The organism is Streptomyces sp. NPDC020192 (assembly GCF_044388685.1).
Lineage (GTDB): Bacteria > Actinomycetota > Actinomycetes > Streptomycetales > Streptomycetaceae > Streptomyces.
The window spans coordinates 1-45,390 of record NZ_JBIRXG010000041.1 but is presented as its reverse complement, the minus strand read 5'-3'; the positions used below and the strand labels follow the sequence as shown (position 1 = coordinate 45,390).

The 45,390-nt window shown below is 69.6% G+C and carries 39 protein-coding genes and 1 pseudogene; 17 read left to right on the top strand and 23 right to left on the bottom strand.

Going from position 1 to position 45,390, the window contains the following annotated elements:
* Positions 1–30: 30 nt before the first annotated feature.
* Complete coding sequence (locus tag ACH47Z_RS41835; protein WP_399084152.1) at positions 31–237, bottom strand: tyrosine-type recombinase/integrase; 207 nt, start codon at positions 235–237, stop codon at positions 31–33.
* Between ACH47Z_RS41835 and ACH47Z_RS41830 the strand changes: the two genes are divergently transcribed.
* The gene (locus ACH47Z_RS41830; RefSeq protein ID WP_399084149.1) at positions 221–358 is read left to right on the top strand and encodes a hypothetical protein; all 138 of its coding nucleotides are present in this window, start codon (positions 221–223) and stop codon (positions 356–358) included. The genes ACH47Z_RS41835 and ACH47Z_RS41830 overlap by 17 nt on opposite strands.
* A gap of 383 nt (positions 359–741) precedes the next feature.
* On the top strand, positions 742–1,488 hold the full coding sequence (locus ACH47Z_RS41825; RefSeq protein ID WP_399084146.1) for an alpha/beta hydrolase: 747 nt from the start codon (positions 742–744) through the stop codon (positions 1,486–1,488).
* A gap of 271 nt (positions 1,489–1,759) precedes the next feature.
* On the opposite strand, the gene ACH47Z_RS41820 is transcribed toward ACH47Z_RS41825, so the two are convergent.
* The 4 genes from ACH47Z_RS41820 to ACH47Z_RS41805 form a co-directional block, all read right to left on the bottom strand.
* On the bottom strand, positions 1,760–2,215 hold the full coding sequence (locus ACH47Z_RS41820) for a DUF6884 domain-containing protein (protein ID WP_399084143.1): 456 nt from the start codon (positions 2,213–2,215) through the stop codon (positions 1,760–1,762).
* A 270-nt stretch (positions 2,216–2,485) separates the two neighbouring features.
* A complete protein-coding gene (locus ACH47Z_RS41815; RefSeq protein WP_399084140.1) occupies positions 2,486–3,946 on the bottom strand; it encodes an MFS transporter in 1,461 nt (486 codons plus the stop codon).
* Between the two features lie 271 nt (positions 3,947–4,217).
* Positions 4,218–4,946 (bottom strand): DNA-3-methyladenine glycosylase, encoded by a 729-nt coding sequence (locus ACH47Z_RS41810; protein WP_399084137.1) that lies wholly within the window; start codon positions 4,944–4,946, stop codon positions 4,218–4,220.
* 463 nt (positions 4,947–5,409) lie between these two features.
* Complete coding sequence (locus tag ACH47Z_RS41805; RefSeq protein WP_399084135.1) at positions 5,410–6,414, bottom strand: GlxA family transcriptional regulator; 1,005 nt, start codon at positions 6,412–6,414, stop codon at positions 5,410–5,412.
* A gap of 568 nt (positions 6,415–6,982) precedes the next feature.
* Here ACH47Z_RS41805 and ACH47Z_RS41800 point away from each other — a divergent pair.
* Entirely contained in the window at positions 6,983–8,062 is a 1,080-nt protein-coding gene (locus ACH47Z_RS41800; protein ID WP_399084132.1) for a TDT family transporter, read from the top strand.
* A 120-nt stretch (positions 8,063–8,182) separates the two neighbouring features.
* Here ACH47Z_RS41800 and ACH47Z_RS41795 read toward each other — a convergent pair whose 3' ends face one another.
* The 4 genes and pseudogenes from ACH47Z_RS41795 to ACH47Z_RS41780 all read right to left on the bottom strand — a co-directional run bounded on the left by ACH47Z_RS41795 (position 8,183) and on the right by ACH47Z_RS41780 (position 14,461).
* On the bottom strand, positions 8,183–9,274 hold the full coding sequence (locus ACH47Z_RS41795) for a tellurite resistance/C4-dicarboxylate transporter family protein (RefSeq protein ID WP_399084129.1): 1,092 nt from the start codon (positions 9,272–9,274) through the stop codon (positions 8,183–8,185).
* Complete coding sequence (locus tag ACH47Z_RS41790; protein WP_399084126.1) at positions 9,238–9,621, bottom strand: DUF488 domain-containing protein; 384 nt, start codon at positions 9,619–9,621, stop codon at positions 9,238–9,240. The genes ACH47Z_RS41795 and ACH47Z_RS41790 overlap by 37 nt, the downstream gene beginning before the upstream one ends.
* A gap of 118 nt (positions 9,622–9,739) precedes the next feature.
* Positions 9,740–11,635, bottom strand: a pseudogene (dxs, locus tag ACH47Z_RS41785) (1-deoxy-D-xylulose-5-phosphate synthase); the annotation flags it as partial.
* A gap of 81 nt (positions 11,636–11,716) precedes the next feature.
* Entirely contained in the window at positions 11,717–14,461 is a 2,745-nt protein-coding gene (locus tag ACH47Z_RS41780) for a multifunctional oxoglutarate decarboxylase/oxoglutarate dehydrogenase thiamine pyrophosphate-binding subunit/dihydrolipoyllysine-residue succinyltransferase subunit (protein ID WP_399084123.1), read from the bottom strand.
* A gap of 379 nt (positions 14,462–14,840) precedes the next feature.
* Between ACH47Z_RS41780 and ACH47Z_RS41775 the strand changes: the two genes are divergently transcribed.
* Positions 14,841–15,257 (top strand): MarR family winged helix-turn-helix transcriptional regulator, encoded by a 417-nt coding sequence (locus ACH47Z_RS41775; protein WP_399084120.1) that lies wholly within the window; start codon positions 14,841–14,843, stop codon positions 15,255–15,257.
* 643 nt (positions 15,258–15,900) lie between these two features.
* Positions 15,901–17,637 carry an MOSC domain-containing protein gene (locus ACH47Z_RS41770; RefSeq protein ID WP_399084117.1) on the top strand — a complete coding sequence of 579 codons (1,737 nt, stop codon included), beginning with the start codon at positions 15,901–15,903 and terminating at the stop codon, positions 17,635–17,637.
* 200 nt (positions 17,638–17,837) lie between these two features.
* On the opposite strand, the gene ACH47Z_RS41765 is transcribed toward ACH47Z_RS41770, so the two are convergent.
* The gene (locus ACH47Z_RS41765; protein WP_399084114.1) at positions 17,838–18,449 is read right to left on the bottom strand and encodes a TetR/AcrR family transcriptional regulator; all 612 of its coding nucleotides are present in this window, start codon (positions 18,447–18,449) and stop codon (positions 17,838–17,840) included.
* A 151-nt stretch (positions 18,450–18,600) separates the two neighbouring features.
* Here ACH47Z_RS41765 and ACH47Z_RS41760 point away from each other — a divergent pair, with 151 nt between their 5' ends.
* Together ACH47Z_RS41760 and ACH47Z_RS41755 are read left to right on the top strand one after the other, a co-directional pair.
* Positions 18,601–19,179, top strand: coding sequence for an ester cyclase (locus tag ACH47Z_RS41760; RefSeq protein WP_399084111.1), 579 nt, complete (start codon positions 18,601–18,603; stop codon positions 19,177–19,179).
* 311 nt (positions 19,180–19,490) lie between these two features.
* Positions 19,491–20,108, top strand: a complete 618-nt coding sequence (locus ACH47Z_RS41755; RefSeq protein ID WP_399084108.1) for a TetR/AcrR family transcriptional regulator — start codon at positions 19,491–19,493, stop codon at positions 20,106–20,108.
* 31 nt (positions 20,109–20,139) lie between these two features.
* On the opposite strand, the gene ACH47Z_RS41750 is transcribed toward ACH47Z_RS41755, so the two are convergent.
* Entirely contained in the window at positions 20,140–20,268 is a 129-nt protein-coding gene (locus ACH47Z_RS41750) for a hypothetical protein (RefSeq protein ID WP_399084105.1), read from the bottom strand.
* A gap of 356 nt (positions 20,269–20,624) precedes the next feature.
* Here ACH47Z_RS41750 and ACH47Z_RS41745 point away from each other — a divergent pair, with 356 nt between their 5' ends.
* From ACH47Z_RS41745 to ACH47Z_RS41735, 3 genes are all read left to right on the top strand, one after another.
* On the top strand, positions 20,625–21,563 hold the full coding sequence (locus ACH47Z_RS41745) for a LysR family transcriptional regulator (RefSeq protein ID WP_399084102.1): 939 nt from the start codon (positions 20,625–20,627) through the stop codon (positions 21,561–21,563).
* Positions 21,564–21,691: 128 nt separating this feature from the next.
* Positions 21,692–22,405 (top strand): SDR family NAD(P)-dependent oxidoreductase, encoded by a 714-nt coding sequence (locus ACH47Z_RS41740; protein ID WP_399084099.1) that lies wholly within the window; start codon positions 21,692–21,694, stop codon positions 22,403–22,405.
* Positions 22,406–22,437: 32 nt separating this feature from the next.
* The gene (locus ACH47Z_RS41735; RefSeq protein WP_399084096.1) at positions 22,438–22,809 is read left to right on the top strand and encodes a hypothetical protein; all 372 of its coding nucleotides are present in this window, start codon (positions 22,438–22,440) and stop codon (positions 22,807–22,809) included.
* 593 nt (positions 22,810–23,402) lie between these two features.
* Here the strand turns inward: ACH47Z_RS41735 and ACH47Z_RS41730 are convergent.
* From ACH47Z_RS41730 to ACH47Z_RS41690, 9 genes are all read right to left on the bottom strand, one after another.
* Positions 23,403–24,092: an ABC transporter substrate-binding protein gene (locus ACH47Z_RS41730; RefSeq protein ID WP_399084155.1), complete on the bottom strand. Its 690-nt coding sequence runs from the start codon at positions 24,090–24,092 to the stop codon at positions 23,403–23,405.
* A 60-nt stretch (positions 24,093–24,152) separates the two neighbouring features.
* A complete protein-coding gene (locus ACH47Z_RS41725; protein ID WP_399084093.1) occupies positions 24,153–24,281 on the bottom strand; it encodes a hypothetical protein in 129 nt (42 codons plus the stop codon).
* Positions 24,282–24,339: 58 nt separating this feature from the next.
* Entirely contained in the window at positions 24,340–25,095 is a 756-nt protein-coding gene (locus tag ACH47Z_RS41720) for an SDR family NAD(P)-dependent oxidoreductase (RefSeq protein WP_399084090.1), read from the bottom strand.
* The gene (locus ACH47Z_RS41715; RefSeq protein ID WP_399084087.1) at positions 25,092–25,718 is read right to left on the bottom strand and encodes a TetR/AcrR family transcriptional regulator; all 627 of its coding nucleotides are present in this window, start codon (positions 25,716–25,718) and stop codon (positions 25,092–25,094) included. Before ACH47Z_RS41715 ends, ACH47Z_RS41720 begins: the two co-directional genes overlap by 4 nt.
* Positions 25,719–25,860: 142 nt before the next feature.
* Positions 25,861–28,038, bottom strand: coding sequence for a SpoIIE family protein phosphatase (locus tag ACH47Z_RS41710; RefSeq protein ID WP_399084084.1), 2,178 nt, complete (start codon positions 28,036–28,038; stop codon positions 25,861–25,863).
* Positions 28,039–28,139: 101 nt separating this feature from the next.
* Positions 28,140–29,342: a thiolase family protein gene (locus tag ACH47Z_RS41705; RefSeq protein WP_399084081.1), complete on the bottom strand. Its 1,203-nt coding sequence runs from the start codon at positions 29,340–29,342 to the stop codon at positions 28,140–28,142.
* Positions 29,339–29,983 (bottom strand): CoA transferase subunit B, encoded by a 645-nt coding sequence (locus tag ACH47Z_RS41700; RefSeq protein ID WP_399084078.1) that lies wholly within the window; start codon positions 29,981–29,983, stop codon positions 29,339–29,341. The genes ACH47Z_RS41705 and ACH47Z_RS41700 overlap by 4 nt, the downstream gene beginning before the upstream one ends.
* Entirely contained in the window at positions 29,983–30,738 is a 756-nt protein-coding gene (locus tag ACH47Z_RS41695; protein WP_234518365.1) for a CoA transferase subunit A, read from the bottom strand. The genes ACH47Z_RS41700 and ACH47Z_RS41695 overlap by 1 nt, the downstream gene beginning before the upstream one ends.
* 149 nt (positions 30,739–30,887) lie before the next feature.
* Positions 30,888–31,748 carry a DMT family transporter gene (locus ACH47Z_RS41690; RefSeq protein WP_399084074.1) on the bottom strand — a complete coding sequence of 287 codons (861 nt, stop codon included), beginning with the start codon at positions 31,746–31,748 and terminating at the stop codon, positions 30,888–30,890.
* A 699-nt stretch (positions 31,749–32,447) separates the two neighbouring features.
* Between ACH47Z_RS41690 and ACH47Z_RS41685 the strand changes: the two genes are divergently transcribed.
* The 4 genes from ACH47Z_RS41685 (at position 32,448) to ACH47Z_RS41670 (ending at position 37,392) form a co-directional block, all read left to right on the top strand.
* Positions 32,448–33,581 carry a maleylacetate reductase gene (locus ACH47Z_RS41685; protein WP_399084072.1) on the top strand — a complete coding sequence of 378 codons (1,134 nt, stop codon included), beginning with the start codon at positions 32,448–32,450 and terminating at the stop codon, positions 33,579–33,581.
* Positions 33,574–34,443 (top strand): dioxygenase, encoded by an 870-nt coding sequence (locus ACH47Z_RS41680; protein ID WP_399084069.1) that lies wholly within the window; start codon positions 33,574–33,576, stop codon positions 34,441–34,443. The genes ACH47Z_RS41685 and ACH47Z_RS41680 overlap by 8 nt, the downstream gene beginning before the upstream one ends.
* Positions 34,444–34,549: 106 nt before the next feature.
* Entirely contained in the window at positions 34,550–35,038 is a 489-nt protein-coding gene (locus tag ACH47Z_RS41675; RefSeq protein ID WP_399084066.1) for a flavin reductase family protein, read from the top strand.
* A gap of 134 nt (positions 35,039–35,172) precedes the next feature.
* Positions 35,173–37,392: a LuxR C-terminal-related transcriptional regulator gene (locus tag ACH47Z_RS41670; protein ID WP_399084063.1), complete on the top strand. Its 2,220-nt coding sequence runs from the start codon at positions 35,173–35,175 to the stop codon at positions 37,390–37,392.
* A 19-nt stretch (positions 37,393–37,411) separates the two neighbouring features.
* On the opposite strand, the gene ACH47Z_RS41665 is transcribed toward ACH47Z_RS41670, so the two are convergent.
* Positions 37,412–38,947: a 4-hydroxyphenylacetate 3-hydroxylase family protein gene (locus tag ACH47Z_RS41665; RefSeq protein WP_399084060.1), complete on the bottom strand. Its 1,536-nt coding sequence runs from the start codon at positions 38,945–38,947 to the stop codon at positions 37,412–37,414.
* A 157-nt stretch (positions 38,948–39,104) separates the two neighbouring features.
* On the opposite strand from ACH47Z_RS41665, the gene ACH47Z_RS41660 reads away from it, so the two are divergent.
* Positions 39,105–41,960 carry an AAA family ATPase gene (locus ACH47Z_RS41660; protein WP_399084057.1) on the top strand — a complete coding sequence of 952 codons (2,856 nt, stop codon included), beginning with the start codon at positions 39,105–39,107 and terminating at the stop codon, positions 41,958–41,960.
* A 492-nt stretch (positions 41,961–42,452) separates the two neighbouring features.
* Positions 42,453–43,043, top strand: coding sequence for a malonic semialdehyde reductase (locus tag ACH47Z_RS41655; protein ID WP_399084054.1), 591 nt, complete (start codon positions 42,453–42,455; stop codon positions 43,041–43,043).
* Positions 43,044–43,080: 37 nt separating this feature from the next.
* Here the strand turns inward: ACH47Z_RS41655 and ACH47Z_RS41650 are convergent, their stop codons facing one another.
* Complete coding sequence (locus ACH47Z_RS41650) at positions 43,081–43,596, bottom strand: hypothetical protein (protein ID WP_399084051.1); 516 nt, start codon at positions 43,594–43,596, stop codon at positions 43,081–43,083.
* A 141-nt stretch (positions 43,597–43,737) separates the two neighbouring features.
* Complete coding sequence (locus tag ACH47Z_RS41645; RefSeq protein WP_399084048.1) at positions 43,738–44,016, bottom strand: hypothetical protein; 279 nt, start codon at positions 44,014–44,016, stop codon at positions 43,738–43,740.
* 368 nt (positions 44,017–44,384) lie between these two features.
* Between ACH47Z_RS41645 and ACH47Z_RS41640 the strand changes: the two genes are divergently transcribed.
* Positions 44,385–45,119, top strand: coding sequence for an alpha/beta hydrolase family protein (locus ACH47Z_RS41640; protein WP_399084045.1), 735 nt, complete (start codon positions 44,385–44,387; stop codon positions 45,117–45,119).
* Positions 45,120–45,390: the final 271 nt, after the last annotated feature.

Here is a 45,390-nt window from a genome sequence, read left to right as displayed (position 1 = left end):
TCTTGGTCGTGAACCCGTCTACCGGGAGCTTCACTGCGTTGTACAGACCTCCGCGACCAAGCAGCCACCCTCACCACGAGGTTGGAAAAGGCTCAGTGACTTGTGGCCAAGGAGCGAGGCGATGGCCTCCAGGGACATGCCCCGGTTGATCGCCTGAGTGGCCAGAGTATGTCTGAGCTGGTGCGGGGTGACCCGGCCGAGTCCGGCCCGCTGGGCCGCCTTGCGAACCGCGGCCATCCTCGGCGGCGCCATCGAGCCCGGCAGGGTCTTCAACGTCACCACCGACCTCGACGGCGTCCCGGCCGGCTACCAGGACATGGCCGACCGCAAGAGCCTCAAGGTCCTCATCAACCCCTGATCCCCCAGAACGCAGCAATGCGATCCACATCAACGGGGTGGCGGATGCACTTCACGCGCCGGGAGCCGGCGCGTGAAGTGACGCCGTCCATTTGAGAACACCCTCCGAGAGTCGCGCGGCCGTACCGGTCACCGGAGCCAGGCTGCATGACCAACGTCTCTACAAAATCGATGGATTGACACGGCGCGGATGTCCGGCAGGTGTCGATGTGGCATGCCTTCCGCGCTACGACGCACACCCCCGCGGGGTGGGGGGAGCTTCTACCCCCCCATAAACCCGACCTGCCACCCCTGGCGCAGAAGCAGTTTCGTGGAATCGCGCCTCGGTCCCGACAGCAACGACGTCGCGCCTTTCCCCCACCGATCGAATATGAGGTCCACTCCATGGAACGTCGCAAAGCGCTCGGCCTGATCGCCGGCACCGGAGCCGCCACCGCAGCCGCCTCCTTCACGGCTCTGCCCGCCTTCGGCGAGGAGAGCGGCCGTGCCGGGGGCGCCACAGGACAGGGCAAGACCAAGGACGCCTGTACCTTCGCGCTGGACAAGAACGTCAAGCGGACCTCGGTACGGTTCAAGAACCGCTACGGCATCGAGGTCGCCGGAGACCTCTACGTGCCGAAGAACGCCCGGGGCAAGCTGCCCGCCCTGGCGCTCAGCGGCCCATTCGGCGCGGTCAAGGAACAGTCCTCGGGCCTGTACGCCAACGAGTTCGCCCGCCGCGGCTACGTCGCCCTCGCCTTCGACCCCTCCTTCACCGGGGAGAGCGGCGGCACGGTGCGCGACGTGGGCTCGCCCGACATCTACACCGAGGACTTCAGCGCCGCCATCAACTTCCTCGGCCTGCAGAAGATCGTCGACCGTGAACGGATCGGCGTGCAGGCCATCTGCGGCCTGAGCGGCATGGCGCTCACCGCGGCGGCCGCAGACAGCCGCATCAAGGCGGTCGCCACGGCCTCGATGTACGACATGTCGCGCAGCATGTCCCGCGGCCACGAGGACTTCTACACGCGCGAGCAGCGCCAGAAGGTCATCGACTACCTCAGCCGGCAGCGCTGGACCGACGCCGAGACGGGCACCTTCGCGCGGGGCTCCCACGAGGTCCTCGTACGAGCCAGCGAGCAGACCTGGTAGCAGTCGACGGACGGCCTGCATGACCGCCCGCTCCTGCATTACCGCTTCACGGGTTCCCGGGCCGACGGTCGCCGACCCCGGGATCCGCTTACACCCGAGGATGCCCTGAGGAGCAAGAGGTCGGCACCGCCTCCACCATCAGCTTCACGACGTCGCACTGTGGTACCACCGCACCACGTACGACCGTCACTTCATCGAAGGCTCCGCAGTCCCCATAGGGCCATGCGCCTCGACACATGCTGGCGAGGCCTCGCGGCCGCCGCACGAAGCGTCATGTCAGAGGCAGTCCCCGTCCCTCGCGCAATGCTGCAAGCCGGGCCATTTGCTCACCCATGCCGCGTGCTCCGGCCAACGGCGTGTGGACGTGCGGCCAGACGGAGCGCACGAGGCTGATGTGTCGTGCACCGCCGAGGGCCACCACCGGGTCAAGGCCCACGATGTCACGCACGGTTGCCTGTTCCAGAAGGACCTGGCTCGTTACCGCGTCGGCTGCGCCATGAGGTGTGTCGTACGGCTCGATGACGTCGTCGAGGTCGAGGAGCCCGTGGCGTGCGGAGAGAATGAGCAGCAGGTCAGGTTGCAGTGCGTCGGCCGCCTTGCGGCATGCCCGGTGGTAGGAGCCTACGTACATGTCTGCGGAGCGCGCGGGCGAGCCCAGTTTGCGGCTGCCGCACGGGATGACGACGAGTCGTGGCTTGAAGTAGTCGAGATGGTCGTTCGTGGTCATGTCTGTCGTCCTGCCTGTGCGTGTGATGTGAGCACTACTGGTCATGAAGAACAAGGTCATGCCGGATGACGGGCTTGAGGCGTCCACGGGAGGGAGCAGGAGAGGCAGCCGATGGAAGCTCAGACCCGGCAATGCCGCCGTCGCACGAACAGTTGGCGCACACTCGGCCTCTGCGAGCGGAGCCCACTATGTCCCCTGAAATGCAGCGGCAGCACCATTCCGCCAGGCCCGCCGCGGCCGCAGACTCTCGCTTTCGCCGCCGGCGGCACGTCAGACCACGCGCTCCTTGGCGTTGGTCCTCACCGTCGGAGTCTCGGTCGGTGTCGGGCGGATTCCGGCGAAGCCGAGGAACGCACCGAAGGCCGTCATGCCGGCGGCGATGGTGAAGCTGAAGGCGTAACCGTGCGCGGCGGCGGTCAACGGGTCGGCGCCCGCACGCCGCAGCACGGCGGCGTGGCCGGTGCCCAGTGAGACCAGGGCCGCCAGGCCGATGGCGCTGCCGATCTGCATGGACGCATTGTTCATGCTGGTGGCGATGCCCGCGTCCTCACCGGTGGCGCCGTCCACTCCGGCGACAGTGGATCCGACGAGGACGAGTCCGCCTCCCAGCGGCACGAGGATCAGTCCGGGCAGTACGTCGGCCACATAGGTGCCGTGGCTGCTCAGCCCGGCAAGGAGGAGGTAGCCGACGGTGGTGACCGCAAGCCCTCCTCCGTTCAGGGCCCGCAGACCGAACCGGGGAAGGAGGCGTGGTGCCATCACGGTGGCGCTGAAGAGAATGACCAACCCGAACGGTACAAAGGCGAATCCGGTCGCCAGCGCGGAAAAGTGCAGTATGCGCTGGACATACAGGCTCAGTGAGAAGAAGAGGGTGGCGAAGCCGACGTAGTAGCAGATGCGAACGATGTTGGCGATGCTCCGGTTACGTGAGCGCAGAAATGCGAGGGGCACCAGAGGCTGGGCCACGCGAGCCTCCACCAGCACTAAACCGATCAAGCAGAGCACACCGAGCCCGACGCAGCCCACGACGGAGAACGAGAGCCATGCGTGGCTGTCCTTCTCCAGGAGGCCGAACACGACCAGGAGCAGACCGAGGGTGACCGTCACGGCGCCTAGGACGTCAGGCCGACCGCGCTTGGTGGCCCGGCTTTCGGAGACGAGCTTGAAGGTGGCGAGAAAGGCGAACACGGCGATGGGCAGATTGATGAAGAAGATCCAACGCCAGGAGGCGATGGTGGTCAGGACGCCCGAGAGCACGACGCCCAGGGCCACACCAACTCCGGCCAGGCCACTCCAGATGGCCATGGCCCGTGCCCTTTCCTGCCGCTGTGTGAACAGCAGCGTCACCAGGGACAGTGCCGCCGGGCTCACGAGTGCCGCACCGACGCCCTGTACGAAGCGGCTGGCGATCAGTACACCGGCTTGCTGGGCCACTCCGGCGCTCGCCGACGACAGCGCGAAGATCGCCAAGCCGGTCAGGAAGAGGCGTCTGCGGCCGAGCAGATCGCCCAGGCGCCCGCCGAGCATCAGCAGCCCACCGTAGGTGACGGTGTAGCCGTTGACGACCCAGGCCAGGCCCGTGGTCGTGAAGCCGAGATCGTGCTGGATGGGAGGAAGCGCGACATTGACCACGGTCACATCGAGGAGCAGCATCACCTGCACCAGGCAGATGATCCCGAGCGCGCGCCACCTGCGCGGATCCGGGTCGGGAGTGGGACTGATCGGAGTCATCACTGATCGCCTTCTGTTCGGTCGGGCCGCCGCCGTGCCCCCGGACGCCGTCTCAGGAGGCGTAGGCGCGAGCCGGCCCGGCCCACGGACATTTCCTGAGGTGTTCAACTCGCAGGCGCCGGGTGTGCGTGGCCGCGGATAAGGACAGCGAAGGCGCACATTCGGTCTTCGCTGCGGGATCGGTACCGGAGCGAGCCTGAAACACCTTCGGGTGCCGCCGCCTCCGAGGAACGGCGTCGGCACCGGCGGTGTCCCAGGAGGGACGGAGGGGTCAGCCCTGCGCCCTCATCCCTCGGCGGTACCCCGGGTGCGCCCGATAGGGGCTGACACTCGACTCGCCCAGCATCCAGAAGCGCCAGGCGTACGAAGCAGCAGGACCGCCCACCCCCGTCCGCGGCCCTCGACCGACCCGCGCGGACGAGACGCCCCCGGCGGGTTCCGCGAGGAACAACTCCGCCGCTCCGTCGCATGCTGACTGTCCGTCATGACGCAGATCGGCGATGCCCAACGCTCGCGCGAGGTTGGCCGGGCCGCGCGCCAGATCGCGCGCCCGTACCCCAGGCCCCCGGCGATCTTGCGCGACGTCTGCTCCCTCCACGACGGTGCCGGCGCGGAGCAGCACCGAAGCGGGACGCTGCCCGGGTCCGCAGACGGCGTTCAGGCACCGATGCAGCGCGTGCGTCCGGTACACATAGAAGGTCCCCGGGGCCCCGAACTCCGCTCGATTGGTCCGGTTCGGGCCCCGGAACGCGTGCGAGGCCGGGTCATCGGGCACCTCGTACGCCTCCACCTCGGTGATACGCACCGCCGTCACGCCGCGCTGCGAGCGCGAGACCACGAGAGCCCCCAGGAGTTCGGGAGCCACCTCGAGGGCGGGCCGGTCGAAGAAGTGCTCGCGCAAGGCGGACCGCCCTGCCGACGGAGCCCCCGGCTCATCGAACGCCCGCAACTGCTCGTGATCGGTCCCGGCCATGCCCGGGACCGTCTGGTTCTCTGCCAAGCCGCTGCCTCCTGTCGAGATTCCGGGACGCCGGATCCGACGCCCCCACCGTCCCAGCGCTCTCCTTGCGTCGCCCCATGGCCCGAAAAACTGCCGTGAGGCACTCGGATACGGACCTTCGAGTCGAACGCCCACCAGGCCGTTGGAGGAAGGAACACGCTTCCGGACGAGGTGACATCGAGGCCGAGCACGCGATCCAGGCTGCGGACGCGATGCTGGACTATCCGCAGTCGGGCGAACGTTTCCGGGGCCGCGAGACAACGCGGCGGGCATCCGGCCGACCGGCGCTTCACCCTCCTGCGCGTCACCGGCCACGCGCATGTATGGGTGAGCGAATGCGTCACCATCTACGACGGTGCGCCCGCGTGGCGGGCCGCGCTCGCAGAGCCTGACTGGCCTCGTCCGGCACGGCCGACCTATCGGATTTCGGCGATTGTCTGTGCTCGCCGGATACCTCCAGGGCTCAGGCGCCCGCGCCGTCGACTCCGGTGTGCGTGGTGCGGAAGCGTGCCCGGTAGGCCCCCGGCGTGATGCCCAGGTTGCGCGTGAAGGCGCGGCGCAGGGACTCCGGTGACCCGAAGCCGGTGCGCCGGGCCACCGTGGCCATGGGGTCGTCGCTGTCTTCCAGCATCGCCTGGGCGGCCTCCATGCGGACCTGCTCGACGTAGCGGGCCGGGGTCGTGTGCATCTCGTCGTGGAACAGGCGTGTCATGTGGCGGGTGCTCACACCTGCCCGGCGCGCCATGGCGGCAAGGGTGTGCGGGGCGGACGGGTCCTCGGCGACCGCGTCCAGGACCCGGCGCAGCATCTCCTGTCTCGCGCGCGGGGTGTGGGTGCGGACGCTGAACTGGGACTGGCCGCCCGGCCGCTGCATGAACACGACCATGTCCTTGGCCACGGCGCGGGCGACGTCGGCGCCGAGGTGCTCCTCGACCAGGGCGAGCGAGAGATCGATGCCCGAGGTGACGCCTGCGGAGGTCATGATGTGGCCGTCGCGTACGAACAGGGCGTCCGCTTCCACGCTCACCTTCGGGTAGCGCAGGGCGAGCTGGTCGGCGAAGCGCCAGTGCGTTGTCGCCTTGCGTCCGTCGAGCAGTCCGGCCGCGGCGATGAGGAAGGCTCCGGTGCAGATGGACGCGGTGCGGCAACCATGTGCGTCGAGCGCCCTGATGGCGTCCAGCAGGGCGTCGTCCTTGATGAGGGAGGGCCACTCCGGGCCGCCGGGGATGATGACCACATCGCTGGCCGCCTGTACCTGCGCGGCAGCGAGGTCGACGCGCAGTCCGGTGCCGGCTGCGGTGACCACGTCGGCGCCGTCAGGGGAGACCGTGCGTACGCGGTAGCGGCCGCCGAATTCGTTGGCTGTCGTGAACACCTCGATCGGGCCGGTGACGTCGAGCAGCCGTACGCCGGGGAAGACCAGCACGGTCACCAGGAGCGGCTTCCTGCCTGACGGCCTGTCCTTCATCGTGCGCCTCCCGGACGGACTGGGGCCCACATCGGAGGACACCATCATCCGCCCGGCGATGCTCTGCCGCTCCCGTGCCGATTGTCGTCCGCGTCCCTGCGGCATGTTGCTGCCTTCCGTGGTGTGGAACGAGGCATCTGGCTTCGGCGCCTCGCCCGTGTTCAGCGGTCGTTCGCCGTCTCGTCATGGCCACAGGTGTGGCCACAACACGCTCGGACAAGGACATCGGGGCATCCGGGCGGCACCCGGCAACGGGCCTGCACGGTGCTCGATGTCCTGGTGTGAGGGCGTCATGGCGCATGCTGTTCTGTGGCGGGAGCCGCGCTTCGCCATAGCGTCGAGGGCGCCAACGGGCCGACCGTCTCGGCCGCTTCCCTGAGCTGCTGGGTGTGGCCTGGCCAGTCGGCCGGTCCGTCACCGTGGCTGGTCCTGGACGGTGACGAATCCGACACCCCAAGAGAAGGCACTTCACGCCGTGACACCCCACCCCAGTACCAGCCGAGCGGTCCCGTGCCAGGTCGGCCCGGCCTCGAGAGCGTCCGCGGTCGGCTCGGCCCCGAGATCATCCGTGCATGTACGTGACCGGCCGGACGAGGGGAACGGCAGGGAGCGGGGCCAGCTCGGTCCCGGCTGGTTCGCCGCCGTCATGGGCAGCGGGATCGTCGCCGTCGCGGCCGCCACCCTGCCGCGCAGTCTCCCCGGGTTCGGCGAGGCCGCCACGGTGGTCTGGGCGGGGACCGCGCTGCTGCTGATCGTGCTCGCCGTCAGCTATACCGGGCAGCGGACGCTGCGGGTGCATGCCGGTGATCCGGTACTGGCCCAGTTCTTCGGGGCGCCGCCGATGGCTCTGCTCACCGTCGGGGCCGGGACGCTGCTGCTCGGCCGGCGGCTGATCGGGGAGCGTGCGGCGGTGGATGCGGACTGGGTGCTGTGGTCGGCCGGTACGGTGCTGGGTCTTGCCACCGCCTGCACGGTGCCGTATCTGATGGTCACGCGGCACCGTTTCACGCCGGACGCGGCGTTCGGCGGCTGGCTGCTACCGGTGGTGCCGCCGCTGGTCTCCGCCGCGACGGGCGCGCTGCTCATCCCGCGGGCGCCGGCCGGGCAGGTGCGGCTGGCCCTGCTGCTGTGCTGTTACTCGATGCTCGGGCTCGGGTTGGTCGCGGTCCTGCTGGTGCTGGCCATGGTCTACACCCGCCTGGTGCATCATGACGCGCCCGGCGGTGCGGTGGTGCCCACGATGTGGATCGGCGTGGGGGCGCTCGATCAGGCGGTGACGGCGCTGGGGACGCTGGCCACGGCGGCGCCGAGCGTGCTCCCCGCCCCGTACGCGCGCGGGAGTGGTGTCGTAGCGCTCCTGGGTGGGCTCGGGATCTGGGGCTTCGCCCTGCTGTGGCTGGTACTGGCCACGGCGCTGACCGTACGGGAAATCCGCAGAGGGCTGCCCTTCGCAGCCACCTGGTGGTCCTTCATCTTCCCCCTCGGTGCATGCGTCACCGGCACCAGCGCGCTCGCCGCCCGTACCGGCTCGCAGCTGTTCGTCTGGATCGCCGTCGTCCTGTACGCCCTGCTCGTCGTCGCCTGGGCGGTCGTCGCCTGGCACTCCCTGTGCCATGCTGTCCGGCAGCGTGAGCGCGCCCGCCGCTGACAGGGCCCGTGCAACGCTCCGCATCACACGGACGCGTCGCGCGAACCCGGCTGTCTGCCGACGGGCAGCCGGGTTCGCGCCGCATCGCAACACGTGCCTATGCCGCATCGCAACACGTGCCTATGGCAGCGCCCCGGGTGCCGTCGAGGCCGTGCTCTGCGGGCGGGCCGGCTGCCCCGCACCGGCGGATCCGTGCGCGGTCGCGGGGCGGGCCCGGAGTCTGGCGGCCACCATGGCGGCGAACACGACAGCCCAGAACACCAGGGCGATCCAGACCTCCCAGCGGCCCACGCTCGTCATCCACGAGGTTGCGGTCGCGCGTCCCAGCTCATGCGTGGTGACCGCATACATGCCGACCGGGAAGACGAGGTTCCACCAGCCGAGCTCGTAACGCAGCGGGATACGGCGCAGCGCGTGCCGCCAAACGCCCAGAGCCAGCAGGAGCGGGATCAGCCAGCTTGAGAACGCCCACAGGACGACGGACGTCCCGATGATGAGCGGGCGCGACAACATCGTGGTGCCTGGATGGAGTGCGATCAGCCGGACTCCGGCGAGCACGGCGATCGCCGCCGCCCCCATGAAGATCCATACGGACGTCATGAGGCCTTCCGGCTGCACCGGCCGGGACAGCAGCCGGGCCAGGACCAGCGCGGCGGTCAGCAGGTACTGCATCAGGCCGACGGCCCAGCACACCACTGCCAGGACGGCCAGTGCGTGTCCCGGGGTCAACCGGGCCAGCGATGCTGCCGCGACCGCCACCGACTCCGATCCCACCGACCACAGGAACCAGGTGCCGTTCACCTGGTCGAGCGAGGGGCCCCGCTTCAGCGTGGTGATGAGCGCGAGCGGGATGCCGTAGTCCAGCACCACCCATCCCAGCGTTCCGAACGCCAGGAACGCCCCGGCGACCGCAGTGTGTCCGGCCGGCACAAAGCGAGCGGCCAGCACGTTCGAGGAGATCGCGAGGGTGAGGAACGCGAAGGCACGCGGCCCGAGGAGATCCGCGACGAACCGCTCGCGCCGGCGCAGCAGCCGCCAGCCGTAGGCGGGCACCAGTGCGGCATAACCGGCCAGGGCCACCCACAGCAGTACGGCGGAGGCGGTGTCGGCGCCGTTGACGTACAGGGCCGTGGAGACGATGCCGGTGCCCATCACGAACGCGAGTGCGCCCGCGTTCAGATTGGCCACCGAGAGCCGGGTTCGGTGAGCCATTCGGCCAGGACCGCGGTATGGCTGTGGTCCATGTCCTGGGTGGATGTCAGCAGGGTGAGGCTGCGGTGTTGGGCCAGGTCCCGAAGCCGGGCAGCTGCGTATTTGTGCCGCTGATCGCCCAGTTCGGTGAGACAGCGGCGGCGGAACTCACCGAACCGCTGGGGGTGGTGGCCGTACCAGCGCTGCAGCTCGACGGATGGTGCGACCTCCCGCAGCCACTCGTCGAGCGGTGCGCCTTGCCGACGCACACCTTCCGGCCAGACCCGGTCGACCAGCACGCGCTCGCCGACCTCACCGTCCTCGCTTGGCGTCTGCTCGTCGATTCTGCGGCAGATGATCTCGGACACGGACATGACGCATCCTCCGGCCGCTTTCGCAGTAGAAGCATTTTACTGGTATGCGAAATTCATTGCCTTTGGGTGCGGGGATGGTGTGGGGACCGGTGGGTACCGCGGTGACGGCCGCGCGGGCCAGGGTCTGGGTGACGGTGTGCGCGATCGCCTGAGCGGTCAGGCCTGCTTCCGCGAGGATCTCGGCCCGGGTGGCCTGCCGGGGAAACCCGTCCGCCACGCCCACGGCACGTACCGGGGTGCGGATGCCGGCCTCCTGCAGGCCCTGGGCCACCGCGGTGCCCACTCCTCCGGCGCGCAGGCCGTCCTCGACCGTGACGACCAGGGCGTGCTCGGCGGCGAGCGCGGGCAGATCGCCGGGGAGCGGCTTGACCCACGGTGGGTCCACTACGGTGACCCCCACCCCCTGCTCGGCGCACAGCTCCGCCGCTTCGAGAGCGACCGAGGCCGTCGTTCCGACAGCGACCAGCAGGACACCGCCGCCGGGGCCTCGCGCAGGACGTCGACCGCACCGGCGCGGCCGACTGCCGGGATCGCCGGGCCGACCGTGCCTCTCGGGTAGCGCAGGACCGTCGGCGCGTCGGTGATCGACACGGCCTGGCGCAACTGCCGCCGCAGCGTGCGCGCATCGCGGGGAGCCCCGATACGCAGGCCGGGGACAGCTTGGAGCATCGCAAGATCCCACAGCCCGTTGTGGCCGGGGCCGTCGTCACCGGTGACTCCGGACCGGTCGAGGACCAGGGTCGCACCGAGCCGGTGCAGCGCGAGGTCCATCAGCATCTGGTCGAGGGCGCGGTTCAGGAACCTACAGGGCGATCACCGGATGCAGGCCCGCCATGGCCATGCCGGCGGCCGAGGCGACCGCATGCTGCTCGGCGATCCCGACGTCGAAGAACCGTGCCGGGTAGCGTGCGGCGAAGTCGTTGAGACCGACCGAGCCGGGCATGGCCGCGGTGATCGCGACGACGTCCGGGTGCGCGTCGGCCAGTTCGACCAGTTCCCGGCCGAACACTGCCGTCCAGGTCAGACCAGCGGGCCGCAGAGGGTGCCCGGTCTGCGGGTCGATGATGCCGATGCCGTGCAGGTGGTCCTCCTCGTTCTGCTCGGCCGGCGCGTATCCGAGCCCCTTGCGCGTGATGCAGTCGACGACGACCGGCGCGCCATGGGCCTTGGCCCGTTCCAGGGCTGCTTCCAGGGCGGTGATGTCGTGGCCGTCGACGGGCCCGAGGTAGTGCAGTCCCAGCTCGCAGAAGAGCGAGTGGGGCATCACGGCCTCCGCGCTGCCCCCTGCGAGGCCTGCTTTCAGGCCCTCCTTGATGCCTTCCTTGGCCGCGTGCAGGGTGCGGTGAAGCGCCCGGCCCGGCGCTCCGGCACCGTCGAGCGCCTGTCTGCCCCAGCCGGCCAGACGCTCGTAGCCGGCGTGGGTGCGCAGGGCCGCCAGGTGCTGGGCGAGTCCGCCCACGGTCGGTGCGTACGAGCGTCCGTTGTCGTTGACGACGATCACCACCGGCCGGTCCGGCGCCGCCGCGATGTTGTTGAGGGCCTCCCAGGCCAGCCCTCCGGTGAGTGCTCCGTCGCCGACGACGGCGACGATGTGCCGGTCCGACTCTCCTGCGAGCTGTGCGGCCTTGGCCCTGCCGTCGGCGTACGACAGGGCTACCGATGCGTGGGAGTGCTCGATGTGGTCGTGCGCGGACTCCTCCCGGCTCGGGTATCCGGAAAGCCCGCCACACTGCCGCAGGCCGGAGAACTCACCGGCCCGCCCCGTCACGATCTTGTGGACGTACGCCTGGTGCCCGACGTCCCACAGCAGCCGGTCGCGCGGGGAGTCGAAGACCCGGTGCAGCGCCAGGGTCAGTTCCACGACGACGAGGTTGGTCCCCAGATGGCCTCCCGTGGCCGCGACATGGCGGACCAGGAAGTCGCGGATCTCCCCGGCCAGCCGGACCAGCTCTGGACGGCTCAGACCCCTCAGGTCCGCGGGCTGGTTGATGCGCGCCAGCAGGCCCATGCCGCTGCTCCTCCTCGATGCTGCCGTGGTGTCGACGGATACGCGCGGTGGGCAGCCGATGCGCACCGCGCGAGCCGCTGATCACTGGAAGGCCGATGTCACGAGAGCCTTCTGCTCCACGCCGTGCCGGCGGGCCGAGCCGACCGCGGGCGCGGGCGCCTCGGGCCGGCTCACGCACTCCACAGCGCGCCGGGTCAGCCGGTGCAGACGGGGCGCGACGAACGACCACGCACCCTGGTTCTCCGGCTCCTCCTGCACCCACCGCACGTCCGCGGCCGCGGGGAAACGGGCGAGTTCCGCCGCGAGTTCCTCGGCGGGGAACGGGTAGAGGCGCTCCACGCGGACGATCGCCGTGTCGGTCGTGCCCGCGGCGTGCCGGTGGGCGTCGAGGTCGTAGAAGACCTTGCCCGAGCACAGCAGCACGCGCGAGACACGGGCCGGATCCTTCGTGTCGTCCGGCAGGACCGGGCGGAAGCCGCCCTGGGTGAACTCGGCCAGGGCGGAGACGGCCGCCTTCGACCGCAGCATCGACTTCGGGGTGAAGACCACCAGTGGCCTGCGGCCGTCCAGCGCCTGCTGCCTGAGCAGATGGAAGTAGTTGCCCGGCAGGGAGGGCATGGCCACGGTCATGTTGTCCTGCGCGCACAGTTGCAGGAAGCGTTCGATCCGGGCGGAGGAGTGGTCCGGACCCTGGCCCTCCAGGCCGTGGGGCAGCAGCATGGTCACTGCGGAACGCTGGCCCCACTTCTGCTCGGAGGAGGCGATGTACTCGTCGACGACCGTCTGCGCGCCGTTGGCGAAGTCACCGAACTGGGCCTCCCACAGCACCAGGGCTTCCGGACGGGCCTGCGCATAGCCGTACTCGAAGGCCAGCGCCGCCAGTTCGGACAGCATCGAGTCGTACGGTGCGAAGCTCGCGGCCTGCGGGCTGAGGGAGTTCAGCGGCGTGTGCTCCGCGCCGGTGCGCCGGTCGGTCAGTACGGCGTGGCGCTGGCCGAAGGTGCCGCGCCGGGAGTCCTGTCCGGCCAGCCGTACCGGGACGCCCTCCAGCATCAGCGAACCGATCGCCAGTGTCTCCGCGGTGGCCCAGTCGACGGTGCCGGTGTCGAGCGTCGCCGTACGCCGGTGGAGCTGCGGCAGGACACGCGGGTGCACGGTGAAGCCCTGCGGCAGGTCGGTCTGCGATGCGATGACCTGACGGGCTGTCGCCTCGTCGATCGCGGTCGCCGTGCGCTGGGTGGCCGCCTGTCCGGCGTCGGCGCAAGGAAGGTCTTCGGCCGGTGCGGGAGCGGGCAGCGCCCGGGTCTCGGCGAAGGCCCGTTCGAGGTGATCCTGGTAGTTGCGGCGGGCACCGTCCACCTGCCGCTCGCCGATGTCCCCGCGGCGTATGAGGGCCGCGGCGTACAGCGTGCGCACCGAAGCCTTGGCGGCGATGTGTTCGTACATCATCGGCTGCGTGATGGACGGGTCGTCGACCTCGCTGTGCCCGTGGCGCCGGTAGCAGACCAGATCGACCACGACGTCCTTGTGGAACGTCTGGCGGTAGTCGAAGGCCATCCGTGCGACGCGGTCGACGGCTTCCGGGTCGTCGCCGTTGACGTGGAAGATCGGGGCCTCCACCATCCGTGCCACATGGGTGGCGTACGTGCTCGAACGGCCGTTGGCGGGCAGGGTGGTGAAGCCGACCTGGTTGTTGACGACCACGTGGACCGTCCCGCCCGTGCGGTAGCCCGGCAGTTGCGACATGTTCAGGGTCTCGGCGACCACGCCCTGGCCGGCGAAGGCTGCGTCGCCGTGGAGGACGACCGGCAGTACGGGGAAGGGCTCGCCCTGGTCCCCGGCCAGGTCCTGCTTGGCGCGCACCACGCCCTGGGCCACCGGCCCCACGATCTCCAGGTGCGAGGGGTTCGCCACGACCGAGACGGCGATGGTGCCGCCGTCCAGGGCACGGTAGGTGCCCTCCGCGCCGAGGTGGTACTTCACGTCCCCCGAGCCCTGGACCGACCGGATGTCCATCGCGTCCTCGAACTCGTCGAATATCTGGCCGTAGGACTTGCCGATGATGTTGGCCAGGACATTGAGCCGGCCGCGGTGCGCCATCCCGATGACGGCTTCTTGGACACCGTCTTCGATGGCGCGGAGCAACAGGGCGTCGAGCAGCACGATGGCCGACTCGCCGCCTTCGAGCGAGTACCGTTTCTGGCCCACGTACTTGGTCTGCAGGAACGTCTCGAAGGCCTCCGCGGCCCCCAACCGGTAGAGGATCCGCAGCTGTCCGGCACGGTCCGGGCGGCGCTGCGGCCCCTCGACGCGCTGCTGGATCCAGCGGCGTTCCCGGGCGTCCTGGATGTGCATGTACTCGAACCCGGCGGTGCGGCAGTAGAACTCCCGCAATGCGCCGAGCACTTCGTCGAGTGACATCGTGGCGCGCCCGGCGAACCCGTCCACGGCGAAGTCCTCCGCCCGGTCCGCGTCGTCAAGTCCGAACGCGGCGATGTCGAGCTCCGGATGTGCTGCGGCGGCCCGCGCCATGAGCGGGTCCGTTCCGGCCATCAGATGCCCGCGCACGCGATACGCGTGGATGAGCGCCGCGACCCGTACCGCCTTGAGCGCCGCCTCGTCGGTGCCCTTGTGGTGTTGGGCTGAGGCGGTCAGCGAGGCCGCGGCGGCCGGGGACACCAGAGTGGCGAAGAAGTTCCTCCACGTCTGGTCGACCGAGCCGGGGTCGTGGAGGTAACGCCGTCGCTGCTCGTCCACGACCCATTCGTTCAGCCCGAAGTCCAGCCCGTGAGACGCTGCTCGAGCGGTGTCTGATTGCGACGCCATGGCGCGAACGCCTTCTTTCCTCTGTGAAGCCTGGGGATGGCGGACGCGGCTACGGCGGTCGTCCGCCTGCGTGTCAGGTGTCGAGGACTTCGCAACCGTTGCGGAGACCGACCCGTTCGACCGCGTCGCACTGACGACGCTAGGACGCCGGGAGTGCGGAGACGGATGGCCGGGCGCGCCACGACGGCCTCACATCAGGACATCGGACGGGTGACGGCCTGCTGCCTGCCGTCGTCGCATATGCGGAGTGCGGGCGGGTGACGCCGTCCTGATCCGAGGGCTTCGTGTCCGTCCGGTCCGGGATCGACGTCGTAGGGAATCCGGTTGTGATGCTACGGCCGCGGGCTTGTGGCCGGAGAACCGACCCCTGGGAAGGAACATGATCGACTACGATTTGTCGGACACCACGCGGTGGGAGTTTCCAGGCGTCCTGCGGACCTTGGGTCTGGTGCACGGTGAGTTGCGGGTGCGGCACGGTCTGTCGCTCCATGACTACCTCATTCTCGGCGCGCTCGCCGAGGCCGCGAGCGGATCTGTGCCCGTTGCCAAGCTGGCGGCGTTCCTCCAGGAATCCGGGGACCGGATGTCCTACCTCCTCAGGGGTCTGCAGGCGGCCGGACTGATAGATCGCCATCGTCGTGCCGGAGACCGCAGGACGGTCGAGGCCATCCTGACCGACGCAGGACGCTCCAGCTTCGCCGCCGCCGAGACGACCGCGCAGGCGCTCATGTGCCAGCACCTCGGTCCGGGACTGGACACCCAGGAGCCGTCCGGCCGATCGTGTGACGTCACTTGATCTGCTCGTTTTCCACACCAACGGCTGTGGTCGGCGGACGACACCTGGGCGCGGCTTGTGCGGCGAATCCAGCCCGTGGCCTACAGCGGGCGAGATCGACTGCGACGTCCTTGAGCAGCGTTTCCCATCCCGGACCCCCGGGATCAGCAGGACGTCGCATGGCTCCGGTACATCATCGACCCGCACATCGGCGCCGAGGCGGGTTCCGGCGGAGGTGATCACGCCCGTACCGTCCTCGGACGCGATCCGCACCTGATACTGACCGCCGAACTCGTTGGCCACAGCGAACAACTCGATGGACCGGTCACGTCGAGGATCCGTACCCCGGGGGAAGACGAATCCCGTCACGGTGGCCGGGCCCGGGGCGTTTGTGGTTCATCGAGTCGTACCGAGACTACGACCTGTTTACTCCCTGCTGGGAGACAAGGGCTCCCAGTCCGCCACTTGGACGGGCGTCAGGCGCGATCGAGCGTTCGCAGGGCGAGCCGCATGCATTGACACGGAGTGACAGGTCCGCCTTCTGACGGCCTGCCGTCAGAAGGCACGCATACGATGGGACCGATGTGCGGCTGAGCGCGCTTCTCGGCGAGGCACAGCGTCACGAGGGGGGCTGTCCCGGCTACCATCGCGCAGGAGGTCCACCATGGCGACGCTGTTGTCCGTCAACGTAGGACTGCCCAAGGATGTGCCCTGGCAGGGAAGGACCGTGCACACCGGAGCCTGGAAGGCCCCTGTCCAGGGCTCCCGCATGGTCCGGCGGCTGAACGTCGACGGAGACGGTCAAGGAGATCTGGCCGGGCACGGCGGCGAAATGCGAGCCGTCCTCGTCTACCAGCTGCAGTCCTACCAGTACTGGCAAAAACAGCTCGGACGCGACGACCTGACCTTCGGGATCTTCGGGGAGAACTTCACGGTCGACGGCCTGCCCGACGACGAAGTATGCATCGGTGACCGGTACCGCATCGGCGAAGCGGAATTCGAAGTCTCCCAGCCCCGCGTCACCTGCTACCGGGTCGGCATGCGCCTGGGCGAACCCACCATGGCTTCCTTGCTCGTCGCCCACCACCGGCCGGGCTTCTACCTCCGAGTGATCACCGAAGGCCGCGTCCAGGCCGGTGACGCCGTCACCCTCACCCGCAAGGGACCGGAACAACTCAGCGTCGCCGACGCCGACGCGCTGCTCTACCTCCCGGACCGCGACCCCGCGAAGCTGCGCAAAGCACTGAACATCCCCGCCCTCAGTCCCGGATGGCAGCAGTCCTTCCGCGAACTCGCCGCGCCCGCACAGAAGCCGGGACAGCCGGGCGAGCAGCCTGGCAAAGAACCGGGATGGCCGGGCTTCAAGCCCATGCGCGTCACCCGCATCGTCCCCGAGACCCCCACCATCTCGTCCCTCTACCTCACCACCACCGACGGCACGCCCCTGCCCGAGGCCCGCCCCGGCCAGTACCTCTCCATCCGCCTGGCCATCGACCATGCCGCCCCCGAAGTGCGCAGCTACTCCCTGTCCTGCGCGCCCACAGCCGGCACCTACCGCATCAGCGTCAAGCGCGAACCCCACGGGAAAGCCAGCGGCTACATTCATGCGAGGCTCCACCCCGGCGACCTCGTGGACATCGCCAGCCCCCGCGGAACCTTCGTACTGGAAGAACACCCCGGCCCGATCGTGCTGATCTCCGCGGGGATCGGTGCCACACCCGTGCTCGCCATGCTCCACCAACTCGCCGCCACGCGAGACCCGCGCGCCGTCTGGTGGATCCACACCGCCCACGACCGCGCCCACCACGCTTTCGCGGACGAGACTCATACCCTTCTGGCCCAACTTCCGGGCGCCCACGAGTACATCTACTACACCGGCGAAACCCCACGTCCCGACGAGCCCCACATCACTCACGGCCGCCCGACCGCTGCATCCCTCATGGCCATGGGCATCCCCGCCGAGGCCAACGCCTACCTGTGCGGCCCACCCGCCTTCATGGACGGCCTCGCCGGCTTCCTGCGCGATCTGGGTCTGCGCCCCCAGCAGATCCATACGGAACAGTTCACCGCTCTCCCCGCCATCAACCCGGGCGTGACCGCCACCGCCGTGGTCCGGCCCCACCAGCCACCCGGTCCCACCGCAACCGGGCCCCTCGTCACCTTCGCCCGCAGCGGCATCACCACCCCATGGTCACCCGCTCACGCGTCCCTCCTCGATCTCGCCGAAGCCTGCGACATCCCCACCCGCTGGTCCTGCCGCACCGGTGTGTGCCACACCTGCATCACCCACCTCGTCGCAGGCGACATCACCTACACCACCCCACCCCTCGAACTCCCCGAGCCAGGGACCGTCCTGGTCTGCTGCAGCAAGCCGACCACCGAGGTCGTCCTCGATCTGTGATCGGCCGACAAAGCGGGTGAGGAGCCGGCTGACCAGCCACGTAGCCGTGGTGGATCGCACGCCGGACGCGGACCCTCGATACCCATGGCGGCCGTCGGTCCGCCGAGCACCGAAACCGCGCAGGGCCGGCGTCCAGGACTGCATGAGCCTCGACCGCACCTCTCTGCGGGGCGGCGGCACGACGGGGGCGACACGTCGTGTCAGCGCAGCGCGGCGACCGCCGTGCGATAGAGGACGTCCTCGGCACGGTCCCAGGACCAGCCGCTTTCGACCACCAGGGTGCGCCAGCCGGTGGGACCGAACCAGTGCCAGAGCAGGTCGGCTGTCTCCTCCACCGGGTAGGAGGGCGCTGGAGTCAGGGTGTGCATATGGCGGGCGGTCGTGTGCAGCGCGTCGCGGTAGTCCGCGGTGGCGCGCTCCCACAGGGCCTCGCCGTCCTCGTGGACGGGCAGCGCCTTTCGGATCGCCTCGTGCACGGTGAACTGACGCTCGTTGCCCATCCGCGTGCCATGAGCCAACGCTCGCAGCACCGACTCTGGTGTCCGTTCCTCAAGCAGCGTCTGCATCGCGCGTTCGTAACCCGATGCGTTCACGCCTTCGTCGACGATCCGATTCAGGATGTCGCTCTTGCTCCCGACGCTCGCGAAGACGGTCTTCGAGGCCACGCCCGCCGCCGCGGCGATGTCGGCGACGGTCACCCGCCCGTAGCCGCGCTCGGCGAACAGTTCTGTTGCCTGACGCAGGATCAGCTCGCGTGTCTGCGCGGCCGCCTGTGCGCGCAGCGGGGAGACGTAGGAGCGCTTGGACGGCATGATCGCAATTCTATCGCCGTGAATTCATTAGGCGTGCTATAACCTCAAATGCGCCGGTCGAACTCGGACCGAATGCGCGGCCACGCCGCCCGTCCCGCGGGCGACCCACGTGTTCATCGCGACCGCACAGCCCACGAGAGGCAGCCGCATCATGGGAACGGACCCCACAGAACTGGCCCACGGACTCTTCCGCGTCCTCGAGACAGGTGCCCCGGCGCTGGCCGCCGACGTGGTGCATGAGGACTTCTGCAACCGCGAGGCGGCCGTGGCACCCCCGGCCTGCGCTCTGCCCGGCCCGGCCGGGGTCCTCGCCTCGGGTGCGTGGATGCGCTCCGCCTTCAGTGATCTGCGTTTCCCGGTCCTCGGCATCGCACGCAATGACGACCAGGTCTGGGTGCGACTGCGCATGCGGGGCCGCCACACGGGGCCCTTCGTCCGCTACCGCGACGGCGCACTCGATCAAGCCATACCCCCCACCGGGCATGACATCGATTTCGAGCAGATCCATGTACTCGGCCTCCGTGACGGCAAAGTGGTGAGCCATGAGGCGGTACGCGACGACATCACCATGCTCGGCCAGCTCGGTGTCTTTCCGCCGGCCCCGCCCACGGCACTCCGCATGATCGCCTGGCGCTTGACCGGGCGAGCCGCACACGCCGCCACCCGTGTCACGGCCGAGGCCGCCGAGGCGGCCGCCCTGCTGCGCGACGAACCGGCAGAAAGCCGCTGAGTCGTCCGCGCCACGTCGGCTGAGAGGTCTGCGGTGCGGCACTCGCCCCAGGGCCGTGGCCGCCAGCGGATGCGATCGACCTCCGCGCGCGAGACGGCGTATCCGCATAACGGTTCCTCGTGCGGAACCGACCAGTGCCCAGGTCGGCAGACGGGAGGAGGGTGATTGTGGGGACGAACCGAGACCGTTGTGCTTCTGTTCGCGCGCTGACCGGGCCGAGAGCCTCTCCCTGCGGTCGGCGTCCTACGGTCGGCCGAGGTTCCCTCGCTGCACATGTAGCCGACCGGTCGGTTATTTCGTACGCTGATGTCATGGGACGTACCAGTGACGCCAGGCGGAAGATCCTGGACGCCGCTCGCTCGCTGATCGAGGAGCGCGGGTACGCGGCGCTCGGCGTGGCCGAGATCTGCAAGGCCGCCGGGGTGCCGAAGGGGAGTTTCTACTACTTCTTCGAGTCCAAGGAGGCCCTCGCACTCGCGGTCGTCGATGAACACTGGGCGGTCCAGAAGCGCGACTGGACACAAGCCCTGACCGGTGACGCGGAGCCGCTGTGGCGGTTGCGGCGGCTGTTCGAGGAGACGGAGGCCGGCCAGCGTGCCGTCCAGCTGGGCTGCGGCACCGTGGCGGGCTGTCTGTTCGGGAACCTCACTCTGGAGCTGAGCAACCAGACCGAGGCGGTCCGCGAGCGGCTGCAGGAGATCTTCGACGCACAGGTCGACATGGTGGAGTCCGTCATCGCCGAGGCCCGTGAGCGCGGCGAGGTCGGCGTGGCCGACACCCGTGAGGCGGCGCGCGCCGTCGTGGCCCAGCTGGAAGGCCAGGTGATGTTCGCCAAGCTCTACAACAGCACCCAGCGGTTGAGTCCCCTTTGGGAGAACTGCCGGGCCCTGCTGGGCGCGCCGAGGGCCGGGGACCGTACGGCGTTCTGATCACGCGGCCGGCCGGGACGGCGATGCCGCATCAGGGGGAGAGGGCGGCGCGGCTGGTGTCGGGCCGGTCGCCCGCGAGTGTGCCGAGGAGACAGCCGGAGTAGTTGGCGGTGGCCGGGTTGGCCCCGGCACCCGCGGACAGCTCTGTCCAAAGGTGCATCAGCAGGCTGGATCGGGGCCTGGGCGAAAAGGGCCGACGCCCATGCCCGCGACCGGGCGTGGCGGCCGCCCTGGCGGTATGGGCTCAGGGAACCTGGGCGGTCATCGGACGCCGTCGACCCGGCCCGGTCGTCGGCATGGGACTCCAAAGGAGCGGCGATGAAGGTCGTCCACGGGCGCAGCGGCCGGATGCGAAGCACCCCTGGTGGAACTCCTCCTCGTCGTCGGCCCGCCACACGCCGATGGCGCAGAACTCGCCCACCGGGCGCCACAGCCGGGCCAGATCGCCGTGGCCGGCACTGATGGCATGACCGGCCGCCTCGCTGCTGAGAGGCGCGGCCTCCCAGCGCGCGTAGCATGGCGCGCGTGGAACTGCGCCAGCTGCGGTATTTCGTCGCCGTCGCCGAGGAACTGAACTTCGGCCGGGCCGCCGAGCGGTTGCTCATCGCGGGCCCCTCGCTCTCCCAGCAGATCAAGGCGCTCGAACGGGACCTGGGCGTCCGGCTGTTCGACCGTAACCGCCGCTCGGTCTCCCTCACCCCGGCCGGCGCCGCGCTGCTCCCGCACACCCGTGCCCTGCTGGAGCGGGCCGACGACCTCAAGCGCCAGGCAGGCCGACTGTCGGGCTCGGAGTCGGTGCGGCTCGGTTACGTCAACTGGCTGCCGCCGGACCTGACTTCACGGACAGCCGCAGCGGCCCAGGTGCACCTGGACGCCTGGGTCGCCCCCTCGCACACCCAGGCCACGCGGGTTGCCGACGGCAGCCTCGACCTCGCCGTCTGCTGGGTGCGCGCCGAGGACCTCGAGCGGCTCGGGTTGCGGGCACGACTGATCGGCGCCGACCGTCTCTACGCCGTCGCGAAGGGCGGCGACACCAGCGACCCACCGGATGTGGCGGCCCGGGACACCGATGTACTGATTGACGATGACATCACCTCCTGGGCGTCCTGGAACGTGTACGCCGAGGAACTGACGCAGGTCACCGGGGCCCGCCCGGTGCGCATCTCCGATGGTGCCATCACCGGCCCCGCCTTCTTCGACCACGTCCGCCGCTGCACCCGCCCCGTCCTCAACTCGCCCAAGGGGCAGACCGCTCCGCTCCCGCCCGACCTGGTCCGCCGCGAGATCGTCGCGCCGAAGGTCTACTGGACCTGGTCCCTGGTCTGGCGCGCGAGCGAGGATCGTCCCGGAGTCCTCGCCGCTGTCGACGCCCTGTGCGACGGCGTCGGCGACCTCGGGATCCACGCCCCGGACGCCTGGCTGCCCGCCGACGATCCATACGCGATCCCGGCCTGACGTGCGCTGGGAGGCTGCGCCTTCCAGGCGGTAGGAAGCCGATCCTTCCACTGCCGAACCGCCCGACCTACGGTCGAATAGTCGACCGGTCGGCTAGTGATCGGTCATCGTCTTTGGAGAAAGTCAGCATGAGCACACAGCACCAGAAGGTCGCGGTCATCACCGGCGCCTCGCAGGGCATCGGCGCCGCCCTCGTCCAGGGCTACCGCAAGCTCGGCTACGGCATCGTCGCCACCTCGCGCACCATCGCCCCCGCCGACGATGCCGACGTCCTGACCGTTCAGGGCGACATCGCCGAGCCGGCGACCGCCGAGCGGGTCGTCACCGCGGCACTCGAGCGGTTCGGCCGTATCGACACCGTGGTCAACAACGCGGGCATCTTCGTCGCGAAGTCCTTCACCGACTACACGGCCGAGGACTACGCCAGCGTGACCGGCATCAACGTCGCCGGCTTCTTCCACCTCACCCAGCAGGCCCTCCCGCACCTGCTCGCCCAGGGCGGCGGGCACATCGTGAGCGTCACCACCAGCCTGGTGGACAGTCCGGACGCCCGGGTCCCCTCCGTCCTCGCCTCGCTGACCAAGGGTGGCCTGCAGTCCGCGACCAAGTCCCTGGCGATCGAGTACGCCACCCGAGGCATCCGCGTCAACGCCGTGTCGCCCGGCACCATCAAGACCCCCATGCACCCCGAGGAGGCCCACGAGTTCCTCGCCGCCCTGCACCCGGTCGGCCGCATGGGTGAAGTGAGCGACATCGTCGACGGAGTGCTCTTCCTGGAGACGGCGCCGTTCGTCACCGGCGAGATCCTGCACGTCGACGGCGGCATGAGCGCCGGACACTGACCGTACACCGAGTCTTGGACCAAGGAGTGGACATGACCGCCACGACCGACGACGCGGAGATCCTGAGCGGAGTGCTCGACCAGTGGAAGGCCGCGGTCGACGCGCACCAGCCCGACCGCGTCGCCGTCCTCTTCACCGAGGACGCCGTCTTCCAGGGGCTGCACCCCTACAGCGTCGGACGCCAGGGCGTCGCCGACTACTACGACTCCCAGCCCCTCGGCATGAAGGCGGCATACCGGATCCTCGAGACCAGGCGGCATGCCGACGACCTCGTCCTCGGCTACCTCGCCGTCGAGTTCTCGTTCACGGACCGGCCCCCGCTGGACGTGAAACTCTCCGTCCTCGTCGTCCGCACAGGGGACGACTGGTCCATCGGCCACTATCAGGTATCCCGCCTGGATTAGCCTGTTCGGCCAGATCAACCGACTTGCCTCTGGCGCGTGTTGACGCCCGCTCAACGGGCGCTTCGCACCCGGGTTGCGCCGCACCGTGCCCCCTGAGCGGGGTGACCGGTGTGGCGTACCTGCGCTGTCAGCGGCTCCTTCTCCGCGGCCCGAGTCTCGGAGTGACAGGGGCGCAGGGCAACCGGATCGCGGCCCGACTTACCCACTCTGGCGTTCCCCAACTCCTCGTAGGACGCAGCCGGAGCGCATCCCGAACCGAACGCTCCTGCACGGGGCCGGCCGCTTATGCGAAAGCCGTGATCACGTCGGCGATAGATGAGCCCGAATTCCGAGACTTGGGGCACCGGTCGACCGGTGCGCGACTGCGACTCCGCAGTGAAGAATGCCATCTTTCGTCATTCGGAGGTGTCGGTGCGGGACGCGGTCGGACCGTCATCCGACTGCGAGTTGAGCGACCACATCCCTTGTGGAGCGACGCCTTCGACCACGTCGCACCGACAACGCCAAGGCGCCGGGAGAGCTCCGATGGATAGGATCACGTGCCATAACTGCCGTATAGGCGCCGCCGACGTCGTTCCCACAGGTCCTGATGCCTAGGCTGTGGCGGCCCCAGTGTGGTAGAAATCGGCCGCGGTGACGCCGGCGGGAACGCCGAGTTCGGCGGCGACCGCGGTGATCGCCTTGTCGCCGACGGTGAGGTCGGCCTGGCCGTCCGTGCTGAAGTACGGCGCGATGAACGTGTCGTAGTGGGCTCGGGCTTCTTCCGCGGTCTGTCCGCCGAGGAATGTCTGCATGTGGCGCACCGTGGTGTCGGGGTCGTCGTGGATCACCTGAAGGGCGCGCCGGTGGGCTCGTACGACGGCCTGGACCGCGGGGTCGTCGGGTGGGATGTAGGTGGGGTCGACGGCCACGCCCACGGTGGGAATCTGGAAGTGGTCGCCGACCCAGGCCAGCACGTTCCAGCCGTGCTCGGCGGCCACCGCCTCCGGTGCCATGGTGCTGCCGACATAGGCGGCGTCGATACTGCCGTCGTTGAGCCGGCGCAGGTCCATGCCGTAGTCGCCGGGCGAGCGGACGATGGTCTTCACGTCGCGGTCCGGGTCGAGGCCGGCCTTTCGCAGCACGATCCGGGCGAATGCGCCGGGCGGGGTGTGCGGGGCGTGGACCGCCAGCCGCCGCCCGGCCAGGTCGGCCAGGGAGGTCAGGCCGGGGCGGGCGAGGAACCAGAACAGCGGGCGTTGGGTGTTGACACTGAGTGCGACCCACGGCGTGCCGTCGGTCAGTCGTGACAGCAGTGCCCGGCCGAGCCCGATGGTGGCGCAGCGGCGCAGCCGTTCGACGTCCTAGGTGCAACCGTCGCGCAGCGCGACGTGGACACCCTCCTCGGCGTAGTAGTCCTGCTGGTCGGCGATGTAGGCGGCGAGTTCTTCGTGTAGGCCCCGTCCGACGTAGGCCAGGTCGATCGTGTGCATGAACGTCTTTCCTTGATCGTTTAAGGGTGCGGCCGCGTGTACGGAGGTCAGCGGGGTGTCAGTACATGGCCATGCCGCCGTTGACCGCGGCCGTGGTGCCGGTCATGAAGGAGTTGTCCTCGGCGGCGTAGAAGGCGACCGCTTGGGCGACGTCGGCCGGGTGGGTCAGGCGGCCCAAGGGGGTGGCGGCCACCTGCCGCTGCCTCGTTGCGTCGTCGAGCACGGCATCGGCGGTGCGGGACTCCACCGGGCCGGGCGAGACGACGTTGACCGTGATGCCCTGCGGGCCGAGTTCCTGGGCGAGATACCGGGCGAACTGCTCGAGTGCGGCCTTGGAAACGCCCAGCGCGATCATGCCCGCCCGAGGCAGGCGGCTGAGTCCGGTGCCGATGTAGATGAGGCGTCCCCACCCTCGTTCGGTCATCGTGGGCAGTACGGCTTTGGTGACCGCGAACGCCGCATGCATCTCGGCGTCGATCTTGCCACCCAGTTCTTCCCACGTCATGTCCTGGAACGGCTTGACCGCATACGGGATGAGCGCGTTGTGCACGAGCACGTCGACGCCGCCCCAAGCCGCCTGGACCTGTCCGACCATGCTCTCGACGGCCGCCTCCTCGCGCACGTCGGCCTGCACGGCCATGGCCTGGCCGCCTGCGGCCGCGATGTCGGCCACGACCTCCTCGGCCGCCTTGGTGTTGCGGAGGTAGTTGACCACCACGCGCATTCCTCGCGCGGCCAGAAGTCGCGCCGTGGCCGCGCCGATTCCGCTACTGGCCCCCGTCACCAATGCCACCCGGCCGGTTGTCCCGGTCATGGGCCCACCTCCTGCTCGTCGTCGCGGGCCGTCGGGATGACCGCCCGGGGTTGTTCGTCGTCGATGCCCTGGCCTGTCGGGCGGATCGCCCCGTACAGCACGGTGTCGACGGTCGCCCGCAACAGATCGGCCGCGGTCCAGTCCAGATCGCGCGGCAACTCCGACATGAGCAGCCGCTCCAACGCTCCGCGGGTGATCTCACTCAGCAGCTCGGGCGGCGCCGGCAGCAAGCCCTGCTGGTGTCCCTCCCGGAACAGCTCGTCGAGCCGCTGGTAGACCACCGCGTCCACACGCTGCTCCACGTACGGGCGCAGCATCGCGTCGCCCCGCCCGGTCGCGAGCTGAGGCGCGCCGATCCGTCCGAGCTCACTGCCCGCCGCGATCAGGAACCGCTGCACCCGCACAGCGAACGGCTGCCCTGCTGCGTCCTCGGTCGCCGCCACCAGCGTGCGCTCCACCGCGGCGAACTGGCGGTCCAGCACCGCGGCCAGCAGGCTGCGCTTGTCCGGGAAATGACGGTAGATCGTCTTCTTGCTCATCCCGAGCTCACGAGCGAGATCGTCCATGCTCACCCGCGCGAAACCCGACCCGAAGAACAGCCGGCCGGCCGCCTCCACGATCACGTCCGCACGCCGCTCGTCACTGGGGGAAACTGAAGAAACTGGATTAGTTTCCATGGTTCCATCGTTGCCCTCGGTCCCTGCGCTGTCAAGGCATGCCGTGCGGCCGCAGTGCCTGCCGTGCAAGCCCAGCCGGGGGCGCGCGCTATCCGGTGGTGGCAAGCCCGATGAGCAGCAGGGCGATGTCGTCCGTCCGGGGCGCGGTCTGCCGTGCATGGTCGATCAGGGTCGTGGCGAGCCGGTCCATGGGCTGGGCCGAGGCCCGGGCGAGCTGGGTGGCGAGCCCTGACATGGCGTCGTCCATGTCGACCCCGGGAGTCTCGACGAGGCCGTCGGTGTACAGGGCGAGGACGGTGCCGGGGGTCAGTGGGATCTCGGTGGCGGGATAGTCCGCGTCGGGGTCGATGCCGAGCAGCACGCCGGGGCGGAGCGGAAGGACTTCGGCGTGGCCGTCCGGGCGACGCAGAACGGGCGGGGGATGGCCGGCGGTGGCGAGGACGGCTCGGCGGTGTGCGAGGTCGAGATGGGCGTAGAGGCAACTGACGAAGCGGCCCGGGTCCATGGCGACCAGCTGGCGGTTGGCCTGGGCGAGGGCCTGTGACGGCGTGGCCCCCGAGGCGGCGTGCGAGCGGATGGCGGGGCGCACCCGGCCCATGAGCGCGGCGGCGTTGACGTTGTGGCCCTGGACGTCTCCGATGACCGCGGCGGCGGTGCTGTCGTCGACCCGGACCAGGTCGTAGAAGTCGCCGCCGATGTCCATGCCGCGGACGCTGGGCAGATAGCGGGCCGCCACATCCAGTCCGGGAAGGTTGGGCAGCGAGTCGGGGAGCAGGGCCGCCTGGAGGGTCTTGGCGAGTTCGTTGCTGGTGTCGTACAGGCGGGCCCGTTCCAGCGCCTGCGCGATCAGTCCCGCGAGCGCGATGAAGACGACCCGCTGCTGGTCGGGAAAGGGGTGGGGCCGGTCGAAGGCGAACACGCACGAGCCCACCGGACGCCCGGAGGCGATCAGCGGCAGAAACGCCCAGGCATGCAGACCCTTCTGGTGCGGGGCGGGCGGGTAGGCCCGGGACAGCTCGTCGAAGGAGGCGAAGAAGCTGGGCACGCCGGTGGCGAGGACCCGGACCGCGGGTGCCGGGTGGGTCAGCGGCATGCCGTCGAAGTGTTCGAGCAGCGAGGGGTTGTAGCCGCTGCGGCCGATGACCCGCATTCTGCCGTCCTCGGCCGCGAGCAGGGCGACGGTCCGGGCTCCGAACGCCGGCAGCATCTCCTCGGTGACCAGATCGACCACGTCCGAGACGCCCACGGTTTCGGAGAGGGCGGCGGCCAGGTGCAGTACCCGGTAGACCTCGCCCAGGCGGATCGGCTCGCCCTGGAACGTTTCCGTCCTGGTGGGCGCCGGCTGCGCATCTCCGCCCGGACCGGTCGGCGATATGCGGACGCTCACCCCCGAGTCGTCGGGGTAGAGCTCGAATGCGAGCCACTGGTCCGGTGGGTGCATGGCGGTGTAGTAACCGGGCTTCCGGCTGACCACGGTGGCGCGGAAGTGGTCCTCGAAGGCCGGGTCGGTGTGCCAGGGCAAGGACTGCCAGGGACGCGTGCCGATCAGATCGTCGGGGCTGCTCGCGCCCAGCAGGGCGGCGGCGGTGGTGCTGACGTAGGTGAACCTGCCCTCGAGGTCGAGGGAGCAACTGCCCCAGGGCAGCCGTTCGACGAGGTCGGCCGCGGCGAGCGCCTCGGCCGGCCCGCGCTTGCGGGCGGGCGGCTGCATCAGGGTGCGGGGTGTGGGTCCCGGGCTGACGGCATGGCCAGTGCCGGCGGCGTCGCGCAGGAACCGTCCCAGACGCCGACCGGCGGCACGAACCCGTTCAGGGCTCGGGCCGTCGGCACAGGTGGAGCCGACGCCGGGCCAGAACAGCAGCAGTGCGCCCCAGACCGTGGTGCCGGTGAGGAGGGGCGCCGCGGCCACCGCATGGTGGTAGGGCAGGGCGATCGCCGTGCGGGGGTAGCGACGGGCGAGCTCCTCCGGGTCGCCGAGCCAGACGAGCCGCCGCTCGCGCACCGCATCGGTCACGGGAAAGCGGCTCGACAGCGGGACCCCGAACCAGGGCGCGAGATACTCCGCCGGCATGCCTGCGGTCACCTCCAGCCGCAGGGTCTGCCCGTCGGACGCCAGCAGGAAGACCGCTCCCGCGTGTACGCCCGTGTCGCGCACGGCGAGCTCCAGCAGCCGGTCCAGCTCGGCCCGGCGCAGCGACCCGGCGCTGGGCGAAGGGGGGCTGGGCCCATCGGGCTGTGCCGCGCCGCCTTCCCGCATGGCGCACATACCAGTACCGTACGTCCGCACCTGCCGACCCCGCGCGGAAGCCGCTGCCGATCCCGGTCACGCCCGCTGTTCCCCACGACGGTCTGCTCGTCCCGTGCGTGTCAGCGTTCGAGGACGAGGGCGAGTCCCTGGCCCACGCCGATGCAGAGGGTGGCCACGCCGGTGCCGGTGCCGCGGCGGGCGAGCTGGTGGGCGACGGTGCCGGCGAGGCGGGCGCCGGAGGCGCCGAGGGGGTGGCCGAGCGCGATCGCGCCGCCCTGCGGGTTGAGGATCGCCGTGTCGAACTCGGGCCACTCGGCGAGGCAGCCGAGGACCTGGGCGGCGAAGGCCTCGTTCAGCTCCAGTACGTCGAGGTCGGCGAAGGCCCGACCGGCTTTGGCCAGGGCTCGGTTGACGGCTTCGACGGGGGCGAGGCCGAAGTAGTCGGGGTCGATCGCGGACACTCCGGTCGCACAGACGCGGGCCAGCGGCTCGCGGCCGATGGCCTTCACGCCCTCCTCGTCGGCCAGCAGCAGGGCGGCGGCTCCGTCGTTGAGCGGGGAGGCGTTACCAGCCGTCACTGTGCCGTCTTTGGTACGGAAGGCCGGCTTCAGCTTCGCCATCGCGGCGAGGGATGCATCGGGGCGTACGCACTCGTCGACCGCGAACAGCTGGGGGTCGCCCTTGCGCTGCGGGACGGGGACGGCCGCCAACTCGGCTTCGAACAGGCCCTCTTCCTGGGCGGCGGCGGCCTTCTGGTGGCTGTGCAGGGCGAAACCGTCCTGCTGCTCTCGGCTGATCCCGTGCTTTTCGGCGATCAGCTCAGCCGACTCCCCCAGAGGGATGGTCCATTGCGGGTTCATCGCCGGGTTCACCATCCGCCAGCCCAGCGTGGTGGAGTACAGCTCGGCGTGCGCCGCCGGGAACGGCCGGTCGTTCTTGGGCAGCACGTAGGGGGCGCGGGTCATGGACTCGACGCCGCCGGCGATGGCGATGGAGGCGTCGCCGACGGCGATGGCGCGGGCGGCCTGGATCACGGCTTCGAGTCCGGAGGCGCACAGCCGGTTGACCGTCGCCCCGGGCACGCTGGTGGGCAGGCCGGCGAGCAGCGCCGCCATGCGGGCGACGTTGCGGTTCTCCTCGCCGGCGCCGTTGGCGTTGCCGAAGTACACGTCTTCGATACGCTTGGGATCCAACTGGGGTATGCGGGCCATAAGTTCGCGGACGACCTGGGCGGCCAGGTCGTCGGGGCGTACGGAGGCCAGGCCGCCGTTGTAGCGTCCGATCGGCGTGCGCACGGCGTCGACGATGTAAACGGGGTTCATAGCAGGCTCTCCGTGACAGTCAGCTTGGCGTCGGTCCTGGCGATGATCTCCTCGACGTCGACGGCCGGTGCGCACTCGACCAGCACAAGCCCCTCGTCGGTGACGTCGAGGACACCGAGGTCGGTGATGATCCGGTTCACGCAGCGCCTCCCGGTCAGCGGCAGCGCGCACTCGGTGAGGATCTTCGGCGAGCCGTCCTTGGCGGTGTGCGTCATGACGACGATGACCGTGCGGGCACCGTGGACCAGGTCCATGGCGCCGCCGATCCCCGTGATCATCTTTCCGGGGATCGCCCAGTTCGCCAGGTCTCCTTGCTCGGAGACCTGCATGGCACCCAGCACCGCGACGTCGATGTGGCCGCCGCGGATCATCGAGAATGACAGCGCCGAGTCGAAGAAGGAAGCACCTGGCAGGACCGTGACGGTCTCCTTCCCGGCGTTGATGAGATCCGGGTCGACCTCGTCCTCACCCGGGTAGGGGCCGGTGCCCAGGATGCCGTTCTCCGACTCCAGGATCACCTCCACCCCTGGCGGCAGGTAGTTCGGGATCAGCGTGGGCAGGCCGATGCCGAGATTGACGTACTGGCCGTCGCACAGCTCACGCGCGGCGCGGGCAGCCATCTCCTCACGAGTCCAGGCCATCAGCTGCTCACCGTCCGCCGCTCGATCTTCTTGTCCGCCGCCTGCTCCGGGGTAAGGACCAGCACTCGCTGGACGAAGATGCCGGGCAGATGCACCGCGTCCGGCTCGATCTCGCCGGGCTCGACCAGTTCCTCCACCTCCGCGATCGTGACCTTGCCGGCCATGGCCGCGAGGGGGTTGAAGTTGCGGGCGGACTTGCGGAACACCAGGTTCCCGTGCCGGTCGCCCTTCGCGGCCCGCACCAGCGCGAAATCGGTGCGGATGCCGTGCTCAAGCACGTACTCGGTGCCGTCGAAGTCCCGCACCTCCTTGGCCGGCGAGGCCAGCGCGACCCCGCCGGAGCCGTCGTAGCGCCAGGGCAGTCCGCCCTCGGCGACCTGCGTGCCCACCCCGGCCGGGGTGTAGAACGCGGGAATGCCGGCACCCCCGGCGCGCAGCCGTTCGGCGAGCGTGCCCTGCGGGATCAGCTCCACCTCGAGCTCACCGGCCAGGTACTGCCGCGCGAACTCCTTGTTCGCCCCGACATACGATCCCGTCACCCGCCCGATCCGGCCCGCCGAGAGCAGTACGGCCAGGCCCGAATCCATTGCCCCGCAGTTGTTCGAGACGACCGACAACCCGCCGACGCCCCGCTCGTACAGTGCCTGGATCAGCACGTTCGGCACGCCACTCAACCCGAAGCCACCCACGGCCAACGACGCGTCATCCGGCACATCCGCCACGGCCTCCAGGGCCGTATTAACCAATTTGTCCATATGCTTCGGATCCTCAAATGCTCGCGTGACTTTTGGAGACCTGATTCCACGGTCCGAGGCCACGGTGCACTTGGCCATCCCGCAGATCGGCGATATTGGCTGCGATCCCAGGGTTGTGCTGCCGGCCTTTGTTGCACCGAACCGGTATTTCACGTCCTTGCGGGAATGAGGTGCTGACGTGACAGGCGGGTCACCCCATACGCCACCAGCGCGAGCCCGAATACCTGCAGGGTCAGCCACCAGCCACCACGGAGCCTTTCCCCGTAGAGCGTGACACCGAGAGCCAGGCTCACCAGTGTGTCGCCGAGGGTCAGGGCCGGCTGGGAGGCGACCAGTGGTCCGGACTGCATGGCGTTCTCCAGCAGGAACAGGGCGCACACGCCGAGAGCGGCGAACGCATAGGTCTGCCATGCGGTGAAGAAGGCACTCATACCCTGGCGGCTGAGGACGACGGTCGAGGACTTCATGAGCGCGGCAGTGACGGAGTAGGAGACGGCAGCGGCCGACCCCAGGCATGCGGCGCGGCCAGGGCCGTTGGGCAGCTTGACCGCGACGCTGCACAGCACCGCCACGGCGAGCAGGCAGCAGGTTCCCACCGCCGTCCACCGGGCCGCAGGGACCCGGAGAGTGCCACCGGTCGGCGCTGCCGCGAACAGCGCCAGGCCAAGGCCGACGGCGATACTGCCTACGGGCAGCCAGCCGGCCCTGGGCAACGGGCGCCCGAAGACGACGCTCGCGAGCAGCAGCACGAACGGCAACTCCAGCATGAAGAGCGGCTGCACGATCGCCAGCGCACCGGTGGCCAGCGCGGCGCCCTGGAACATCGCCGAGAGGACGACCCCGCCTATGCCGAGCAGCCAGACCGGAGTGCGCAGCAGGTCCCACATGAGGCCGATGCGCAGAGCGTTGGACTGCGGGACGAGGGTGGCGGCCCGGCGCTGCATCACCGTTCCCAGAGCGTTGGTTGCAGCTGCCAGGAGAGCGAAGATCGGCGACAGCACGGTCAGCATCGTTGTCTCCTGTCGGCGAGGGCATTGATCGATGATCGATCGCTCTGTGTCGTTCAGGGCCCTGCGAGAAGATCTCGCGCCCTCCGGCCCGGGGCTGTCCCGGACGCCGGGTCGGAGGGCTGTCAATGGGTGTGCAATGTGCTCCTGGAACACCGATGCCCCCTGCGTGCATCCCGCCTGCCGCCGCCGTCCCGGGTGACCTCGATCACCAGCCGTGGTGAGGACTCGCGCAGTACTGTGCCGACGGCTGTCTGCGCGCTGTCGGCGATCTCTTGAGTGGCGGCCTCCTGGGGGTGGGGGCGACGGCCGGATCTCAGCCGTCGATCAGGTGCGTGCCGGACTGCGGGTACCTGGCCTGGGAAACGCACGAAAAGCGCCCGGATTCCTGGGTCTGCACGCTCCCTTGCGTGAACCCTCGCCGCCCGTCAATGCGGCCCCATCGGACGTCGTTTCGGTGAATTCGACAGGCATATGCTGCCTGGCAGACTTCCGGATGCACCATGCCAGTTCCTGGGCACCCCCGGCATCCCGCAGATGGGTGATATCCGTCGAGAGCCGGAGGCCCGCGCGCGGCGCCTGTCCCACGAACAAGGTATTTCACCGCCGGTGCTCGTTATCCCTCACGGATTCCGTTGACCCCCGTCATTCAAGCATCGAGAGTTTTGTTTCCAAGCAGACGGCGGGACTGGGGAAATACTCATGAAGACATTCGTGCATCGGGGGCAGATCACCAAGGTGGTCTTCGGCAGCGGTACGCGCAGCCGTATCCCTGAAGAGGTTGATGCCCTCGGATGCCGTCGGGTGCTCATCCTGTGCACACCCGGTCAAGCGGGCCAGGCGGCGGAGGTACACGACGTACTGGGTACGGCCGCGGTGGGGACCTTCACGCAAGCGGCTCCGCACACCCCCGTCGAGGTCACGGAGAAGGCGGTCGCGTATGCCAGAACCGTGGGAGCGGACTCGGTGCTGGCCATCGGCGGTGGCTCGACCATCGGCCTCGGCAAGGCGATCGCCCTGCGGACCGGGCTGCCACAGCTGGCGCTGCCCACCACGTACGCCGGCTCGGAGATGACGCCGATCCTCGGAGAGACCGAAGGGCGCCGGAAGACGACCCGCCGACTGCCGGAAGTGCTGCCGAAGACTGTGGTGTACGACGTCGACCTGACGTTCACGTTTCCCGCGGCGGCATCGGTGGTCAGCGGCATCAATGCGATGGCGCACGCCGTGGAGGCCCTCTACGCACAGGACCGGGACCCGCTCGCCTTCCTGATGGCCGGTGAAGCGCTCGAATCCCTCATCCGCTCCCTTCCGGTCGTCGCGCAACGTCCGGACGACCGCGAGGCGCGGGCCGACGCCCTGTACGGGGCGTGGCTGGCGGGCACGTGCCTGGGCACGGTGGGTATGGCCCTGCATCACAAGGTGTGCCATGTGCTGGGTGGCACGTTCGGGCTTCCGCACGCCGAAACCCACGCGGTCGTCCTGCCGCACGTGGTCGCCTACAACGCACCGGCGGCCCCCGAGGCCATGGCACGCATCGCCGAGGCGCTGTCGGCGGCCGACGCCGCGAGCGGCCTCTTCGACTTCGCGGGACGGCTCGCCGCCCCCAGGGCGCTGCGGGACCTCGGCATGCCGGAATCGGGCATCGAGCAGGCGGCCGAACTCATCGTGCGGGACGGCTACTGGAACCCGCGACCAGTCGAACGGACGGCGGTACGCACCCTCCTGACCCGCGCCTGGGCCGGACAGCCGCCGTGCACATCCCCCGGCGACGGACATCCCCGGACCGAGTCCGCGACCCACCACCCAACCACCACGGGAGCTCGTCATGCGTGATCTGACCAGCGACACCATCACCGAGGCCGTGATCTCGACCATGCGGAACACCAAGGACTCCCGCGTCGCCGAGATCCTGGAATCACTGGTGCGGCACCTGCACGCCTTCGTCCGCGACGTCGAACTGACGCAGGACGAATGGGCCCGGGGAGTCGACTTCCTGACGCGCACCGGGCAGACGTGCACCCCGACGCGTCAGGAGTTCATCCTGCTGTCCGACGTGCTCGGCGTCACCATGCTGGTCGACGCCCTGACCAACCGACGCCCCAGCCAGGCCACGCAGAACAGCGTGCTGGGCCCGTACTTCAGGGAGGACAGGCCGCAGCAGGAAGACGCCACCGACATCTCCGGAGGTCTGCCCGGTACCCCGCTGTTCTTCGAGGGACGGGTCGTGGACCACGAGGGAGCGCCGGTCGCAGATGCGGCGGTGGACGTCTGGCACAGCGACTCGGACGGCCACTACGACATGGAGGTGCCCGGCCTGGACGAGCCGGCCATGCGCGCGCTGTTCCGCACCGACGGGACGGGGCACTTCGGTTTCCGTTCCATTCGCCCGTCCAGCTACCCGATACCCGGTGACGGCCCGGTCGGCGAACTCATGAGCGCGACCAGCAGGTCGCTCATGCGTCCCGCCCATGTGCACCTGTTGATCGAGGCTCCGGGATTCCAGCGCGTGACCACCATGCTCTTCCCCTCGGACGACCCGCACCTGGACACCGATCCGGTGTTCGGCGTCAGGCAGTCGCTGATCGAGCGCTACGACACGTACGCGCCCGACGCCGGGCCCTACCGGGGAAGTACCGAGGTGCCGTACACCCTGGTGCGTCACACCTTCGTCCTCGAACCCCTCGTCAGGGACTGATCCCCACGGCGCCACCACGACGAGAGCCGGTCATCCATGAGGACGGCCGACGTCGAACACTCCATCACACCGCGGGGTTCGGCCCCGCATTCACGGAGGTCCTCAGATGAGTGAAACCCTCGACAAGGTCTTCGGCTTCCGCGCCACGATGAGCCGACTCGCCACAGGCGTCAGCGTGATCACCACGCGCTCGGGCAGCACGGCCATCGGCATGACGGCGAGCGCCGTCTCCGCGCTGTCCCTCGAGCCGCTCCAACTGATCGTGTGTATCGGCAACCAGCTGTACACGCGAACCGCGATCGCGGAGCACGGTCGCTTCGCCGTCAACGTCCTCGGCGAGGACAGCGAGCACCTCGCGCGGAACTTCGCCGTTTCCAAGCCGGACAAGTTCGCGGGTGTGGAGATCATCGACGACCACGGCGTGCCGGTGCTGAAGGACGCCATCGCGGCTGTCGTGTGCGATGTCGCCGCGGCACTGCCCGGCGGCGATCACACCATCTTCGTGGGCGACGTCCGCCACTTCGAACACCGGGTGGAAGGCCGGCCGCTGCTCCACTTCGGCGGAGACTTCGGCGCGCTCAGGCCTCCCTGCTAGCGCCGGTGACAGCGGCCCGACGGAGGCTGCCGTATCCCTGCCCCGGTCCACTACGGCCCCCGGCGTCCGGCTCCTGCAGGCGAGCCACGGACGCCGGGGGCTCCGCTCGTCCCGACGACTCCATCGAAGGTGCCATGACCAGCTCCGTGCCGACCTTCAAGCTGCGTCCTGCGGACCAGCCCCCGCACCCGCTGACCCGCCCCCGGCTGCTGCGCCGGCTTGACGCGTCGGCCGAGCCCGTGGTGGTGGTCTCCGCGCCCGCCGGTGCCGGAAAGACGGTGCTCCTGACCGACTGGGCGCGAAGTCTCGCAACTCGTGGCGCGTGCGCCTGGCTCAGCCTGGACGCGTACGACAACGCCCCGGGCCGGCTCTGGGGCGGCATCCTGCGGGCATTGCAGCATGTACGACCGGAACTGCCCGACCACCCCCAAAGCGGCGAGTGGACACTCGACGCGTGGCTCGAGCAGATCCTGCCGAGCCTCGTGACCGGACTGGACGGACAGGGACCGCTCGCGCTGATCCTCGACGGAGTGGAATCGATCACGGACGTCGACGCGGTCCGCAGCCTTTCGGACTTCCTGACAAGGCTTCCGCAGGGCTTTCGCGTCGTTCTGTCGACCCGTCACGTACCGGGTGGACCCGTACCGACCCTGCGCGTTCGGGGCGCGGTCGCGGAACTCGACCAGCACGACCTGGCCTTCACCTCCGAGGAGGCGCACGCCGTGCTCACCGATCTGCTCGGGTCCGCTCCGGCCCCGGACACGTCGAGCGCGCTGTACGAGGCCACCGAGGGGTGGGCGGCGGGACTGTGCATCATGGGCCGTACCCTCGCCCGCTCGTCGGACGACGCCGATACGAGGGCCGGCCTGGCCCGTGGCAGGCGAGCGGTCACCGAGTACCTGGCCACCGAAGTGCTCCACCGGCTCACCACCGAACAGCGCCGGTTCCTGCTCCGCACCAGTGTGCTCCACGAGCTGAGCGCCGGGCCGTGCCGGGCCCTCGCCGGGGACCGGGCGGGCGTACTGCTGCGTGAGCTCGCACGGACCGTCCAACTGCTCGTACCCGTCGCCGCAGATCCCTCGGCATACCGGCGTCACCGCGCACTGTCCGCGCTGCTCTGCGACCTCCTCGGATCCGAAGGGCCGGAGACCGCCGTACCGTTGCACCGATCGGCGGCTCGGTGGTACTCACGGCATGGCGAGACGACCGCGGCCGTACGGCACTGGGTGCGGGGCGGTGACGAGGCCGCCGCCGTCGCGTCGATACTCCAGGACTGGGAACAGGCGATCTCGGCAGGCCGCAGCCGGGAGGTCGCGGGGTGGCTTGAGCTCTTGCCGCCCCGCACGGTCGCCGCCGACGCAAGACTGTGCGTGGTGGCGGCGATGGCGGCCCTCTCGAGGGGCGCTCCGGAAACGGCCCGGCGCTGGCTGGACGTGGTCCGGCTCAGGGGGCCGGGAGCGGAGACGGTCGGCGAGGGCAGCACGGTGTCCGATGCGGCAGCCGTCGCCCAGGCCGTGGCCTGCTGGCTCCAGGGGGAGATCCTGACCGGCGACCGACTCGCCGAAACCGTCTTCGCCGGCACCGTCCCGTTGACTTCCTGGCGTGCCCTGGCCTGTACGGCCCGCGGTACCGCTCTGCTGTGGACCTCGCGGTACGAGGAGGCCGAGGCGCTGCTCGGCGAGGCGACCCGTGACGCGCATGCCGCCGGGCACGGCCTGACGCTCGTCCGCGCGCTGGGCCTGCGGGCGCTGTGCGCCCTGCTGGCCGGATGCCATGGGCCGGCGCGCATGCTGAGCGACGAAGCCCTGGACGCGGCCGGGGCGGCCGGCCTGCAGCGGCACTTCGTCGCGGCGCCCGCCTACATCGGCAGGGCCGGCCTGCTCCTCGATGAGGGACGGGCCGACGAGGCCGAACGGACCCTGGCCGACGCGGAAGCGGCGCTGGCGGACTCGTCCGGGACCGGCAGCGAACCCCAGATGCACGCCTGGTACCACGTCACACGGGCACGACTTGCCACTGCTCGGCACAACACGGCCGCCGCAGGGGAGGCCCGTGCGGCGGCCGAGCGGGCAGCGGCCCGGTGCGAGTCACCAGGAGTGCTCACGGATCTGCTCGGGGGAGTCGGGGAGGACACCGTCGTGCCGCTCGTCGTGTCCGGCCCCCAGGAGCTGTCGCTCGGCGAGCGCCGGGTGCTCCGCGCCCTGTGCGGTCCGCTGACACTGCGTGAGATCGCCGCCGAGTTCTATGTGTCCCACAACACCGTCAAGACACAGGTACGGGCGATCTTCCGCAAACTCGGCGCACACGACCGGAGCGCAGCGGTCGCCAGGGCCCGGGAGTGCGGCATGCTCTGACCCGGGCCCCGGCATCCTGCTACGAGGCGTTCTGACGAGAGGCGTCCTGGCGTCGGGCGTAGTCCGCCTGGGCCAGGTACGCGGTCTCCTGCTCCCCGTCGCTGCTCACGCTCTCGATGCCGCAGACCTTGCGCGCGAGGTCCGCCATGCTGCCGGTGGGGGACATCTCCGCACGTTTCATCGTGAGGCTTCGAATGGCCAGCAGGGGTGTGCCGTTGAAGTTCTCGAAGGTGCTGATGCGGTCGCCCCAGTCGGACAGGAACATGTCGCGGATCACGCGGCTGATCTTCAGCCGGTCGTGCGGCCTGCCGACCGGTCCGGTCTGCAGCGCCGCCAGCCACGGCCGCAGTTCGGGCCGCTCCCACTGCCCCTCGGTGGGATAGATGAGCGCGGCACGACCGGACAGGTCGATGAGCTCGTGGGTCAGGTCGGTGATGTGCTCGATGTAGTAGGCCCGCCCGAAGTCGAACATCAGGACGTTCGGCTTGTAGATGCCGCCGGGAGTGAAGAACCCTTCGTCCTCCGAGGCGATCACATGCGCCTTGAGCGTCTGGAGGAAGCCGGCGAACCGGGCGATCCGGGCCTGGACGGGGGGCAGTTGGTAGGTGCCGATGTGCTCGGTGATCAGCAGGGCCAGACCGAGCATCAGCTCGGCCTTCACCATGGCACGCACCAGCGAGTGGTAGTGCAGCCAGTCGAAGACGCGCTGCGGGTACAGCGAGGCGTGCTCGGGGTTGCCGATGTGGAAGACGCGGTTCCAGGGGATGAGTACGTCCTCGAACACGATGATGCTGTCCAACTCGTCACCCTGCGAGGCGAGCGGGTGCTCCACCTCCTCGCCGTCGCGGACGTTGCTCTCGCGGCAGATGATGGTGACCCCGGGGGTGTTGGGCTTCACCGCCCCGTAGATGATCTGCTCCGACACGATGCCGGGGCGGTAGAAGACGCCGATGTGGATCCAGTCCCCGAAGGCCGCGCCGGTGCTGATCGCCTTCACACCCCGCACGGTGATGCCCTCGTCCGAGGTGGCGACCACCCGCAGCGCGGGGGACTGGGCCTGTGCGGAATCGCGCGAGCGGTCCGCCTGCGGGTCGACGAAGGCCGGCGTCGCGTTGAGGTCGCCGTCCCGCATCACGTTCCAGAAGTCGAGGATCCCCCCGGTGAGGTCCCGCCCGTCGGTCCCGACGGACTGGCTGCTCCAGGGCTCGGGGTCGTCGACGTAGGTCAGCAGGACGTAGTTGTTGACGTCCGGTGTGCGCGGGATCGCACCGCCGCCCAGCTCCCGCTGCACCGTCTCCAGGTAGCGCCGCTTGCGCAGCAGGTCCTCCTTGGAGCGGTGTTGGAACCATGTCATGGACCGCCGGACACCGTCCTCGTCCACGAACGTCATGACGTCCTCAAGGTCCGGGCGGTGGTGCAGATCGTAGAAGTCGGCGATGCTCCGGGCGTACGCCCTCGTCCTGGGGTGCGTGGCCACGTTGTCGACGAGCTCGTCACCCACCCACACCGTGCGGCCGTCGTTCAGCGCCGCCAGGTATTCCTTGCCTGTACGCACGTCATGTTCCTCTCGGGGGCAACAGATCTGGACGCCCGGAACCATGCGTCGCGACGGGGTGAGCGGACGGCGCGGAACCGACAATCACCCGGGTGAAAGCGCCGGGCACACGGGAACCGGCGTTGAGGGGGATGTGGCCGTGCGGCATGCTGGCCCCATGCGCAGCACAGACCCCGCGGTCGACCGGCCCGGTGGGCGTGGGAACCAGGCCATGAACGGGCTGCGCCTCAGGGGACGGGGCCGAGAGATGACCGCTGTCCGTGAGGCCCTGGACGCGGTGCGTGGCGGACGGGGTGCCTGCGTCGTCGTGGAAGGCGCACCCGGTGTCGGCAAGAGTCGGCTGCTCGCGGAGCTGGACGATCTGGCACGGCGGTCCGGGTTCGACGTGGTGTCCGTACGGGCCGACGAACTCGACCAGTACGCCGCCGGAGCCGCCCTGCAGTCCGCCCTGCAGTCCTCCGACGGTTCCGAACGAGCGGCCGCGGCCACCGACGACCAGCGGCTGTGGCTGCTGGACAGCATCACGGACGCTCTGGAGGACCGCGCCCAGCGCGCCCCGGTGGCCGTGCTGGTGGACGATGCGCAGTGGGCGGATCCGGCCACGCTCCTGGTGCTGCGCACCCTGCCCCGGAGACTGGCGGCCTCGCGGATCCTGTGGGTGCTGGCGGTACGGTCCGAGACCGAGCGGCCGACCGTTGCCAGGGTGCGGGAGGACCTCGAACGCCTCGGAGCCCGGTGGCTGACCCTCGGCCCCCTGCCGCAGCAGGAGCTGCAGCACATCGCGGCCGACGTCCTCGGGGCCAAACCGTCACCCGGGCTGGCCCGGCTTCTGGGGGGCGTCGCGGGCAATCCGTTCCTGGCGATCGAACTGGTGCGCGCCTTCGCCGACACGGACGCCGTCAAAGTGGAGGCGGGCGTGGCGAGCCTGCTGCACGACGGCATTCCCGTCGGTTTCCGGCGGAGCGTCGCCGCGCGTCTGGACCGGCTCCCGGAGGATGCCGTGCGCCTGCTCCAGATCGGGTCCGTCCTCGGCCGGGAGTTCGATCTCGGTACGGCCGCCCGCATGCTCGGCAGGCAGGCCGGCAGCCTGCTGTCGGGCGTCGAGGCGGCGCTGAACGCCGGTCTGCTCTCCGGCGACGGGCCGCGACTGGCGTTCCGCCACGACCTCATGCGGCAGGCCGTCCACGAGAATCTGGCGCCGGCCGTACGGACCGCTCTGCACCGGGAGGCCGCCGACATTCTGCGGGGCATCGGGGCACGATCGGCCGAGGTGGCCTGGCACGTCGTCCTGTCGGGCGGACCGGTCGACGACGACGCCGTGACCACATTGACCACCGCGGTACGGGAACTGTCCTCGTCGGCCCCTGACGCGGCCGCGGACCTGGCCCAGCAGATCGCCGGACTGCTGCCCCTGCACGACCGGCGGCGCATCGCCCTGCTGACCGACGCCGCGGAGTACCTCGGCCGGACCCGCCGGGTGCACCAGGCGCTCGACCTGGTCGACGCCACCCTGTCGGACCGGCTGGAGCCGCTCCAGGAGGCGCGTCTGCGCCTGGTGGCCGCCGAGATCCACCAGGCCGCGGGGGACGACGCCGCCGCGATGACGCATCTCCAGCAGGCTCTGGCCCTTCCCGGGCTGTCGGCCGACCTGCGGGTCCGGCTGCTCAAGACCAAGGCGACGGGCCACGTGTACCTCGGGGACATCACCGCTGCCGAGCAGACCGACATCGGACTGGTCGAAGCCTCCTACCGCAGCGAGGACCCGGCCGTCGTCGTCAGCGCCATGGTGTTCCAGTCGCAGACGTTCTTCTACCGTGGGCGTCTCGCCCGCGCCCTCGAGCTCGCCGAGGAGGCCACGGCACGCGCCGCCGGCGCGGAGTCCGGCGTACTCTACCTGCGGCCTCCGCGGATTCCCGCGCTGTGGCTGGCCACGGTGCTGACCGCCACCGACCGGCTCGCGGACACCGAGCGGGTGCTGCGGGAGGGGCAGCGCGAAGCGGAGGCGCTGGGCCTGGGCTGGTCACTTCCCCACTGGCATGCGAGCCGTGCCTGCGCGCTGTTCGAACAGGGGGCGCTGGACGACGCGGCGGTGGAGGCCGAGTCCAGTCTGATGGTGGCCGACGAACTCGAGATCACCCAGCTGAATCCCCAGGCCCTCTCTGTGCTGGCATTGGTGGAGATCAGACGCGGTGACCTCGCCAAAGCCAGGGACCATCTCCGCGCCGCCGAAGCCGGATCCGGCACAAGCACCCAGCGGTTCGGCCTGTGGGTGTCGCTCGCACGCGCCTGCCTGGCCGACGCGGAGGGCCGGGACGCCGCAGCGGCAGCGGCGCTGGGCGGCAGCTTCGCGGACGCCGAGCCGACACAGCTGCTTGCGGTGCCGCCGTCCCACTGGCCCGGGATCGCGCGCATGGCGCTCCGCGGCGGGGACCTGTCGCTCGCGCAGGCCGTGTCCGGCGCATTGCGCACCCTGGCCGCACAGGACGGCGGCCAGCAGATCGTCGGGACCGTCCGTGCCCATGTGGACGGCCTGCTCCACAACGACCGGGGTGCACTTGCGTCTGCCGTCACCGGTTACCGGAGCACCGGCAGGCGGCTGGCCCTGGCCGCGGTCTGCGAGGACCTCGGGGATCTCGTGGCCGCGTCGGGCGACAGCACGTCGGCGATCCCGTATTTCGAAGAGGCGGGTGAGCTGGCGTCGGCTTGCGGAGCCCTGCGCGATTACGAACGGATCATGCGGCGCCTCAGACAGTTCGGCGTGTGCACAGCTGCCCCACGGCACCACACGACCGGCGCACCGGGATGGGAGAGCCTGACCGAGTCCGAGCGGAAGCTCATTCCGCTCGTCGTGGAGGGCCTGACCAACCGGGCCATCGCCGACCGGCTCTACGTGTCTGTGCACACCGTCAACACGCATATGAAGCACATCTTCACCAAGCTCGGCATCAACACACGAGTCGAACTGACCCGGCTGGCGATCGAACGGGGCGGCATCGCCGACGGGGCGGACTGAGTGGCGCCTGCGGCGGCGGGGCGCGGCGGCGAGGATCCCGTGAATGGGCGATGCAGGCGCCTGACGTACGGGTGATGCTGGTCGCGACGGTGCCACAGGCACGGCGCCGTCAGCGATCCGATCACATGCGGACGGCTGAGCCCGGAGACCGACCGGGTCGTTCCCCTGGCGCAGACCGGGCCGCGTACCAGGCGCTCGAGAAGGAGTACCGGCGTGGGAGGACTTTCCCCCGTGTCGCGGACGGATGGTCAACCGCGGCCCGCGTCATTCGGCACCGGCACGTGGATGTGGGCCGCCTTCCGCCCATGGCGGCTCTCGCTGCGCTGGCCAGCCTGTTGCTCGCGCGGCGCTGTTCCGGTCCCCTCCTGTGGGGGCTCGTCGGGACGACCACGACGGCTGTCTATCTGCTTGCTGTCAGCGCCCAGTTCCTCTGTTTCTCAGTTCGCCGAATCACCTAGATGCCAAAGCCGCACACGCAGTAAGAGGTTCACCATGTCACTCGCACTCGACCCCGCAGCCCAGGACCTTCTGTTCCGGGAGGCTCGTACCGCCAACACCTTCACCGACGACCCGGTGACGGACGACCAGGTGAAGGCCATCTACGAACTGGTCAAGTACGGTCCCACCAGCATGAACCAGCAGCCGATGCGGATCGTGCTGGTTCGTTCCGCCGAGGCGCGTGAACGCCTGACCGGACACCTGTCCGAGGGAAACCGTAAGAAGACCGCGGCCGCCCCTCTCGTCGCCATCCTTGCCGCGGACAATGAGTTCCACGAGGAACTGCCGAGCCAGTTCCCCCACTTCCCGCAGGCAAGGGATCTCTTCGCCGAGCGTGCGGTGCGTGAGCGTTCCGCAAGGCTCAACGCGCTCCTCCAGGTCGGCTACTTCATCATCGGCGTCCGCGCGGCCGGCCTGGCCGCGGGACCGATGACCGGCTTCGACGCCGAGGGCATCGACAAGGAGTTCTTCAGCGACGGCGAGCATTCGGTTCTCGCCGTCGTCAACATCGGCAGGCCGGGCGAGAATGCCTGGTTCCCGCGCTCCCCACGCCTGACGTACGCCCAAGTAGTCACGACCGTCTGATCCACTGCCAGGCATCTGAGCTCCGGAACCCCTCCGGTCATCCACGCGTCCGCAGGCCCGGGGGGAGGGTCTCCCCCTCCGGGACCGGTTCCGTCGAGCTCCCGGCGGTGTCGCCGACGGCGGTGTGCGCGGGCGGCCATGGCAGCAGGGCGATCAGGGAGTGTGCCCGGTGGATGAGGAAGGCGGCGAGCGGCAGTTCGGTGGCCAGGGCAAGGCCCCCCGCCATCCAGACGTCCTCAGTTCCGACATCGAGCGAGATGTCGAACCAGGTGTCGCAGATCAGCAGGACTGCTGTGGCGTGCGCGTACAGAATGACCGAACGGCTGCGCCGCCAGGCCAGGAACGCCGTGGACGCCAACGCCATGATGAGCAGCACGTCGAATCCGACCCAGGTCAGGCGCCACTCGTGCACGTCGTGGGACGACGGCAGCGTCAGCCCCAGCATCACGGTCCAGGGTATGAGACAGGCGGCGCACGTGGCGAGCAGCTCAGCGGTGTGCCTCCTGCGGCGGTCCGGCGCGAGGCCGCGGTGGCCGGTATGTTCCTTGGTCACTTGTGGTCCGTCCTCGCGCACTTCCTCCGACACCGGCAGGTTTCCCGGATTCCACATGGGCACAGCCGTATACGTCGTTCCGGATATTCCCGCGGTGTGCCACCGAACCTCTCGGGCCGCGGGCGATGCCGGTGTCACCCACTACGGGCGTGCCAACCCGAACGTCTTCAGCTGCTCCCAGATCCACGGGTAGAAGCGGTCGTACCTGGAACAGTCCCAGACGTGTCCGCGATGTCCGTCGTGGTGCCCACCGACGGTTCCCGTCTCGGCCACCGCACCCGCTCGCGCAGGGACGCGCGCGTCGGCCGGAAGAGCAGCCGCGTTCGCGGAACCCCCGGCGACGAGGAGGGCGCCTCCAGCGAATGCCAGAGCGGCGGCGGTGGTCGCTATACGCCGTACGAGCTTGTTCTTGGTGCGCAAAACAATCATTCCCTTGTTTCCGGAGAGTAGAAACTGCCAACGCGGCCAGTTTCGATCAGGAAGGTGCGTAGCGCATCGCATGATCTGGTGATTGACTGCTGCCCAGGTGGCGCCATGCTGCAGGTATGTATTGTGGGCTTGAGTCGAGACCTGATAGTCACATGAATCGCTAGATTGTGCGATGTTCTCAGTTCCTTTCCGGTCCACTCTGCCCAGAGAGCTGATACCGCTCGAGTTTTCTTGACTCGGCGGTCGTCTGCCGAGGAAAAGTGGCACACGAAACCAGATCGGGGTCGGGAGCGTGGAGGGCCGGGATGTCCAGGCGCAGTAGCAAAATCGAGTTCGTAGGCTCGCAGGGTGTCCCGCTCGTGGCGCGCCTGGATCTGCCGGAGGGGACGCCTTGGGCGTACGCCGTATTCGCCCCCTGCTTCACATGCGGCAAGGACTGGTTGGCGGCCGCTCGGATCTGCCGGGAGCTGGCCGAACGCGGAATCGCGGTCCTCAGCGTGGACTTCACCGGCATCGGTGAGTCCGGGGGTGACTTCGCCGACAGTACATTCAGCTCCGATGTGGACGATCTCGTGCGCGCCGCCGACCACTTGCGTGAGAACTCCACGGCACCGTCGCTCCTCATCGGGCATTCGCTGGGCGGCGCAGCCGTGCTGGCCGCCGCGCACCGGATACCCGAGACGGCGGCGGTGGCCACGATCGGTGCGCCTGCGGAGCCGGAGCACGTCGTGCACACTTTCGGCGGCAGGCGGGAGGAGATCGAGCGGAACGGGGAGTCCGAGGTGAGTCTCGGAGGCCGCGTATTCCACATCCGTCGGGAGTTCCTCGACGACATCTCCGCGCAGCCTCAGGCCGAGCGCATCCGCCGACTGCGTCACGCGCTCCTGGTGTTGCACTCGCCGATCGACGAGACGGTAGGTGTGGAGAACGCCCAGCGGATCCTCGACGCAGCACGGCACCCCAAGTCCTTTGTCGCGATCGATGGCGCCGACCATCTGCTCACCGATCGTGCCGACGCCCGCTATGTCGCGACGCTGCTGGCCGCATGGGCCGGCCGTTACGCGCGCGGTTCGGTCCAGGCCGGGTCGGCGTGACGGAATTCGCATACCCCGAGCCGATAGGACTTCCGTGCGCCGAATGTGCCGTATATCGCATCATGCAGACATTGTGACGCTACTGGGACAGGAGTAGGTTTCGCACGTGATTAGAATTGTATCGATCGCATTTATCGGAGTCCTTGCAGTCGCATTCGGATCCTTCGCGGCGACCGTGAGCCTTTTCCAACCTCGTGGTGAGGGTGGCTGCTTGGTCGCGGAGGTCTGTACAACGCAGTGAAGCTCCCGGTAGACGGGTTCACGACCAAGA

Excerpts from the sequence above, each read along its gene's own strand:
- ACH47Z_RS41755 (WP_399084108.1), top strand. The coding sequence starts at position 19,491 with ATGGGACGTACCAGTGACGCCAGGCGGAAGATCCTGGACGCCGCTCGC.
- ACH47Z_RS41760 (WP_399084111.1), top strand. The coding sequence starts at position 18,601 with ATGGGAACGGACCCCACAGAACTGGCCCACGGACTCTTCCGCGTCCTC.
- ACH47Z_RS41710 (WP_399084084.1), bottom strand. The coding sequence starts at position 28,038 with ATGTGCGCCATGCGGGAAGGCGGCGCGGCACAGCCCGATGGGCCCAGC.
- ACH47Z_RS41735 (WP_399084096.1), top strand. The coding sequence starts at position 22,438 with ATGACCGCCACGACCGACGACGCGGAGATCCTGAGCGGAGTGCTCGAC.
- ACH47Z_RS41655 (WP_399084054.1), top strand. The coding sequence starts at position 42,453 with ATGTCACTCGCACTCGACCCCGCAGCCCAGGACCTTCTGTTCCGGGAG.
- ACH47Z_RS41725 (WP_399084093.1), bottom strand. The coding sequence starts at position 24,281 with ATGCACACGATCGACCTGGCCTACGTCGGACGGGGCCTACACGAAGAA.
- ACH47Z_RS41740 (WP_399084099.1), top strand. The coding sequence starts at position 21,692 with ATGAGCACACAGCACCAGAAGGTCGCGGTCATCACCGGCGCCTCGCAG.
- ACH47Z_RS41780 (WP_399084123.1), bottom strand. The coding sequence starts at position 14,461 with ATGGCGTCGCAATCAGACACCGCTCGAGCAGCGTCTCACGGGCTGGAC.
- ACH47Z_RS41660 (WP_399084057.1), top strand. The coding sequence starts at position 39,105 with ATGCGCAGCACAGACCCCGCGGTCGACCGGCCCGGTGGGCGTGGGAAC.
- ACH47Z_RS41825 (WP_399084146.1), top strand. The coding sequence starts at position 742 with ATGGAACGTCGCAAAGCGCTCGGCCTGATCGCCGGCACCGGAGCCGCC.
- ACH47Z_RS41835 (WP_399084152.1), bottom strand. The coding sequence starts at position 237 with ATGGCCGCGGTTCGCAAGGCGGCCCAGCGGGCCGGACTCGGCCGGGTC.
- ACH47Z_RS41705 (WP_399084081.1), bottom strand. The coding sequence starts at position 29,342 with ATGAACCCCGTTTACATCGTCGACGCCGTGCGCACGCCGATCGGACGC.
- ACH47Z_RS41745 (WP_399084102.1), top strand. The coding sequence starts at position 20,625 with ATGGCGCGCGTGGAACTGCGCCAGCTGCGGTATTTCGTCGCCGTCGCC.
- ACH47Z_RS41775 (WP_399084120.1), top strand. The coding sequence starts at position 14,841 with ATGATCGACTACGATTTGTCGGACACCACGCGGTGGGAGTTTCCAGGC.
- ACH47Z_RS41720 (WP_399084090.1), bottom strand. The coding sequence starts at position 25,095 with ATGACCGGGACAACCGGCCGGGTGGCATTGGTGACGGGGGCCAGTAGC.
- ACH47Z_RS41675 (WP_399084066.1), top strand. The coding sequence starts at position 34,550 with ATGAGTGAAACCCTCGACAAGGTCTTCGGCTTCCGCGCCACGATGAGC.
- ACH47Z_RS41765 (WP_399084114.1), bottom strand. The coding sequence starts at position 18,449 with ATGCCGTCCAAGCGCTCCTACGTCTCCCCGCTGCGCGCACAGGCGGCC.
- ACH47Z_RS41795 (WP_399084129.1), bottom strand. The coding sequence starts at position 9,274 with ATGGCTCACCGAACCCGGCTCTCGGTGGCCAATCTGAACGCGGGCGCA.
- ACH47Z_RS41700 (WP_399084078.1), bottom strand. The coding sequence starts at position 29,983 with ATGGCCTGGACTCGTGAGGAGATGGCTGCCCGCGCCGCGCGTGAGCTG.
- ACH47Z_RS41820 (WP_399084143.1), bottom strand. The coding sequence starts at position 2,215 with ATGACCACGAACGACCATCTCGACTACTTCAAGCCACGACTCGTCGTC.
- ACH47Z_RS41670 (WP_399084063.1), top strand. The coding sequence starts at position 35,173 with ATGACCAGCTCCGTGCCGACCTTCAAGCTGCGTCCTGCGGACCAGCCC.
- ACH47Z_RS41680 (WP_399084069.1), top strand. The coding sequence starts at position 33,574 with ATGCGTGATCTGACCAGCGACACCATCACCGAGGCCGTGATCTCGACC.
- ACH47Z_RS41770 (WP_399084117.1), top strand. The coding sequence starts at position 15,901 with ATGGCGACGCTGTTGTCCGTCAACGTAGGACTGCCCAAGGATGTGCCC.
- ACH47Z_RS41815 (WP_399084140.1), bottom strand. The coding sequence starts at position 3,946 with ATGACTCCGATCAGTCCCACTCCCGACCCGGATCCGCGCAGGTGGCGC.
- ACH47Z_RS41805 (WP_399084135.1), bottom strand. The coding sequence starts at position 6,414 with ATGAAGGACAGGCCGTCAGGCAGGAAGCCGCTCCTGGTGACCGTGCTG.
- ACH47Z_RS41685 (WP_399084072.1), top strand. The coding sequence starts at position 32,448 with ATGAAGACATTCGTGCATCGGGGGCAGATCACCAAGGTGGTCTTCGGC.
- ACH47Z_RS41695 (WP_234518365.1), bottom strand. The coding sequence starts at position 30,738 with ATGGACAAATTGGTTAATACGGCCCTGGAGGCCGTGGCGGATGTGCCG.
- ACH47Z_RS41690 (WP_399084074.1), bottom strand. The coding sequence starts at position 31,748 with ATGCTGACCGTGCTGTCGCCGATCTTCGCTCTCCTGGCAGCTGCAACC.
- ACH47Z_RS41750 (WP_399084105.1), bottom strand. The coding sequence starts at position 20,268 with ATGCACCTTTGGACAGAGCTGTCCGCGGGTGCCGGGGCCAACCCGGCC.